Annotated in this window: 43 protein-coding genes and 2 tRNA genes; 1 reads left to right on the top strand and 44 read right to left on the bottom strand. The window is 48.6% G+C overall.

The features are described from left to right. Window positions 1-317 precede the first annotated feature (317 nt). The 35 genes from lysS to metG all read right to left on the bottom strand — a co-directional run bounded on the left by lysS (window position 318) and on the right by metG (window position 34,300). Window positions 318-1,799, bottom strand: a complete 1,482-nt coding sequence (gene lysS / locus ITJ88_RS16155; RefSeq protein WP_087682563.1) for a lysine--tRNA ligase — start codon at window positions 1,797-1,799, stop codon at window positions 318-320. A 163-nt stretch (window positions 1,800-1,962) separates the two neighbouring features. Beyond that, the gene (gene dusB, locus ITJ88_RS16150) at window positions 1,963-2,955 is read right to left on the bottom strand and encodes a tRNA dihydrouridine synthase DusB (protein ID WP_195866276.1); all 993 of its coding nucleotides are present in this window, start codon (window positions 2,953-2,955) and stop codon (window positions 1,963-1,965) included. Continuing rightward, a complete protein-coding gene (folK, locus tag ITJ88_RS16145; RefSeq protein WP_195866275.1) occupies window positions 2,955-3,470 on the bottom strand; it encodes a 2-amino-4-hydroxy-6-hydroxymethyldihydropteridine diphosphokinase in 516 nt (171 codons plus the stop codon). The genes dusB and folK overlap by 1 nt, the downstream gene beginning before the upstream one ends. Continuing rightward, window positions 3,467-3,838 carry a dihydroneopterin aldolase gene (gene folB, locus ITJ88_RS16140; RefSeq protein ID WP_023466572.1) on the bottom strand — a complete coding sequence of 124 codons (372 nt, stop codon included), beginning with the start codon at window positions 3,836-3,838 and terminating at the stop codon, window positions 3,467-3,469. The genes folK and folB overlap by 4 nt, the downstream gene beginning before the upstream one ends. 2 nt (window positions 3,839-3,840) lie before the next feature. Then, window positions 3,841-4,626, bottom strand: coding sequence for a dihydropteroate synthase (folP, locus tag ITJ88_RS16135; RefSeq protein ID WP_195866274.1), 786 nt, complete (start codon window positions 4,624-4,626; stop codon window positions 3,841-3,843). Continuing rightward, complete coding sequence (locus ITJ88_RS16130) at window positions 4,623-5,462, bottom strand: aminotransferase class IV (protein ID WP_195866273.1); 840 nt, start codon at window positions 5,460-5,462, stop codon at window positions 4,623-4,625. Before ITJ88_RS16130 ends, folP begins: the two co-directional genes overlap by 4 nt. Then, complete coding sequence (locus ITJ88_RS16125) at window positions 5,446-6,027, bottom strand: anthranilate synthase component II (protein ID WP_029343065.1); 582 nt, start codon at window positions 6,025-6,027, stop codon at window positions 5,446-5,448. The genes ITJ88_RS16130 and ITJ88_RS16125 overlap by 17 nt, the downstream gene beginning before the upstream one ends. Next, window positions 6,024-7,409, bottom strand: coding sequence for an anthranilate synthase component I family protein (locus tag ITJ88_RS16120; RefSeq protein WP_195866272.1), 1,386 nt, complete (start codon window positions 7,407-7,409; stop codon window positions 6,024-6,026). Before ITJ88_RS16120 ends, ITJ88_RS16125 begins: the two co-directional genes overlap by 4 nt. 87 nt (window positions 7,410-7,496) lie before the next feature. Next, entirely contained in the window at window positions 7,497-8,441 is a 945-nt protein-coding gene (gene cysK / locus ITJ88_RS16115; protein ID WP_195866271.1) for a cysteine synthase A, read from the bottom strand. Between the two features lie 80 nt (window positions 8,442-8,521). Beyond that, on the bottom strand, window positions 8,522-8,833 hold the full coding sequence (locus ITJ88_RS16110) for a SurA N-terminal domain-containing protein (RefSeq protein ID WP_023466564.1): 312 nt from the start codon (window positions 8,831-8,833) through the stop codon (window positions 8,522-8,524). A gap of 12 nt (window positions 8,834-8,845) precedes the next feature. Continuing rightward, a complete protein-coding gene (hslO, locus tag ITJ88_RS16105) occupies window positions 8,846-9,769 on the bottom strand; it encodes an Hsp33 family molecular chaperone HslO (RefSeq protein ID WP_023466563.1) in 924 nt (307 codons plus the stop codon). A 10-nt stretch (window positions 9,770-9,779) separates the two neighbouring features. Beyond that, window positions 9,780-10,541 carry a type III pantothenate kinase gene (locus tag ITJ88_RS16100; RefSeq protein ID WP_029343061.1) on the bottom strand — a complete coding sequence of 254 codons (762 nt, stop codon included), beginning with the start codon at window positions 10,539-10,541 and terminating at the stop codon, window positions 9,780-9,782. A gap of 180 nt (window positions 10,542-10,721) precedes the next feature. Continuing rightward, window positions 10,722-12,725 (bottom strand): ATP-dependent zinc metalloprotease FtsH, encoded by a 2,004-nt coding sequence (gene ftsH / locus ITJ88_RS16095; RefSeq protein ID WP_195866270.1) that lies wholly within the window; start codon window positions 12,723-12,725, stop codon window positions 10,722-10,724. Window positions 12,726-12,845: 120 nt separating this feature from the next. Then, window positions 12,846-13,391: a hypoxanthine phosphoribosyltransferase gene (hpt, locus tag ITJ88_RS16090; protein WP_023466560.1), complete on the bottom strand. Its 546-nt coding sequence runs from the start codon at window positions 13,389-13,391 to the stop codon at window positions 12,846-12,848. A 33-nt stretch (window positions 13,392-13,424) separates the two neighbouring features. Then, the gene (gene tilS, locus ITJ88_RS16085) at window positions 13,425-14,657 is read right to left on the bottom strand and encodes a tRNA lysidine(34) synthetase TilS (RefSeq protein WP_195866269.1); all 1,233 of its coding nucleotides are present in this window, start codon (window positions 14,655-14,657) and stop codon (window positions 13,425-13,427) included. Between the two features lie 69 nt (window positions 14,658-14,726). Continuing rightward, a tRNA-Glu gene (locus ITJ88_RS16080) sits at window positions 14,727-14,798 on the bottom strand. A gap of 9 nt (window positions 14,799-14,807) precedes the next feature. Beyond that, window positions 14,808-14,884 (bottom strand) — tRNA-Met (locus ITJ88_RS16075). A gap of 153 nt (window positions 14,885-15,037) precedes the next feature. Continuing rightward, the gene (locus ITJ88_RS16070; RefSeq protein WP_023466558.1) at window positions 15,038-15,553 is read right to left on the bottom strand and encodes a S1 domain-containing RNA-binding protein; all 516 of its coding nucleotides are present in this window, start codon (window positions 15,551-15,553) and stop codon (window positions 15,038-15,040) included. Between the two features lie 83 nt (window positions 15,554-15,636). Beyond that, window positions 15,637-16,014, bottom strand: coding sequence for an FtsB family cell division protein (locus ITJ88_RS16065; protein WP_023466557.1), 378 nt, complete (start codon window positions 16,012-16,014; stop codon window positions 15,637-15,639). A gap of 66 nt (window positions 16,015-16,080) precedes the next feature. Beyond that, on the bottom strand, window positions 16,081-16,353 hold the full coding sequence (locus ITJ88_RS16060; RefSeq protein ID WP_023466556.1) for an RNA-binding S4 domain-containing protein: 273 nt from the start codon (window positions 16,351-16,353) through the stop codon (window positions 16,081-16,083). Beyond that, on the bottom strand, window positions 16,350-17,780 hold the full coding sequence (yabN, locus tag ITJ88_RS16055; RefSeq protein WP_064301050.1) for a bifunctional methyltransferase/pyrophosphohydrolase YabN: 1,431 nt from the start codon (window positions 17,778-17,780) through the stop codon (window positions 16,350-16,352). Before yabN ends, ITJ88_RS16060 begins: the two co-directional genes overlap by 4 nt. After that, the gene (locus ITJ88_RS16050) at window positions 17,777-19,324 is read right to left on the bottom strand and encodes a putative polysaccharide biosynthesis protein (protein WP_195866268.1); all 1,548 of its coding nucleotides are present in this window, start codon (window positions 19,322-19,324) and stop codon (window positions 17,777-17,779) included. The genes yabN and ITJ88_RS16050 overlap by 4 nt, the downstream gene beginning before the upstream one ends. Next, complete coding sequence (mfd, locus tag ITJ88_RS16045) at window positions 19,321-22,836, bottom strand: transcription-repair coupling factor (protein ID WP_195866267.1); 3,516 nt, start codon at window positions 22,834-22,836, stop codon at window positions 19,321-19,323. The genes ITJ88_RS16050 and mfd overlap by 4 nt, the downstream gene beginning before the upstream one ends. A 56-nt stretch (window positions 22,837-22,892) precedes the next feature. Next, window positions 22,893-23,450 (bottom strand): aminoacyl-tRNA hydrolase, encoded by a 558-nt coding sequence (gene pth, locus ITJ88_RS16040; RefSeq protein WP_023466549.1) that lies wholly within the window; start codon window positions 23,448-23,450, stop codon window positions 22,893-22,895. An 88-nt stretch (window positions 23,451-23,538) separates the two neighbouring features. Next, the gene (locus tag ITJ88_RS16035) at window positions 23,539-24,495 is read right to left on the bottom strand and encodes a ribose-phosphate diphosphokinase (protein WP_012368955.1); all 957 of its coding nucleotides are present in this window, start codon (window positions 24,493-24,495) and stop codon (window positions 23,539-23,541) included. 55 nt (window positions 24,496-24,550) lie between these two features. Further along, window positions 24,551-25,900, bottom strand: a complete 1,350-nt coding sequence (gene glmU / locus ITJ88_RS16030; protein WP_195866266.1) for a bifunctional UDP-N-acetylglucosamine diphosphorylase/glucosamine-1-phosphate N-acetyltransferase GlmU — start codon at window positions 25,898-25,900, stop codon at window positions 24,551-24,553. 167 nt (window positions 25,901-26,067) lie between these two features. Next, window positions 26,068-26,379, bottom strand: a complete 312-nt coding sequence (spoVG, locus tag ITJ88_RS16025; RefSeq protein WP_064301046.1) for a septation regulator SpoVG — start codon at window positions 26,377-26,379, stop codon at window positions 26,068-26,070. A gap of 158 nt (window positions 26,380-26,537) precedes the next feature. Continuing rightward, complete coding sequence (gene purR / locus ITJ88_RS16020; protein WP_023466544.1) at window positions 26,538-27,377, bottom strand: pur operon repressor; 840 nt, start codon at window positions 27,375-27,377, stop codon at window positions 26,538-26,540. A gap of 69 nt (window positions 27,378-27,446) precedes the next feature. After that, window positions 27,447-28,307, bottom strand: a complete 861-nt coding sequence (gene ispE, locus ITJ88_RS16015; protein WP_023466542.1) for a 4-(cytidine 5'-diphospho)-2-C-methyl-D-erythritol kinase — start codon at window positions 28,305-28,307, stop codon at window positions 27,447-27,449. Window positions 28,308-28,402: 95 nt separating this feature from the next. Then, window positions 28,403-28,642 carry a Veg family protein gene (locus tag ITJ88_RS16010; RefSeq protein WP_012368950.1) on the bottom strand — a complete coding sequence of 80 codons (240 nt, stop codon included), beginning with the start codon at window positions 28,640-28,642 and terminating at the stop codon, window positions 28,403-28,405. Between the two features lie 84 nt (window positions 28,643-28,726). Next, complete coding sequence (rsmA, locus tag ITJ88_RS16005; protein WP_195866265.1) at window positions 28,727-29,605, bottom strand: 16S rRNA (adenine(1518)-N(6)/adenine(1519)-N(6))-dimethyltransferase RsmA; 879 nt, start codon at window positions 29,603-29,605, stop codon at window positions 28,727-28,729. Next, entirely contained in the window at window positions 29,602-30,159 is a 558-nt protein-coding gene (gene rnmV / locus ITJ88_RS16000; protein ID WP_023466539.1) for a ribonuclease M5, read from the bottom strand. Before rnmV ends, rsmA begins: the two co-directional genes overlap by 4 nt. A 66-nt stretch (window positions 30,160-30,225) precedes the next feature. Then, the gene (locus ITJ88_RS16435) at window positions 30,226-31,497 is read right to left on the bottom strand and encodes a 3D domain-containing protein (RefSeq protein ID WP_195866264.1); all 1,272 of its coding nucleotides are present in this window, start codon (window positions 31,495-31,497) and stop codon (window positions 30,226-30,228) included. Continuing rightward, a complete protein-coding gene (locus ITJ88_RS15990) occupies window positions 31,494-32,261 on the bottom strand; it encodes a TatD family hydrolase (protein WP_023466535.1) in 768 nt (255 codons plus the stop codon). The genes ITJ88_RS16435 and ITJ88_RS15990 overlap by 4 nt, the downstream gene beginning before the upstream one ends. Window positions 32,262-32,320: 59 nt before the next feature. Further along, on the bottom strand, window positions 32,321-34,300 hold the full coding sequence (gene metG / locus ITJ88_RS15985) for a methionine--tRNA ligase (RefSeq protein ID WP_255524897.1): 1,980 nt from the start codon (window positions 34,298-34,300) through the stop codon (window positions 32,321-32,323). 324 nt (window positions 34,301-34,624) lie between these two features. Between metG and abrB the strand changes: the two genes are divergently transcribed. Continuing rightward, window positions 34,625-34,921: a transition state genes transcriptional regulator AbrB gene (abrB, locus tag ITJ88_RS15980; RefSeq protein ID WP_023466531.1), complete on the top strand. Its 297-nt coding sequence runs from the start codon at window positions 34,625-34,627 to the stop codon at window positions 34,919-34,921. 35 nt (window positions 34,922-34,956) lie between these two features. Here abrB and rsmI read toward each other — a convergent pair whose 3' ends face one another. Genes rsmI through ITJ88_RS15935 form a run of 9 tightly spaced genes read right to left on the bottom strand, consistent with a single transcriptional unit; the run spans window position 34,957 to window position 41,414 of the window. Beyond that, window positions 34,957-35,814 carry a 16S rRNA (cytidine(1402)-2'-O)-methyltransferase gene (gene rsmI / locus ITJ88_RS15975; protein ID WP_195866262.1) on the bottom strand — a complete coding sequence of 286 codons (858 nt, stop codon included), beginning with the start codon at window positions 35,812-35,814 and terminating at the stop codon, window positions 34,957-34,959. Continuing rightward, the gene (locus tag ITJ88_RS15970) at window positions 35,811-36,065 is read right to left on the bottom strand and encodes a GIY-YIG nuclease family protein (protein ID WP_023466528.1); all 255 of its coding nucleotides are present in this window, start codon (window positions 36,063-36,065) and stop codon (window positions 35,811-35,813) included. The genes rsmI and ITJ88_RS15970 overlap by 4 nt, the downstream gene beginning before the upstream one ends. Continuing rightward, entirely contained in the window at window positions 36,058-36,795 is a 738-nt protein-coding gene (locus ITJ88_RS15965) for a tRNA1(Val) (adenine(37)-N6)-methyltransferase (RefSeq protein WP_195866261.1), read from the bottom strand. The genes ITJ88_RS15970 and ITJ88_RS15965 overlap by 8 nt, the downstream gene beginning before the upstream one ends. Before the next feature lie 51 nt (window positions 36,796-36,846). Further along, window positions 36,847-37,197: a DNA replication initiation control protein YabA gene (gene yabA / locus ITJ88_RS15960; RefSeq protein WP_119182633.1), complete on the bottom strand. Its 351-nt coding sequence runs from the start codon at window positions 37,195-37,197 to the stop codon at window positions 36,847-36,849. An 8-nt stretch (window positions 37,198-37,205) separates the two neighbouring features. After that, window positions 37,206-38,036, bottom strand: a complete 831-nt coding sequence (locus ITJ88_RS15955) for a PSP1 domain-containing protein (RefSeq protein WP_029343044.1) — start codon at window positions 38,034-38,036, stop codon at window positions 37,206-37,208. Window positions 38,037-38,042: 6 nt separating this feature from the next. Continuing rightward, window positions 38,043-39,035, bottom strand: a complete 993-nt coding sequence (locus tag ITJ88_RS15950; protein ID WP_050677360.1) for a DNA polymerase — start codon at window positions 39,033-39,035, stop codon at window positions 38,043-38,045. After that, on the bottom strand, window positions 39,035-39,364 hold the full coding sequence (locus tag ITJ88_RS15945; protein ID WP_023466519.1) for a cyclic-di-AMP receptor: 330 nt from the start codon (window positions 39,362-39,364) through the stop codon (window positions 39,035-39,037). The genes ITJ88_RS15950 and ITJ88_RS15945 overlap by 1 nt, the downstream gene beginning before the upstream one ends. Further along, window positions 39,361-39,999, bottom strand: a complete 639-nt coding sequence (tmk, locus tag ITJ88_RS15940) for a dTMP kinase (RefSeq protein ID WP_195866260.1) — start codon at window positions 39,997-39,999, stop codon at window positions 39,361-39,363. Before tmk ends, ITJ88_RS15945 begins: the two co-directional genes overlap by 4 nt. Next, complete coding sequence (locus ITJ88_RS15935) at window positions 39,996-41,414, bottom strand: aminotransferase class I/II-fold pyridoxal phosphate-dependent enzyme (RefSeq protein ID WP_195866259.1); 1,419 nt, start codon at window positions 41,412-41,414, stop codon at window positions 39,996-39,998. Before ITJ88_RS15935 ends, tmk begins: the two co-directional genes overlap by 4 nt. Window positions 41,415-41,521 lie beyond the last annotated feature (107 nt).

Here is a 41,521-nt window from a genome sequence, read left to right as displayed (position 1 = left end):
TTGTATTCCGTAGAATACGATTTTTGCCTCATCGTTCAGTTTTCAAAGTTCGTCGTGTCGTTTTCAGCGACTTTAATATCTTAACAAGTTATCAACCCGATTGTCAACAACTTTTTTGATATTTATTTTTGTGTGTCACGACCATTCGCGGCACAAGAAGTAATATACCATGGCTTTTTGAATCGTACAAGCATTTTATTAGAAAAACATTTAAAAACTTTTATTTACCCGTTTTTCGACTCGTTTATCCTTAAATTAACTTCAAAAAGAACGCTCCGTTCCTTCTATACAGTATAGAAAGAACGGAGCTCCACTCATTAATTTTGTTGGTGACGCATCGTCGGGAAGAGTAATACATCACGAATCGATGGTGCATTCGTCAACAACATGACGAGACGATCGATTCCGATTCCAAGACCACCTGTTGGCGGCATACCGTACTCGAGTGCTTCAATGAAGTCTGTATCCATTTCATGTGCTTCGTCGTTTCCTGCTTCTTTTTCGACGAGTTGTGCTTCGAAACGTTCACGTTGATCGATTGGATCGTTCAATTCCGTAAAGGCATTCGCATGCTCACGACGGACGATGAATAATTCAAAGCGATCCGTAAAGCGTGGATCTTCTGGATTTTTCTTCGCAAGTGGTGATACTTCAACAGGATGACCATAGACGAATGTTGGTTGAACGAGTGTTTCTTCTACTTTTTGTTCAAAGAACTCATTCAAGATATGTCCCGTCGTCATGTGTGACTGGACCTCAACACCGTGTTCATGCGCTAGTTCAAGGGCGCGTTCGTTTGAAATCTGTTCAAAGAAGTCGACACCTGTCGCTTCTTTGACGAGATCGACCATGTGTGCCCGCTTCCAACCGACAGATAGATCGATGACGTCTTCTCCGTAAGTGACTTGTGTCGTACCGAGTACTTCTTGTGCGACGTGAGCGATCAGGTTCTCTGTTAAGTTCATGATGTCTTTATAATCCGCATACGCTTCATAGAGTTCGATCATCGTAAACTCTGGATTATGGCGTGTTGAGATTCCTTCATTACGGAACACACGACCGATTTCGTAGACTTTCTCAAGTCCACCGACGATCAAACGTTTCAAATGGAGCTCGATCGCAATCCGCATGTAAAGCGTCATGTCGAGTGCATTATGATGCGTGATGAACGGACGAGCCGATGCTCCACCCGCAATCGTGTGCAACATTGGTGTTTCGACTTCCAAGTATCCGAGGTTATCGAGATATTGACGAATTCCACGAATGACTTTACTCCGCGCGATGAATGTCTCACGTGATTCTTGGTTCGTAATGAGGTCGAGGTAACGCTGACGGTAACGTTGCTCGATATCTTTTAATCCGTGATATTTATCCGGAAGCGGACGTAATGCTTTTGTTAATAACGTAAATGCTGTGACGTGAACAGAGAGTTCACCAACATTCGTTTTGAACACGTATCCTTGGATCCCGACGATGTCACCTAAGTCACATGTCTTATAGATCTCATACGCCTCTTCACCAACATCATCTTTACGGACATACAACTGAATTTGACCTTGTACATCCTGAACGTTCGTAAAGCCAACCTTCCCTTTACGACGTGTTGTCATGACACGACCCGCGATGGCAACTTCCGGTTTCAGTTCAGCCAACTCTTCTTTTGTATGTTCACCAAACGATGCACGAATGCTCGCGGTATCCGTCGAACGTTCAAAACGTGCGCCGAATGGATCGAGACCTTGTTCACGCATGGCGTTCATCTTACCGAGACGCACCTGCATTTGATCGTTCATTTCCATATCCTGACTCACTGTCTTCACTCCTTTTAATAATGGTTCACGACGATTCTCTCGAATAAAAAGCTGCCGGAATGACCGACAGCCCTTTTTAGAAAACCGATACGCTCATCTTCAATGCAACTAGCGTACCACAAAACGACTCTGTCCGACTATACTTTACCTGTTAGGCATATGCTACGTCTTCTTCGAGTGTCTGCAAGTACTGCTGTAGCAGTTCAACGAGTCCCGCGTGTGTGTCGATATTGAATAAGGCATTGCGAACGCGGCCGTTCCCCTTCATTCCTTTCAAATACCAGGCGACATGTGTCCGCATTTCGCGTACGGCAAGTTCTTCTCCCTTTAGCGCGACTAGTCGTGTGGCGTGTAAGAGACAGATATCAATCTTCTCACGCGCCGTCGGTTCTGCCGGAAGCGTTCCTGATTCGAGGTACTGGATCGTCTGATACAACATCCACGGGTTTCCGAGAGCGGCCCGTCCGATCATGACACCGTCGACGCCGATCTCATCAATCATCCGTTTTGCATCTTGCGGAGTCTGAACATCTCCATTTCCGATGATCGGGATGTTGACCGCTTTTTTCGCTTCGCCAATGATGTTCCAGTCTGCGACCCCTTCATACTTTTGCGAACGCGTCCGTCCGTGGATGGCAACGGCTTTCGCACCGCCCGCTTCTGCCGCTTTGACATTATCAACACAATAGATGTGATGACTGTCCCAGCCGGTCCGCATCTTGACCGTTACCGGTTTATCGATCGCTTGCGTCACCGCATGAACCATCTCGTATACCTTATCCGGATCAAGCAACCATTTCGCTCCAGCATCGCTTTTCGTGACTTTCGGGACGGGACAGCCCATGTTGATGTCAATGATATCGGCATTCGTGTTCGCTTCGACATATCGTGCCGCTTGAACGAGTGTCTCTTTTGAACCGCCATAGATTTGAAGGCTGAGCGGTTTTTCCCGTTCATCCACGTACAGCATCTGAAGCGTTCGTTCGTTCTCGTACAAGATCCCTTTATCGCTGACCATCTCCGCACAGACGAGTCCCGCACCGAATTCCTTTGCAATTAACCGAAACGCCGGATTACAGACGCCTGCCATCGGTGCCAAGATGACTTGATTCTTCAGTTTGACATCACCAATGTGAAATTCCATTATTGTTCCTCCGCTTCTAAAAGCCCACCTAACCGTCGTACACCGTTTCGTTCTGTCTCCGGTAACTGCTGATACAACTGCTCGACACTTTGTCCAAGACCGGGTATGACGCATGTTGCTGCAAGTTCACGTAATGGTGCGAGGACGAATGCCCGCTCTTGCATCCGCGGATGCGGAACGGTTAATCCTTCGAGATCAATGCGTTCTTCCTCATACAGCAAAATATCTAAGTCAAGCGTCCGTGGTCCATTTTTGAACAGACGCTCGCGCCCTTCTAGCTGTTCGATTGCCTGCAGTCGTCCAAGCAAGACCTCTGCCTCATCCGTCGTTTGGATTGCGACGACCATATTATAGAATAAATCCTGCTCGAGATACCCGACAGGTACCGTCTCATAAATGGAAGAGGTCTTTACGTCATGAACGGACGGTAACGCTCTCAGGCGAGCAATCGCTCCTCTTAAGTGAGCCGCCTTATCGCCGATGTTCGAGCCGAGTGCAATGTAAGCTTGCTTCATGCATAATCCTCCCGAAGGCGATTGATCTCGACCGCCACATGTTCATAATGACCGGCAATCGGCGGATCTGGTTTGATGACCTTGATCGACGCTTCTTGAATTCGTTCGTCTAACGCAAAAACTGCTTTTGCAATACGATCCGCCAAGGCTTCGACGAGTTGGAGCGGTTCTCCTTCGACGACACGTTTCGTTGCTTCATACAATTCGGCGTAATTGACACTTTTCGTCAAGTCATCCGTCCGACCGGCTTCTGCCAATGCAAGTCCGATCGATAAGTCGACATTAAAGCGTTGACCGAGTTTCGTCTCTTCTGCGAATACACCGTGATATCCATAAAAACGCATGCCTGTTACATGAATTCGATCCATCGTTATTCCCCCTTCGTCGCAGCCAACATGATGTCCATCATCTGCGCTGCCCGTTTGACTTCTTTGACGTCATGCACACGCATCCAGTCACATCCTTGTTGAATCCCGTAACACACCGTCGCAATCGTCCCCTCGAGTCGTTCTTCCGTCGGTAATCCGAGCGCGAGTCCGATCATCGATTTACGGGACGTCCCGAGTAAAACCGGATACCCGAAGTCCGTTACGATCGATAGATGACGCATCAGGTACAAGTTCTCTTCATGCGTCTTCATGAATCCAATTCCCGGATCGAGCCAAATGTGCTCTTCCGCTACGCCTGCCTGTTTTGCTAACCGAATGGATTCCTCAAGGTCAGCCCGGACTTCTGCCAGCATATCTGTCCCATGCGCCGTCTCCCGGTTATGCATCAAAATGATGGGTACTTTATACTGCGCAGCAACGTTGACCATCGAACGATCGCCCCACTTCGAGCCCCAAACATCGTTGATGATGTCCGCTCCCGCTTCAATAGCAGCTTTTGCGACGACTGGTTTGTACGTATCGATCGACACGAGGACGTTCAGCTCTCGTTTGATGCGCTTAATGATCGGTAAAACACGAGCGAGTTCTTCTTCGACTGGTACGAATGCTGCACCCGGTCGTGTCGACTCTCCACCGACATCAATCGCATCTGCTCCGTCCGCAACGAGCTGACGCGCTTGCCGCATCGCTTGTTCGACATCGACATATTGTCCACCGTCTGAAAAGGAGTCCGGTGTCACGTTCAAGATACCCATGATGTAAGTCATCGTTGTTCCCTCCTTGTCGTCACCTGTTCGACGGATTGATCGAACAGCGTCATGATTTGTGCATATCCTGTTCCGTTGATTCCAGGGAAAGGGCGTCCGTCAAGTGACGAAATCGCGACCGCTTCCTGAACGGAATTCGTATAGATGATCTCATCTGCTTCTTCGAGCTGCGGTAAATAAGCCAAGCGTTCTTCGACCGGTACATGTTGCATGAGAAACTGACGGGTAATCCCGTTCAGTGCACCGGTTTCAAGCGGTGACGTATACCATGTACTTCCGTAACGCCAAAAGATGTTTGACGTAATGCCCTCACAGACATGACCTTCCTTCGTTAAAAACAGCCCTTCTGCTTCTGGATTGAACAATTGTCGTTTCGCCACTAGATTGTTCATGTAATGATGTGACTTCAAGCGGTAAGTCGTCTCCGGCGTACTGCGCGGTAAACGAATCGTCTCGAGTGCACGTTCCGCCCGTTTTCGCGGAGCGATTGGTTTCGCATAGATCAACACGGTCGGCGTGTCGTAAGGATCGATTGATAACCCGATCTCGCGTGGACCAGCCGAGACGTTCAACCGAATGTATAAATCGTTCGCCCCATATGCTGCATATAAATCTTGGATCGCTTGCCGTAAGACTTCCCGATCATATGCTAGCTGGATTCCGAGTGCGACACAACTCATCCGTAAGCGTTCAATATGATCATCGAACAAAAACGGATGTCCGTTATATGTCCGAAACGTCTCGAATACACCCATCCCGTAGACGAATCCGTGATCGAGCGGGGAGATGCGTACTTCTTCTTCTCGTTTAATGGTTCCGTCATGCCAGAGATACATAATGCGTCAACTCCAAGAAATTTTTTAACATCTGCTTCCCGTCTCGCGTCAAAATCGCTTCCGGATGGAACTGGACACCGAGAATCGGCAACGTCCGGTGACGGAGTGCCATGATCTCTCCACCGGCTTCCGCCGTCACTTCGAGCACTTCCGGGAATGTCTCGCGTTCAACGACGAGCGAGTGATAACGTGTCACCGGCGTCGCTTGTGGGATCCGTTCAAAGATGCCTTGTCCGTCATGCGTCAGTGGCGAGACTTTTCCGTGCATCAATTCCTTCGCGCGGACGACTTTACCACCGAATACTTGCCCAATCGCTTGATGACCTAAGCAGACCCCTAGTATCGGTACCTTCCCAGCAAAATAAGCAATCGCTTCTAGACTGATCCCCGCTTCATTCGGTGTACAGGGGCCCGGTGAGATGACCAGATGATCCGGTTGCAATGCTTCGATTTCCGCAAGCGTGATCGCGTCGTTGCGAAATACCCGGATGTCTTGTCCGAGTTCACCGAAATATTGGACTAAGTTATACGTAAAGGAATCATAGTTATCAATCAATACAATCATTGCGTTCCCTCCGCTGTTTCTTTTGTCACCCATAACGCTTTTGCTTTACTAAGTGACTCTTCGTATTCACGTGCTGCGTCCGAGTCCGTAACGACTCCAGCACCTGCTTGGACATATGCCATCCCGTCTTTTGCGACGAGTGTCCGGATCAAGATGTTGAAAATGGCATCATCCGCCCAACTGATGAAACCAAGCGACCCAGTATAGATGCCGCGCCGGACCGGTTCCAGTTCTTCAATGATTTCCATCGTCCGGATTTTTGGTGCGCCAGTGATCGTACCACCTGGGAACATCGCAGCAAGCACCTGACTCCCCGAGTGTTCCGGAGCTACTTCCCCTCTGACGTTTGAGACGATGTGTTGTACGTGCGAGTATTTCTCGATCACCATCAGCTCATCGACATGAACCGTACCATAACGACTGACGCGACCTAAATCATTCCGCTCTAAATCAACGAGCATCACATGCTCTGCCCGTTCTTTTTCATTATCGAGTAAGGTTTTCGCAAGTCGTAAATCCTCCGCTTCATCCTTCCCGCGCGGCCGTGTTCCGGCAATCGGACGTGTCGCTAATGCATCGCCGATTTTTTCGACGAGCAACTCGGGTGAGGCGGACACGAGTGTTAAATCTTCATCCGCAAAGTAACCCATGTATGGAGAAGGATTGACTTGTCGTAATACATCATACAAATGTTCCGCTGTCGTCCCAAGCGGCTCTTGTTGACGTACGGACAAATTAACTTGGAAAACGTCACCGTCCTCAATATACGATTTAATCCGGTGTGCCGCTGTCATGAACGCTTCCTGCCCGAAAGCCCGTTCCCGCTCACCGGACGAACCGGTCGCTGTAAATTGAGGTGCACCCGTCTCGATGCACCAACGCGCGACTTCCGTTTCAAGAACTCGCTCTGCTTCTTCTGCCGTGTCTCGTGTCACGGCAATGAACAACTGCTTCGTTTCCTCGTCAAACACGGCGACTTCATCGTACCAGTAAAATGACAGCTCCGGCGTTTGCAAATCATCCATCGCTCGTTCCGGTAGTTTTTCTAAATAACGGACGGCATCATAACTGACGTATCCGGCAAATCCACCAAAGAATGGTGGCATACCATCCGGTCGGACTGATTCACGGTCGACGCGAAGTCGTTCGAGTACATCAAACGGATTCGCCGTCGATGTCTCGACTTTTCCATCTGTCTCAATCGTCGTCGTTCCGTCCTTTGTCCGGACGTATCCGACAGGACGAGTCGCCGCCATCGTATACCGCCCGATTCGTCCGCTTTCGAGCCAGACGTGTCCCGTTGTGCCATTCGTCTGTTCAACATATCGATTGTAAAATTGTTCTTTCGTCCATGGTACTGCTTTAAACTTCGTCTGTCGCATACGCGTCCCCCACTTCACACTATTCTGCTCTCATTATACGCAAAAAAGTACACGGAAGCCGAATGACTTCCGTGTACGTATAGTTGATTACTTCGATTGGTCTGCTTCTTCCTCGACTTGATACAGCGGTGTACTTAAGTACCGCTCCCCATTCGAAGGAATGATCGCGAGCACGTTTTTCCCTTTACCGAGACGTTTCGCTGTCTTGAGCGCTGCGGCGATCGCAGCACCTGATGAGATACCGCCTAAGACACCATTCGTCTTCGCTGCTCGGCGAGCGTGATCGAATGCTTCTTCCGTCGTGATTTGCTCGACACCATCATAAATGTCTGTATCGAGAATCGACGGTACGAATCCAGCACCGATGCCTTGCAGTTTGTGTGGTCCCGGCTTACCACCTGATAAGACCGGTGAATCTGTTGGTTCGACGGCAATGATCTCAATCCCTTGGAAAGCATCGCGTAACACTTTACCAGCACCGGTGATCGTTCCACCTGTTCCGATTCCCGCAATGAACGCATCGAGTTGCATGCCTTCGAACGCTTCGACGATTTCAGGACCTGTCGTTTTTTCATGGACGACTGGATTGGCACCGTTGTTAAATTGTTGCGGCATGAAGTAACCGTGTTCTTCTGCTTCCGCTGTCGCGCGAGCGATCGCACCCTTCATCCCTTCAGGACCTGGCGTCAGAATCAATTCCGCACCATAGGCGCGAAGCAACGTCCGGCGCTCCATGCTCATCGTTTCCGGCATGACGAGGATGGCGCGGTATCCTTTCGCCGAAGCGACCATCGCTAGTCCGATTCCTGTGTTTCCACTCGTCGGCTCGATGATCGTGTCTCCTTCTTTCAGTTGACCCGCTTCTTCTGCGGCCTCAATCATGGATAGCGCGATCCGGTCTTTTACGCTTGATCCAGGGTTCATGTACTCCAATTTCAGATACACATCTGCATCCTCAGGACCCGTTAGATGATGTAACTTGACGATCGGTGTCCGACCGACTAAATCTAATACTGAATTCGCAATACGCATGACCATTCCTCCTCATTAGTGAACCGCTTGAATTCCAAGTAATCCGATAAACTAATTATCAGCGGATTGGATGAAATCTGTCAATCAAAGCGTTTGACTTCCGGCTTTTTTCCATCCTTCGTCTGGCGTTCGACCGCTTCTTGAATCAAACGATCAATCGTCTGTTTTTCCTGTTCCGTTCGCATCGTCTGATAGACCATCGCGCGCGTGATTTTCTCATCACCGACTTCGGCGACGACATCCTCGAGCGGACCACCGATGCTGTCTTGAACGATTTTAGGAGAATCGACCTTCGGGAGCTCACCCATGAAGGCGTAAGCACCGGTCATGAAATTCGTCAACATTAAGATGAAGATCAACATCCACAAGTACTTAGGTTGTACATTCCCCATATTCGATCCCTCTTATGCTCTTTCGAGTGATTTTTCGCGAAGTTCCTCTAATTCCGGAACATCATAGTGATAATGTTCTGAACAGAAGTGACAAACAGCTTCCGCACCACCATCTTCATCAATCATCGCTTGAATCTCATCTGGTCCAAGAGCGATGATCGCTGTCGCTAATTTGTCACGGTCACACGTACATTCGAATGATACTGGAATCGTATCAAGATGTTCATAGTCACCGAGAACGAGTTCTAACATTTCTTCCGGTGTTTTTTCCTCACCGACGAGAATCGAGATCGGTTTTAGGGCTCCAACACGTTTTTCGAGTGCTGCAATCGTCTCTTCCGATGCACCTGGCATCAATTGAACGATCAAGCCACCTGCTGCAATGACTGATTCGTCTTCTGGATAAACGAGAACGCCAGCCCCAACGACCGATGGGCTTTGTTCCGATACAGCGAAGTAATACGTGAAGTCTTCGCTGATCTCACCTGTTTGAATCGGCGATTGACCACCGACGAAGTCACGCAACCCGAGGTCTTTGATGACAGAGATGTTTCCGCGACCGACCGCTTCACCGACTTTTAGTTTCGTCAGACCATCTGCATTGACATACGTATCCATCTCGACGCGGGGACGACTCACATATCCACGTACGACACCTTTTGCGTCGGCATCGACGATGATTTTCCCAATCGGTCCATCGCCTTCGACTTTTAATGTGACACGTGTATCGCCTTTTTGCATCGTACCCATCATTGCACCGATCGTCAGTGTCCGACCGAGCGCTGCTGTGACGACAGGTGTCGTCTGGTGGCGCAGTTGTGCTTCATAGACCGTCTTCGTCGAACGGATCGCAAACGCACGGACTTCTCCATTGAAGCCTAACGCCCGTACTAAATAGTCGTCTTTTAATTGTGCTAATAATTCTTCACGTTTCATCTTGATTCCCTCACTTATTTCGTTCGTAGATAATCCGTAATCCATCTAACGTCAAGAATGGATCGACGACCTCAATCATCGTGGATTCCTCGCTGATTAATCGGGCTAAGCCGCCGGTCGCAATGACCTTCGCTTCTCCCATTTCTTCTTTCATCCGGTGAACGAGTCCGTCCACCTGTGCCACATATCCGAAATAGGTCCCCGACTGCATCGCATGGATCGTATTCCTTCCGATGGCTGACTGCGGTTTCGCGATTTCGATTCGCGGTAATTTTGCTGCCTTATTATAGAGTGCCTCGGTTGCAACCATCACACCGGGTGAGATGATGCCGCCGTAGTACCGTTTTTGTGCATCGATGTAACAATACGTCGTCGCTGTTCCGAAATCGACGATGATCATCGGTCCCTCGTATTTCGCCGTCGCCGCTACTGCGTTGACGATTCGATCGGCTCCCACTTCTCGTGGATTATCGACTTTTAAATCAAGTCCTGTCTTGATTCCTGGTCCAATCAAGAACGGACGGCGTTTAAAGTAACGCACACACATATTTTCTAGTGGAAACACGACGGGGGGTACGACAGATGATAACACGATTCCCTCGATTTCTTCCACGTTTAGCTCTGCGTCACGGAACAACGCTTTGACAAGCATACCGTATTCGTCCGTAGTCCGTGTCCGGTCTGTCGCAATCCGCCAATGCTCAATCAACTCTTGTCCTTGATAGACACCTAAGACGATATTCGTATTTCCGACATCGATGACTAAAATCATTTGCTTATTTCCCCGCTTCTTCTCAATTTTCATGCTTCTATTGTATTCCGTTGTTTCACGATCGGAACTATATACGTTGTGATTATACCATGCTCGTATGGTCACACCTACCGATGTGTATTCGCTCGGTCTGCCACAAAAAAGAACGGATTCGATATCAATCGAATCCGTTCCATCCGTTTACACTTGATCGTCGCGACGCGGCGTATCTGGTGTATCCGTATCTACATTTTTCCCTTCGTCAACGACTGAACCCATTTGCGTTGGAGACTCTGTCGGTTGATCAACAGTTGCATCTGTCGATTCCGGTGCTTTCTCTTCTGCTTTTGGAGTCGTTGCTTCTGGTTCATGTTTTTTGTATTCGCCTGTCTCTAGGAGATGGTGAATTTGTTTTTGATCGAGTGTTTCGACTTCAAGCAACGTCGTTGCAATCAAGTCGAGCTGATCGCGCTTCTCAGTCAGGATATCTTTCGCTTTTTGGTAACAGCGGTTGATGATCGCTTGGATTTCCGTATCGATCTCGTGTGCGATTGCATCCGAGTAATTCTGTTCGTTTTGGAAATCACGGCCGAGGAAGACGTTACCGCTTTGACCTGATCCGAATTGAAGTGGTCCGAGTTTTTCACTCATCCCGAACTCCATGACCATTTTCCGTGCAAGACCTGTCGCACGCTGGAAGTCATTGCTTGCCCCAGTCGAGACTTCTCCGAAGACGATGTCCTCTGCGACGCGACCACCGAGCAATCCAGTAATCTTATCTTCGAGTTCCGGCTTCGTCATGAAGTAACGATCTTCTTTTGGCAACATGACGACATATCCGCCCGCGTTTCCGCGAGGAACGATCGTTACCTTGTGTACTTCATCCGCATCGTCGAGCGTGACACCGATGATCGTATGTCCAGCTTCGTGCCATGCGACGATCTTTTTCTCTTTCGGCGAGATGATCCGGCTCTTCTTCGCTGGTCCAGCAATGACGCGGTCAATCGCTTCTTCGAGGTCAACGATTGAGACTTTATCACGATCTGCCCGAGCGGCAACAAGTGCTGCTTCGTTTAGAAGGTTTTCAAGATCCGCACCTGAGAATCCAGGTGTTCGTTGTGCGATGGCTTTCAAATCAACCGTTGAATCAAGCGGTTTGTTCCGCGCGTGAACTTTCAAGACTGCTTCACGACCGATGACATCTGGACGATCAACCGTGATTTGACGGTCAAAACGACCTGGACGGAGTAAGGCTGGGTCAAGAATATCAGCACGGTTCGTTGCTGCGATCATGATGATGCCTTCGTTTTCACTGAATCCATCCATCTCGACGAGAAGTTGGTTCAATGTCTGCTCACGCTCATCGTGTCCACCACCGAGACCTGCGCCCCGTTGACGACCAACAGCATCGATTTCATCGATGAAGATGATACATGGTGCATTTTTCTTTGCGTTTTCGAACAAGTCACGGACACGTGATGCCCCGACACCGACGAACATCTCAACGAAGTCAGAACCTGAAATCGAGAAGAATGGTACGCCAGCTTCACCAGCTGCGGCACGTGCGAGCAACGTTTTACCTGTACCTGGAGGACCTACGAGGAGGACCCCTTTCGGAATACGGGCACCGAGCTTCGCGAATTTACGCGGATCTTTCAAGAATTCAACGACTTCGACGAGTTCTTGTTTCTCTTCGTCTGCACCGGCTACATCATCAAACGTAATCTTTTTCTTCTCTGTATCATAGAGGCGTGCCTTCGATTTCCCGAAGTTCATGACGCGACCGCCACCACCGCCACCTTGTGCTTGATTAATCAAGAAGAAGAAGAGGATGAAGATGATGATGAATGGAACGATCGTCGTCAGTAACGCGATCCAACCACCATTCGTTTCTGCTGCCTTAAAGTCCAATTTGACTCCTTGGCTTCTGAGTTGCGTATAGAGATCCGTTAGTTCCGTATCAACAGCCGGTACGACCGTCTCATACGTTGAATCTTTTTCACGCAAATCTCCTGTCACATTATACGTCTGCCCTTCATATTGGAAGGTAGCCGTCTTGATTTCACCTTTTTCAACAGACTCGACAAACTGTGTGTAATTGATTTCTTTGCTTTTGTTCACTGGACTCTGCAAGTATTGCAGAAACAAGATCAAAGCTAGAAAAATGACCCCAAACACGAGGGTATTCTTCACTGCTCGGTTCATCTTATGCCTCCTCTCCGCATCCATCTCGTTTTTCTAGTGGATGAATACGAATCCTGGCGCGACAGGGCGCGCTTTGTAATTGGTTTCATCTTATCATGGGACAGACGAGATTAAAAATAATTAGCCGCCGTAGACTGCAGGTTTCAAGACACCTACATACGGAAGGTTACGGTATTTCTCTTCGTAATCCAGACCATAACCGACGACGAATTCGTGTGGAATGACGAAGCCGCTGTAATCTGCGTGCAAGTCATTCTTCCGTCCTGTTGGTTTGTCGAGCAACGTCACGATCTTAACGGACTTCGCTTTCCGGTACTTGAAGAGGTCGACGAGGTAGCCAAGCGTTAATCCGCTGTCGATGATATCTTCGACAATCAAGATGTCGCGTCCTTCTACCGATGTGTTCAAATCTTTTTCAATCTTGACTTCACCTGTTGATGTTGTCCCACCGTGATACGTTGAAACGTCCATGAAGTCCATTTCAAGGTGCATATCCATCTTTTTCACAAGATCAGACATGAACGGCATTGCGCCTTTTAAGACACACACAAGCAACGGAAAACGATCGTGATAATCCGCTGTCAATTCGCCGGCGAGTTCGCCCACTTTATTTTGGATCTCTTCTTCTGAAATCAGTACTTTTTCCATATCGTTCATCAAGGTCATGCTAGGTATTCCTCCTCCATAATAAACACTACATTACCATTCTATCATTAAATAAGATTTTGCGAGGAGTTCAAATGACCCGAATATTGCAATTCGATGTCCAATGACGGCTAAAATCACTCCATTTGCATCGACGACGACCGGAACCTGCTCCCGGAGATAACGCGGAACCTTAGCATCAATCAGAATTCGACTGACTTTTTTCGAACCTACAGCAAGCTGAATCCGATCTCCTGGACGTGGCGGACGCACCGTCAATGGGAACGCAATCGCGTCCAGCGGGATACCTTGGTTTCCGATTGAGAAGCGAACCATTTGTTCACCATAATGATACGTTCCCAAATTCTCCCCTACTTGAAACGATAAATCGTCATTCATTGACCGTATCACACGATCCTGCATCAAAAAGCCATATGCACGTCGCATCCTCCAGTTTCCATAATACACTTCGTCCGAGCCCTTATCCACCCGAAGCCATGTAACAAAGTGACGAATCGTTTCTGAAGAAAACGTTTCTCCTGTTAGTGTCGGCAAGACAAGCCGCTGTAAATCCGTCGGTAATTCTAAAATCCGTGCGATCGGAACTCCGTTCGCCTCCTTACACCGGTCGAGATACGTCGCGACGAATGTCGCCTGCTCACGCATGATTTGCTGTCGCGCATGTGCTGCCGCTGCTGTTGCTTGTTCAAACTCCGGACGAATTTCTCGGAGTGGCGGAACAATCGTATGCCGGATTTGATTGCGCAAATAAGTAGTTTCTGCATTTGACGCATCTTCTCTCCACGGGACTTCATGTTGCAACGCATACTCAAGCAACATTTGCTTCGATTCATGTAGCAACGGTCGATGCAACCAACCGTTACCAAACGGACGAACGACGGGAATACCATCAACTTGCGCTTCTCCACGAATGAGCTGAATGAGCAGCGTCTCGATTTGATCGTCTTGATGATGAGCGAGAATCAGACGCGAGCGCCCGGTCTCTTCCATGATTCGTTCAAAAAACGCATATCTCTCTTCGCGACAAGCTGCTTGAGAGCTCGTACGTCCGGTCCAGTCTAAACGTGTCATGAAAAAGGATATCTTTCGGGACGTTGCCCACTCCTTAATAAAGCGCGCTTCTTCGTCGGATGCTTCTCGTAATCCATGATGTACATGCGCAATCGCGATATCGTAGCCCTCTTTGTACAACCGATCAACGAGTACCATCGAATCACAACCTCCCGACACACCTACTAAAAGTGGTTCGAACGGCACACCTTCCATAACGATTTCCCCCTTTCCGTTAAAACCTAAAAAAAGCTATCTCTATATAATAGAGATAGCTTTTGAGAATGACCCGTACGGGATTCGAACCCGTGTTACCGCCGTGAAAGGGCGGTGTCTTAACCGCTTGACCAACGGGCCAAAAAAATATGGTAGCGGCGGAGGGAGTCGAACCCACGACCTCACGGGTATGAACCGTACGCTCTAGCCAGCTGAGCTACACCGCCATATTTTTAACTCGTGCGTCTTAAGCACATTTTCTATAATACGGGCAGGTCAAATGAAAGTCAACGCTTTTTCTAAAAATAATTTCAAAAAAATAAAAGATGGAATGAGCGGCGTCATTCCATCTCTATTCTTATAAAGAACAGGTCAGCAAGTTATTGACGTTTTGCGCCGCGTCCGCCACGTTTTGAATCCGTTTGACGTTTCAATGTAGCAAGACGATCTTCACTATCTTTCAGGAAACTAGACATCAGCGTATCGAACGATTGTTCTTTGCGCGGTGGTGGTGTACCACGGCCGCCTTTGTTGAAGCCTCCACGGTTACCGCCTCCACGTGGTCCTTTGTTATCGAACGAACGTGGTCCACGATCTTGTCCTGCTGGACGCGGTCCACGGTCGAACTGACGTGCAGGACGAGGGCGTTCGCCTTCTGGACGATCGACGGCTTTTTTGATGGAAAGACCGATCTTACCATCGTTTTCAACACTTAAGACTTTGACGGTGATTTCTTGACCAACCGTCAACACATCATTGATGTCTTTAACGTAAGAATCTGCCACTTCACTGATGTGAACAAGACCAGTTTTCCCTGTTGGTAACTCAACGAACGCTCCGAAATTCGTGATGCCTGTTACTTTCCCTTGCACTTTGCTGCCTACTTCAATCGACATAAATTGTATTGCTCCTTTTTAGTTGATTCGTTTCTTATTATACGAGTGATTCATTCTTTTTTCAATCAATCGGCAACCTTCAATTAGTCTTCCGGTGAAAAGTAGAAGATCGTTTCCCCTTTTTTCGAATAGAGCAACTCGCTTCGAGCTAAGTTCGCTACATACTCTTTATCATTGAGGCGATTGATTTCTTCCTTCAGACGGGCGGTCTCTTTTTTTGCTTTCGTCTGCTCTTGTTCGGCGACTTGAAACGACTGCTTTTGTTCAGCGATCAATTGCCGTTTTTCCATGTATGACCACCCCATGAGGGAAAAGATGAGCAAAAAGACGGTCAGACACAAGAAAAAGCGATTCTTGAGACGTCGACGATTTTCGATGGCATTCTGACTCAACTGCTTCTTACGGTCATTGAGCGGCTTGATCTTTGGCGCTGGACGCCCTGATTCGAGCGGTGTTGGCATATCATCCCTCCTCTTTCTGAGTGGTCATCCCTGACACTCTTTAGTATACTTCCTTTTTCCGGTAAATTACATCGATTCTTCGGAATTCACCTTTTCTTCACGGATGATCTCATACATATCAGACGCTTCTTCTTTTTTCGCATGTTCTTTAATACTCGAAATCGCAACCGTAACAATCTTGTTTCCGAACCGGATCGTCATCTCATCACCTGCTGCTACCGTGCTACTTGCTTTCGCCACATTACCATTGATCGTAATCCGACCTTGATCGGCTACTTCTTTTGCAAGCGTCCGTCGTTTGATCAGACGCGATACTTTTAAAAATTTATCAAGTCTCATGACTGTTCCTCCTGCTTCGCTTGATGCCAGAGTGAATCTTGCTCTTCAAGCGTCATCTCAACGAGCGGTCGATCCGCTAGCTGTTCCATTCGCGTAAAGCGACGGATGAATTTATCATTCGTCTGTTGTAGCCCCTCTTCTGCCGAGAGACCAAGGTATTTCCCGACGAGTGTCATCGAAAACAGAACGTCTCCGAATTCACCTAGTCGTTCTTCTGGTGCGGCTTCCTTCAATTCACGTAACTCTTCGATTACTTTTTCAAGTGCACCCTCGACGTCACTCCATTCAAAACCGACTTTCGCCACTTTCTTTTGAATATCTTCTGCGCGCATCAAGGCAGGTGCTCCTTTTGTTACGCCATCGAGCAAGGAAGTCCGCTCCGGTTTTTCTTGTGCTTTGATGTCTTGCCAGTTCGAAACGACGTCTGCTGAAGAATCGACAATCGTTTCTCCGAAGACGTGTGGATGACGACGAATCATCTTATCACTGACGCTTCCGATGACATCTCGAATGTCGAAATACCCTTCATCTAGACCAATTTGTGCGTGGAGCATGACCTGTAAAAGGACGTCTCCTAGCTCTTCTATCATTAAGTTATCGTCCTGAAGGTCGATTGCTTCCAGTAATTCGTAAGATTCTTCGATTAAATGACGTTTTAAGGACTCATGTGTCTGCTCTTGATCCCATGGACAACCACCTTCTCCGCGTAATCGCGCGATGATTTCTTTTAATGTTGCGAAATCACGGTTCAACGTCTGCTCATCCGTGACAGGCGGAACATAAACTGTCGTCAAGTTACTGAGCGTCGTCACATGATCGAGTTCATATAACGGCACGCTTTGCACGGTTTGTTTGCTTGTCCCCGCTGCCGTGACCAAAGTGACCAAATGTTCGTCCGGATAACGTTCCATCAGCTGAACCTTTAAATCACCGGCGACGAGCGCATCATAGACTTGTCCAATAAGCAGATGTTGACGGATCTGTGCTTCATCGACGGCAAACGCCGTCGCATCAAGCAACTGGAATCCTTCAATCGGATCCACACCAAGCGCCGCGAACATCGGATCAAGAAAACTTTGTCCGCCTACAACGTCGACCGCGTCCGTCCGCTCTAATAACTGTTGGACGGTACTCTCAGCGACCAGTGGATGACCTGGGACGGCATAGATGATGTCCGTCGTCTTTGAGAGGCGAAGCAATTCCTCAACGATTTCTGTGTATACGTCTTCAAATCGACTATGTCGTTCGTAAACCGAGTCAAATGATGTAAAGTTCATTCCCTCTGCTGCGAGTTCTGAAACGACTGGATGATCCATTGTCCGCAAATAGACAGGCTGTGTCGTGTTTTTTAATAATCGATAGATGCCAAACGGCAATTGTTCGAGTTCGCCGACGCCAAGGCCGACGATCGTGATTCGGTGTGTCATATACTCCTCCTACGTTGGTACATCTGATATAACTTATCTCCTAAAGGCAACAGCGCCCACTCTTGTTCTGTTAATGCACGGACGCGTAATGCCATACTGCCATAAATGATGGCACCACCGACGACAAGGACGCCGACTTCGAGTGCCGCACCGATTCGTGTCTCAAGCTCAAACAGCTGGAAGAACGTTTCGATCAGATACAGAAACACACCCATGGCGAGCACAGGTAAGACCAGTCGTCGGTAGAACGTGTTTCCTGCCGATACGCGACCGAACTTTCGGTTCAATAAAGTCCATTGTGCTGCCGCCATGACGGCAAAGCCGCCAAATGTCGCCATACCCGCCCCGATCATACCATATCGGGGAATGAAATAGAGATTCAGAACGAGCTTCGCCCCTAATCCGACAAGAACACCAACGAGCGCATATTTTTCAGCATCGACCGACTGGAGACAAGAGATGATCATCATCGCAATCGAAGCGGCAAATGCCGTCGCCGCGAGCCAAATCAACCCTGCTGTTCCCTGGTCATCTTGATATAACGCAATATTGAGCGGACGCATCACACCCATCAGTCCGATTGTCGCTGCAGCGGCAATCAACAGACCGGAACGGAGTAATGTCTCGAGTTGTTGACGCATCATCTGCGGATCATGCTTTCGATATGCGGTTGATAAGGACGGAACACTCGCAAGACTCATCGACGTTGCAAAGAGAATTGCGAATTGGAGTAACGGATACCCACGATCGAGCACCCCTTTTTCAATTTTCGTCTCCGTCGTATTGCCAAGTAGATTGACGAATGTCAATCCATCGATCAATTGCATCAGCAATAAAGCAAGTGAGGCGATACTGACCGCCACCCCGCTTGTCACGAGCACTTTCCCAACCCGACGTACATGAATACCTGAAAACACAGGGCGACCGATCTTCCCTTTCGCAAAACGTAACAGGACGAATAACGAAACGATGCTGCCGCCGATTGCTGTCAGATGGGCACTGGCACCAATCCAGTACGGATCTGCCTGCATCGAGACGCCGATATAGGTCACGAGCAACAAGAGTCCGACACGGACGGCATTTTCAGAGACTTGGGATACAGCCGTCGGTCGCATCTCGAGATCTGCTTGAAACATGCCTCGCAGAACAGCAATCACCGGTAGTAAATAAAACGTACACGTCACCGCACGCAGGGGCACGACCAGTTTTGCATCGCCGAACCAGCCCGCGAGTGTCGGGGCAATCCACCATCCGAGCAGACCAAAAAAGACCGTCATCGCAAGTAAGACATAAAAAATCGACCAAAGGACTTCCCGTTTCTCATCCGGGTGGTGAAGCGTCAACTTCGCCACGATGACGGGCAGCGCATAAATTCCAAGCGCTGCCGCTATCGCGAATAAGGGATAGACCGTCTGATAGACATACAATCCGAAATCACCAGCAAGGTTCTGATACGGAATCCGGTAAAAGAAGCTGAGCAGTTTCGAGATATAACTAGAGATTGCAAGTAGTGCTGCGCCTTGCGCAATCGTTCGTCTATTCATCGTGCGACGAGCCGACGATCAAGCTCTGCTAGCAACTGTTCTGCCTGCATCGTCATCTGTTGCGTCGACTGCTTGTTGCGGTTCAGCGTCAAGACGAGTTTCTGTTCTTGTTGTCCCATCCCTAGACCACGTCCAAGCGGAACGGTCCACTTGACGAAGTCCGCCACGTCAAGCTGCTGTGTAGATTGGAGCGACAAGACGATCTCGATTTTCGGATCAGTTTGTTTAACGCGCTCGACACGCGCCCGCTCGGCAAAAATCCGCATCCGCGTCAATTGAATTAAACGCGCAACCTCATCTGGGAACTCACCGAATCGTTCGAGCATCTCTGTTTCAAGTTGTTCGAGACTGTCGACGGTATCGACATATTTCAAACGTTTATAAAACTCGATTTTCAGCTCGGAGTCCGTCATGTAGTGTGATGGAATATACGCATCAAGACTGAACGTGAACTCGGGAACGAATTTCTGAACGCGTTTTTTACCTTTCATCCGCTCTTTGCGTTCTTCAACCGCTTCTGCGAGCATCTGCGAATAAAGATCGAAACCAACGGAGTCGATGAAGCCCGATTGTTGGGAACCGAGTAAGTTCCCGGCACCACGAATCGATAAGTCACGCATCGCGATCTTAAAGCCGCTACCGAGCTCCGTGAATTCCTTAATCGCCTGCAGACGACTTTCCGCTACTTCCGTCAATCGTTTTTGCGGACGATACGTAAAGTACGAATAGGCGACGCGGCTTGACCGACCGACACGACCGCGTAATTGATACAGTTGGGATAAGCCCATTTGATCCGCGTCATGAACGATCAACGTATTGACGTTCGGAATGTCGATTCCTGTCTCGATGATCGTCGTACTGACAAGAACATCCGCGTCCCCTTCGAAGAACGCGATCAACTGACTCTCGAGTTCAGTTTCCGTCATCCGACCGTGCGCCGTGACAATCCGTGCTTCCGGTACGAGCGCGCGAATCTCCTCTGCCTTTCGCTCGATACCCTCGACCCTGTTATAAAGGAAGAACGCTTGTCCCCCCCGACCGAGTTCTCGCTCGAGTGCTTCCCGCATGACGATTCCGTCGTATTCCATGACATACGTCTGGACCGGATAACGGTTTTCAGGTGGTGTCTCAAGGACCGAGAGATCGCGGATCCCAATCATCGACATGTGCAATGTTCGCGGAATCGGTGTCGCTGTCAACGTCAAGACATCAACGTTCGTCTTCAACTGTTTCAGACGCTCTTTGTGTTTCACACCGAATCGTTGCTCTTCATCAATGATCAATAATCCGATATCAGCAAACTGGACGTCTTTCGACAGCACACGGTGTGTCCCGACGACGACATCGATCGTTCCCTCTTTTAGTCCTTGTTTCGTCGCCTTTAATTCTGCTGGCGAACGGAACCGGCTCATGACCGACACACGAATCGGCCATTCACTGAATCGCTCAAGCATCGTTTCGTAGTGTTGTTGTGCAAGGACGGTCGTCGGTACGAGTAACGCGACTTGTTTTCCAGACATGACCGCCTTGAACGCTGCTCGAATCGCCACTTCCGTTTTCCCGTATCCAACGTCGCCACATAATAGACGATCCATCGGACGCGGACGTTCCATATCCTTCTTGATTTCAGCGATCGATCGCAATTGATCGACCGTTTCCTCGTACGGGAACGAAGCCTCGAATGCTTGCATGTTATCGTCATCCTCTGGGAACGCAAAACCGACGGCAGCTTCACGAGCCGCATAAAGCTTGATCAACTCATCAGCAATATCTTCAACCGATTTTTGAACCTTCGCTTTGACCTTTTTCCATTCTGTCCCGCCGAGTTTATAGATCTTCGGCTCTTTTCCTTCAGCGCCGACATACTTTTGAATCAAGTCGATCTGATCGACAGGAACATACAACGAGTCCTCTCCCGCGTAAACGAGATGGAGATAATCCTGATGATTACCGGCTACATCAATCGTCTTGATGCCGTGGTATCGTCCAATCCCATGATGAATATGAACGACGTAATCACCTGTCTTCAATTCTTGGTAGCTCTTGATCCGTTCAGCGTTCGTCAGCTTCGTCGTCTGCTTCCGGCGACGCGCTGGTTGCTTGAAGACTTCTTCTTCCGTGATGACGACGAGACGCGCATTCGTCATCTCGAATCCACCATGGATTCCCCCAATCAGGATCGCGGGTTGACCACGAGTGATGCTTTCTTTCGTTACGATCGACGCTTCGACCCCATAGTCGGATAACGTCTGACGCATCCGCTCGGCACGTTCTCGGTTACTCGCTAAGAAGACCATCCACATGTCCGCGCGACGATATCGCTCGACTTCTTGCTTCAGGCGTTCCATCTGACCATGGAATGGCGCAATCGGTTTGATGCTGAAATGGATCGCCGCACTTTCCGGTACCCCGCTCCGGCGGGTCGGTAGGAGCGAGAGGTACAACAAGGGTTGTCCTTCAAAGACATGCGCCATCGGAACCGACAGGACGTAATCACTGACGCTTTGTCCGCGTTCAATGAGCGACGCCATCCATTCTGCTTCCTCTGCATCCTGGACTTCCGCCGCTTCTTCGACCCGTGCGACTTCATCGACGATCAAGACACTTCCCGTCACGTCTTGACGTAGCGTCGACGTGTAGAGGATCGGTGCATACTTCGCAAACTGTTTCGGACGATCGCCGTTTTCTAACAACTCGACGTCATAAGCAATTCCCTCTTCAAGTGCCGCGAGGACTTCCGTACTTTGGACGCGCTCTTTCGTCGCCTCATAAAGACGACGGACTTTTTCACCTGCGTCCTTCAACTGATCCTTCGTCGCGAAGTGTTCCGCCGCTGGCATCAAACATGCTTCTGCGACGACGCCAAGCGAACGCTGGGTCTCCGCATCGAATGTATAGATCGAGTCGACTTCCTCGTCGAATAGATCGAGCCGGTATGGGCGTTCGACCGTAAGCGGATAAATATCGATGATACTTCCGCGAACAGCAAACTCACCAGGCGTCGTCACGGTCGCTGTCCGTTCGTACCCCGCATCGACTAAATCCTGGACGAAGTCCGGAATCGATAAGATGTCGCCCGGCTTCACTTGTTTGACGTGTGACAGGAACGTCTGTGCATCAGGAACATATCGACGTAAACCGACGAGCGGAATGATCAAAATTCCGTCGTCCGTCGTCAGTAAACGATGACGGGTCTCGATCCGCGTCGCCCGCAGTTCTGGACTTGCGCCATAAGAAAGTTCTGCTGCTAACGTCTCATCAACCGGATAGAGCATGACGTCTTCTTCCGGTACGAGTTCAATCAAATCATCGTACAACTTTTGTGCTTGGAACATATTATGTGTCACGAGTACGAATCGACGTTTCGTCTCCTGATAAATCCCGGCGACGAACAACGCTTTCCCACTGTTCATCAGACCGGTGATCAACTGAGCGTTGACACCGTCCCGGAAGCGTTCCCGAACCGTCTTGATTTCAGGAATCGCTAGTAAGAGTTCTTGTAATTGTTTCATCTTCTTCCTCCTAAAACACGACAGCAAAAACGCTTTGGAACCCCAAAGCGTTGCGTTCAGTTATACCGATTCATCAAAGCGAGAAACGGTGTGTCTATGAAGTCCGTCGCTACATCGACAGACGCATTGAGTACGTGTTGCAGACTTCCTTGCTCCGCCTTCGAAAAATTCATTAACACCCAGTCAATGACTTGGATGGGTGCCGGTGGTCGACCGACGCCGAGCTTAAGGCGCTTGATCTCCTGCGTACCGAGGTGCTGGATCAACGACTTGACGCCGTTATGACCGCCTGCACTGCCTTTTGAACGCAACCGTAATTTCTCAAGCGGCAAGTCCAGATCGTCATAGATGACGAGCACATCTTCGACCGCGATTTTATAGAAATCAAGTAACGGTCGTACCGCTTCACCTGATAAGTTCATATACGTCAATGGCTTGACGAGCACGACACGTTCTCCGTTTATCATTCCCGTTCCGAAGAGGGCTTTAAACTTCGATTCTGAAAGCTTGATCCCGTGCTTCTCCGCTAAGGCATCAATCGCAAGAAAACCGATGTTGTGGCGCGTATTCGCATACTTCGCACCAGGATTCCCTAATCCGACGATACATTTCATATCGATTCCTCATTTCTATTAAAAAAAGTAAACGAACAAGGGTCCGATTTCAATAAACCGGACCACGTCGTTCGTATGCATCAAGCAATCAGCTGAAGAGCGGGCTGATTGATTTCTGTTCGTGTACACGGATGATTGCTTCTGCAAGCAAGCGTGCCACAGAGATTTGTTTGATTTTGCTTGCACATTCGCGTTGTGTCAAGTCGATCGTGTTCAAGACGACGAGTTCTTCGATCGCTGAGTTCTCGATTCGCTCCATTGCCGGACCCGAAAGAACAGGGTGTGTACAACATGCATAGACTTGTTTCGCTCCGTTTTCGATCAAAGCGTTCGCTGCAAGTGTGATCGTACCCGCTGTATCAATGATGTCATCGATAATGATGGCAATCTTACCATCGACTTGACCAACGATGTTCATGACTTCTGCGACGTTCGGTTTCGGACGGCGTTTGTCGATGATCGCGATTGGTGCTTTTAATTGTTCTGCTAATTTACGTGCCCGTGTGACACCGCCATGGTCTGGAGAAACGATGACGAGTTCGTTTGGATCGATGTTCTTTTTCTCGAAGTATGAAGCGAGAAGCGGTACACCCATCAATTGATCTACTGGAATATCGAAGAACCCTTGGATTTGTGCTGCATGGAGATCCATCGTCACGACGCGTGTCGCCCCTGCTACTTCAAGCAAGTTCGCAACGAGTTTCGCCGTAATTGGCTCACGTGAACGTGCTTTGCGGTCTTGACGCGCATAACCGTAATATGGAATGACGACGTTGATCGTCCGTGCAGACGCCCGTTTCAGTGCATCGATCATGATGAGAAGTTCCATCAGGTTTTCGTTGACTGGTTGGCTTGTCGATTGAATGATGTAAATATCATCTCCTCGGACACTTTCTTCGATGTTCATCGAAATTTCGCCATCACTGAAGTGTTTGACTGAACTTTCGCTGACCGGGATTCCGATGACTTTAGCGATTTCCTCTGCCAATGGTTTGTTCGAGTTGAGTGCGAAAATACGAATTTCATGTTCTAAGACAGTAGACATGTGTAGGTGGCCTCCATTTGTTTGGGTTTAGACGAGTAGAGCGACAAGTAATGAATTAACGATAATCAGGTTTCGTCGTTTGACGTTCCCGTGCGATCGCGAGACCGTTTTCCGGCACATCATCCGTGACGGTTGATCCGGCAGCAACAAGGGCGTTCTTGCCGACCGTGACCGGTGCAATCAAGTTGACGTTACAGCCGATGAAGGCATCGTCTTCAATGATCGTCTGGAATTTATTTTTTCCATCGTAGTTGACCGTGATTGATCCACAACCGAGATTGACGTTCTCTCCGATCGTCGCATCTCCGACATAGCTCAGGTGGGCTGATTTGCTACCTTCACCGAATGTTGATTTCTTGATCTCAACGAAGTTTCCGACGCGTGTGTTCGCACCGAGAACCGCTTGTTGACGTAAATGCGCGAATGGACCGACTTGTGCCGCTGGACCAATCTTGCTATCCGTGACGACGGATTGACGAACGATGGCGCCATCTGCCACTTCACTATTGCGGATATCCGAGTTCGGACCAATCGTACATTCTGAACCAATGACCGTGTGACCGAGTAATTGCGTTCCTGGATAAAGAACAGTATCTGAACCAATCGTGACGTCCGGTCCGATATACGTCGAAGATGGATCAACGAACGTGACACCTTGACGCATCCAGTACTCGTTCGTCCGTTTGCGCATCGATGTTTCTGCTTGCGCAAGTGCGACGCGGTCATTGACACCAATCGTCTCTTCAAACGTAGGTGCCGCATACGCTGCAATCGTTTCGCCTGCTGCCTTTGCAATCTCAATCACGTCTGGTAAGTAATACTCACCTTGTGCGTTATCGTTCTTGACCTGCTTCAGCGTCGCAAACAACATCTCGTTATCAAAGACATACGTACCGGTATTGATTTCCCGAATCGCGAGCTCTTCTGCATTCGCATCCTTATGCTCAACGATTTTCGAGACGTTTCCATCTTCGCCACGCACGATTCGTCCGTAACCTGTCGGATCGTCAGCGAGTGCTGTCAAGACGGTCACTTTTGCGTTCGTCTCCGTATGATGTTGTAACAATGAAGCTAGTGTGTCGCTCGTCAAGAGTGGTGTATCGCCACAGACGACGAGTGTTGCTCCCTGTTCGTTCCCGAGTACGGGTTCTGCCATTTGAACAGCATGTCCTGTGCCAAGCTGCTCACTTTGAAGTGCGTATTCCACCGATGTGCCAAGCACTTCTTTGACGGATTCCGCACCGTGACCGACGATGACGACCTGTCGCTTGACGCCGAGCGTCGCTAATTGATCGACGACGTGCTGTACCATAGGTTTCCCAGCGACTGGGTGAAGTACTTTGTAAAGCTTCGATTTCATCCGAGTTCCTTTACCCGCTGCTAGAATTACCGCGAAATGATTCATCCTTGTCGCTCCTCCACGTAAATTAGTGTTGATTTCGTTCTGAAATAGTACACTCGTTCCAACTATAACGAAAATGGCATCGTTATTCAATGATGGGACGAAGCGGAATTGAGGAAAAAACGATAAAAAAGACAGGTTTTCCCAAGAAGAGAAAACCTGTCTTTTTCTTATGCTTGATCTGTCGTTTGGGCAGAAGAGACTTCGTAACCGAGACCTTCTTCTTGATCCTCACGTGCCGCATAGGCTTCGAGTACTGAATCTTCGACCTTTTTTCGCATTAATGCATTGATTGGATGAGCGACATCCCGGAAGATACCTTCTTGCGTTCGTTTGCTTGGCATGGCGACGAAGAGACCACTGTTCCCTTCGATCACACGCAAATCATGTACCACGAATTCGTGGTCGAGCGTAATAGAGGCAAGTGCTTTCATTCGACCCTCTGCCACGACGCGACGAATTTTAACGTCCGTAACGTTCATTTTGTCCGCACCCCTTTAACCGTTGTCACAACTCTTCGTTGTCTACTTCTACTTACGGCTTAAAACAAACAAAGGTTTAGTCTTTCCCAATCTTTTTACGCATAATTTCCAAAAGTTTGATAATTACAGTATAGTTACAATCCATGCGGCTGTCAATTTCAGGTAGTCTCTGCTTCCGAGAAATAGTGATCGACGTTTCCACGCTTGACTTGAATTTGACCAAGATCGACGTCGACGTCCGCTAATTTCATTAAGCTGACGTATTCGTTGACCATCTTCTTCTCGGCACCCTCTGCCTCGATCAAGACACCCACACCTGCGACCTTTGCTTCGAACTCGCTCAAGAGACTCATCATTCCGCGAATCGTTCCGCCGGCTTTCATGAAGTCATCGATCAATAAGACGTTCGCTCCGCGTGGTAAACTTCGGCGCGCGAGTGCCATCGTCCGGATCGCTTTTGAAGATCCTGAGACATAGTTGATGCTGACTGTTGAACCTTCCGTGACGCGACTATCCGAACGCACGATGACGAACGGCACACCCAGTTGCTCAGCGACCGCATAAGCAAGTGGAATCCCTTTCGTCGCGATCGTCATGACGACATCGACTTTCTTTTGGCTAAAGACAGATGCAAACACTTGCCCCATTTGTTTGACCATCTTCGGATCCCCGAGTAAGTCCGTCAAATAAAGGTATCCCCCTGGCAACAGTCGATCTGGACGTGCGACACGCTCACATAGATCGTCAATGAACGGTAACGCCTTCTTACTGCTCCACGTCGGGATGAACATGACGCCACCCGCAGCACCTGGTACCGTGACGAGACGACCCGTTCCCTCATGTTCTAACATCTCGCTGACGATATCTAAATCTTCACTGATCGACGATTTCGCCGATTTATAGCGTTCTGCAAAAATCGTCAATGAGACGAGATGATGGGGATGGTCAAGCAAGTACCGCGTCATGTCGACCAATCGACCACTTCTCCGAATTTTCATTTGTTTTGTTCCACCTCTCCGTAATTCCGAATATTCAATAGTGAATATATCATTTTCATACGGATATTATCAATGGTTTTCGCCTAAAAGACGAACGACGTAGACTTCGTTACAAAAGCCACGTAATCCATTATAGAGACGTTGTGCCCGATTCTCATGTTCCGTCAACGCAAAGACCGTCGGACCACTTCCGCTCATTAAGACGCCTTCTGCGCCACAACTCGCCATGAATTCCTTGATTTGCTCGACTTCCGGGTGCATCGGCAACGTGACCGATTCGAGAACGTTCCCGAGTGATTGGCAAATACCTTGGAAATCCTGTGCCTTCACCGCATCGATCATCGCTTCGACGTTCGGACGTTTTGCCGTGTTCAAGTCGAGGGCACCATAGACGTCAGCCGTCGAGACACCAATCGTCGGTTTGGCAAGAACGACCCAACATGGGGGTGGTGAGACTAGTTTTTCTAACTTCTCTCCGCGACCCGTTGCGATCGCTGTTCCTCCCATGACACAAAACGGTACGTCAGAGCCAACCGCCGCGCCGACTTCCGCCAACTCTTCAAGCGTCAAACCGAGTTGCCATAACTCGTTCAAACCACGTAACGTCGCTGCCGCGTCACTGGAACCACCGGCAAGTCCCGCTGCGACCGGGATGTGTTTCTCTAAGAAGATTTCGACCCCTGTCTTGACGTCGTATTTTTCTTTTAAGATTGCTGCTGCTTTATACGCAAGATTACGTTCGTCATTCGGAACGTAAGCATGCTGGGCATTCATTCGAATTTCTCCTGACGGCAGCTCCGTCAATTCTAGACGGTCTGCCAAATCGACTGTCGTCATCACCATATGTACATCGTGATAGCCGTCCGGGCGCTTTGCCGTCGCATCCAGGACTAGGTTGATCTTGGCCGGAGCCTTTACAATAATCGTCATCGTGCCGTTCCTCCTCTAGTTCGTTTCCTGTAGGAATTGTATCAACCTTTCCACAAAAAAAGAAGCGAACATTTTGTCCGCTTCGGAAGGTAAGTTTACGAATTCGCAAATTCGATTTGTACGGAGTCTGTTAGCACGTCGGCGTAGCTATAAGAAACTCGCTCGACATTGTGGCGCTCTGCGTCTAGCTTGACTACAAACACCGAAGGATACGTCTCAACGAGCGTTCCGATTCGGGTTACGACCTTTTTACGACCGCCGCTTGCTTTTAGCGTCAGTCTTTCACCAACATGTGTTTCGAAAACATGTCTGATTTCGTTCAACGTCTTTGGCATACGCTTCACCTCACTAATATTTATTATAGCATATTAAATAAATATTAGAAAGGGGAAATATTATATCTGTTCTAATCGTATCCGTCAACGTTTTTTAATTGGCAAAAGTGCATCCGCTAACTGTGCGAATTCCTGCAGGCTGAGCGTTTCTCCGCGACGACGTGGTTCGATTCCGGCTTCTAACAATGCCGCTTCGACCGCCGCCTTTTCCGTCTTCCCGAAGTGGGTCGTCAAGTTATTCAAAATCGTTTTCCGACGTTGTGCAAAACTTGCTCGGACGATTTCGAAGAAGAGGGCCTCATCCTGTGTCTGTACCGCCGGCTCTTTTCGAATGTTCAAACGGATGACAGCTGAATCAACGTTTGGTGCCGGAATGAAGACTTGTTTTGGAACCGTGAAGCAGACTTCAGCTTCTGCATAATACTGAATCGCGATCGATAGAGAACCGTATGCTTTCGTGCCCGGTTTTGCTCCGATTCGTTCAGCGACTTCCTTTTGAATCATCATGACGAGCGTCCGAAACGGTGCTTTCGCTTCGAGAATCCGCATGATGATCGGTGTCGTGACGTAATACGGGAGGTTCGCGACAACAGCAATGTCAGTGATGCCTTCTTGCGTGAACTCTTCTGCGACGATCGTCGAAAGATCCAGTTCAAGGGCATCGCCGTGAATGACCTTCGCATGAGGATACGGTGAAAGTGTATCGTCAAGAATCGGTAGCAACCGTTGATCGATTTCAAGAGCGACGACTTTTTTCGCCTGTTTCGCTGATTGTTCCGTCAGTGAGCCGATTCCTGGTCCGATCTCGAGTACGCCGCTTTCAGGCGTTAATCCAGCTGCCCCGACGATGTTTCCTAATACGTTTAAATCGATTAAAAAGTTTTGTCCTAACGATTTTTTAAACGAAAAGCCATGTTTCGCTAAAATTTCCTTCGTCCGGTGCAATGTAGCAATGTCTTTCAAACTTCTTCCTCCTCTAATTGTTTCAACGCCGCTTCCCATTCTGCCCGCGTGATCCGAATCGATGCGACGCGTTTGACGAGTTGTTTTGCATTTGGTTCACCAATCGCAAGAATCTGACCGAGACGACGACGACGGATCGAGGCTGCTGGTCCACCAATCAAATCGGCTGCTAGAATCATTTCACGTGTCACTTCGGCAACCGGTGCTTCTTCCGTCTCATAGACAGCAGCGAGCGCCTCTTCGATTGCGGCAGGTGAGGCATGTTCTACACCGATTTTCCCTCGTTTATCTTTTGCTTGAGCTCGTGGAAGATAGGCATGTTTACAGCCTGGTACGCGCTCATTGATTCGGGCACGGATACGATCTCCTGGAAAATCAGGATCCGTGAAGATGATGACACCGCGTCGTTCCAGTGCCTTCTCGATGCGTTGCATCGTTTGTTCATTAACGGCTGAGCCGTTCGTTTCAATTGTATCGACATCAAAGACTTCTTGTAATCGTGTCGTATCATCTCGTCCTTCGACGACGATGACTTCTTTTAAGCGTTTCCGCATGATCTCTCCACCTTCTTCAAACACTCTCGTAATTGTACCTGTTTCCACGAAAAAAACAAGGAAGCGTCACGTGTCCGCTTCCGTTGCACTAGGAATGACCCAGACTTGCAGTTGTTTTCGACCGAACGTCTTCGCTGTTTGTTCTCCGTCGACCAAGACATCGATCTTATTGCCTTTGATGGCGCCACCGGTATCGAGAGCAATCGCAAGCCCCACTCCTTCGACGTAGACTTTCGTTCCGAGCGGAATGACTTTCGGATCAACCGCGATGATCGGCATCCCTTGATAGGTGATCGTATCCGTCACGTCATACCCGGTCGCGGTCAAGGCACGTCCGTTGTACAAACGACTGCCGTTCGAAGCTGGGTCGTTCGTATACGCCGTCGCTTCGACCATCAAGCTCTTCGCACTTGAAAAATCAAGATCTGCATCAGCTTTCGGTGTTTCGGCTAGTGGATTGGTCGCCTGCTCTTCGTTGAAGACTGGTGCTTCGACAGGTGTCTCAACCGGCTTGGTTCCAACTTTGACGACTTGTTTGATCGGTGTCTGCGTCACTTGATCACCAATCAGTTTTTTTTCTTTACTGAGACCGTCAGCGAGCGTCAATTGATACTTTTTCGTTCGGACACCCGGACGACCTGATGCCGTCACGAGTTGCTGACCTTCCGGTAGAGTTGGGTCCTCGACCTCTTCAATCTCAAACGGCACGAGCTGTTCTTGCGTCAACGTCGCACGACGTGTCGTGTTGACCGTGATCAACGTCCCTTCCGTCACGCGGGTATCGGGATCCGGAGCGACCCGGTCTTCCTTTTGCAGACGGATTCCTTCCCGTGCTAACAATTCCCGAACTGACGTCTCATACGTGTAGATTTGTCGGGCTTTTCCACCGACGACGAGATCAACGGGAAAAGCTTCCCGGTACCGAACTGTCATTCCGTTCGTCAACACAGCGTCAGACGACGGATAAATATCATCGGTATCCGCTTTTTTGATGCCGCGTTCTGCCAGCAAATCCTTCACTTGGCGTGCTTGCGTTCGAACGCGACGGGACTCACCGTAGCCCATGATCAGCGTGATTTCTTTCGCCCGCTGAATGACGATCAATCGTTTTTCCGGCAGGTCGGCACTGAGTGCCGGTTCAATCACATCATTGTCACGCGTCGTAATACCGGCTTCTTCAAGTGCTCCATAGACAGAGTCAGCTGTCGTTTCAATGTGTTGTTCTTGACCATCAATCAAGACAGTCACGGTTTGTGGATGATCCATCATCCCATAGACGAGTGCAGCCGCAAGTAGCAGGCTGCACCCGATCGTAATGAACGTCAACGAACGCATCATGGCAAACGGAAGACCCGTTTTGCATTTTCCGTCGTCGCTGCTTCGACGTCAGCGTACATCATGCCACGGAGCTGCGCGATCTCTTCGGCGACGAATCGGACGTAAGCCGGTTCGTTGCGTTTACCGCGGTGCGGTGTTGGTGTCAGGTACGGACAATCCGTCTCAACGAGTAGACGATCGAGCGGGACTTCCTGCGCGACACGTTTCGGCATCTTCGCATTCTTGAACGTAACGGGACCTCCGAGTGAAATGTAGAAGTTCATCGCCAGGCATCGTGGTAATAATTCAGCACTCATGCTGTAGCTATGCAGAATCCCGCCGACTTCTTTTGCATCCTCTTCTTCAAGGATCCGTAACGTATCTTCTGTCGCTTCCCGGTTATGGATGACGATCGGTTTTTTCTTCTGCTTCGCGAGCCGGATCTGTTTGCGGAAAGCTTCCTGCTGTACATCTTTCGGTGACGTGTCCCAGTGATAGTCGAGTCCGATTTCTCCGAGCGCAACGACTTTTTCATGATCCATCAACCGTTCGACCTTTTGGTACGCTTCCTCGTCAAAATCAATCGAGTCGACGGGATGCCAGCCGATGACCGCATAAAGATCATCGTACGCTTCGACGAGTTCCATCGCACGATCAATCGTCTTATGATCAAATCCGACGACGATCATCGGTGAGACACCGTTCGCGCGTGCCCGCTCGATCGTCTCGTGGACGTCGTCCGCAAATTGGTCTGCATTCAAGTGAGTGTGTGTATCGATTAACATAGCTGTTCGACTCCTTCTTTAAAAAAATGCCTGTGACATGAAGTCCACAGGCATCGGTTTTATTTTACGCTTGCGCCGTTCGCCATCGTTGACGGGACCGTCGCCAGTTCAAGTTTTCCTGCTTTTTCAGCAGCAAGGACCATTCCTTGTGAGAGTTCACCACGTAACGTGACCGGTTTTAAGTTCGCCACGACGATGACTTTTCGTCCGACTAAATCTTCCGGCTCATACCACTGAGCGATACCAGAGACGATTTGGCGTGTTTCTTTGCCCATATCGACTTGTAGCTTCAATAGTTTTTTCGCCTTTTTGATCTTTTCAGCCGTCACGACTTCACCGACACGTAATTCGATCTGGTCAAAGACATCGATTGTCGTTTCTGGACGAATATCTTCGTCTTCTTCTTCAACTTCTTCTTCCTCAACACGTGCTGCAGAAGCTTGACGCATCATGTCGACGATTGCTTCGACTTCTTCTTTGACGTCGAGACGTGGGAAAATCGGTGTCGCTGTACCGACTTTTGTTCCTGGTGTGATGTCTGCGAATTTCTCGAGCGCTGCCCAGTCCATCGCTTGTCCAGAGAGACCCAGTTGCGCGAAGATCTCTTTTGGTGAACGCGTCATGAACGGTTGCAACATGATTGCGACGTGACGCAAGACGCCGACGAGATGCACCATGACAGAACCGAGTTCCGCCGTTTTGGATTCGTCTTTTGCAAGCACCCATGGTTGTGTCTCATCAATGTATTTATTGGCACGGCTGATCAATTGCCAAATATTCGACAGTACGACAGAGAATTCCATGTGTTCCATCGATGCTTCGACTTTCGCGACCGTTTCTTTTGCAAGATCCGACAGTGTCGCATCAAACGGTGTCACGTTACCTGTATAGGCTGGGATCTCACCATCAAAGTATTTCGTGACCATCGCGATCGTCCGGTTAAGTAAGTTCCCGAGATCGTTCGCTAAATCATAGTTCATCCGCTCAACGAATGCTTCAGGTGTGAACATACCGTCCGAACCGAATGGCACTTCCCGTAAGAGGTAGTAACGAAGAGCGTCGAGACCGTAGCGATCCGTCAATGGAATCGGATCGACGACGTTCCCTTTTGATTTCGACATTTTTCCGTCTTTCATCAACAACCAACCATGTGCGAAGACTTTCTTCGGTAATGGGAGGTCAAGCGCCATCAAGAGTGCCGGCCAGATGATCGTGTGGAAACGAACGATTTCTTTTCCGACGAGATGGACATCTGCTGGCCAGTACTTATCGAAGTTACCGTGATCGTCCGTACCGTAACCGAGTGACGAGATGTAGTTCGTCAACGCATCGATCCAAACGTAGACGACGTGTTTTGGATTCGACGGGACTTGTACACCCCAGTTGAATGTCGTCCGTGAGACCGCTAAGTCTTGAAGACCTGGTTTAATGAAGTTATTGATCATTTCATGTTTACGTGATTCTGGCAAGATGAATGACGGATTCGCTTCAAAGTACTCAAGCAGACGGTCCGCGTACTTGCTGATCCGGAAGAAGTAACATTCTTCGCGAACGAGTTCGACCGGGTGTCCACTGTCAGGGCTCTTCCCGTCGACGAGTTGTGATTCCGTATAATACGTCTCATCCGGAATCGAATACCATCCTTCGTATTCACCTAAATAGATATCGCCTGATTCAAGAAGTGTCTCGAACACTTTTTCGACGACTTTCTTATGGCGTGGTTCTGTCGTCCGGATATAATCATCGTACGAGATGTCGAGACGATCCCATAAGACTTTAATCTGTTCGACGACACCGTCGACGAATGCCTGTTCTGAAATCCCTGCTTCTGCTGCTTTTTCCTGGATCTTTTGACCGTGCTCATCGCTACCTGTCAAATACCGGACGTCGAATCCTTGAAGTCGTTTGTATCGTGCCATCGCATCTCCAGCCACCGTCGTGTACGCGTGACCGATATGTAGTTTTGCACTTGGATAATAAATCGGGGTCGTGATATAAAATGTCTTTGCCATGTTATTCCTCCGTTCTCTGATTTCCATCTTCATTATAGGCTATTATACGCTGTTACGGGACTGATGTCGAAACTCACTTTTTGTCGAATCGAAACATTTTTTGACATCAGACATCAAATTACAAAAAAACACACTCTATAGTTTCATTTCCTTTAAAAAGGGAAAATGTATTAATAAATCGTTTCAAATATGGTGTTTTTGAGAAATAAATGACATTTTGATTTCAAGCTATTCAGATTGGTTGACTACTTTTGGAAAGTCTAGTATTCTACATTCTATAGAAACGATGTCGAATTTTGACGATTTTTCAAAAGAAAAAGAGATCCATGACATCAAAGGAGGAACAACAAAATGAAATCAACAGGTATTGTACGTAAAGTAGACGAGCTCGGTCGTGTCGTAATTCCAATCGAATTACGCCGTACACTTCAAATTGCAGAAAAGGATGCCCTCGAGATTTATGTCGACAACGAACAGATCATCCTTAAAAAATATAAACCAAACATGACTTGCCAAGTAACAGGAGAAGTATCAGAAGATAACTTCAAATTGGCTGATGGTAAATTGATTCTTTCACCAGATGGCGCACAACGCGTTCTCGTTGAATTAAAAGATTTCCTCGATCGTCATTACGCAAGCAACGAATAAGCAAAAAAGGAAGCTCCTGACGGGGCTTCCTTTTTTTAATCTGCTTCGTGAAACGCGAGGTACAGTTCCTGACGATCCAGTCCCCGTTCCTTGGCGACACGCTTCAACGCCGCGTTCGGCTTTTCGCCTTCCTCGATATACCGACGGATTTGCTCGAGCGGATCACTGTCTTGGATGACCGCATCCGGTCGTTCTTCGTTTGATCCTTCGACAAGGACGACGAACTCACCCCGAACGTCTTCTGCTGCCCAAGCGCGTAATTCACTCACGCTCCCCCGAATGTATTCCTCATACCGTTTCGTTAGTTCCCGGGCTAACGTCACCTGGCGATCACCAAGCACTTCCTCGATCCCTTGCAACATCTCTTTCAATCGATGCGGTGCTTCATAAAAGACGAGTGTTCCGGTTTCGTATTTCAACTGCTCCAACGCTTCACGGCGTTCTTTTTTCTTCCGTGGCAAAAAGCCGTAATATAAAAAGCGTTCCGTCGATAATCCGGACGCGACAAGAGCGGTCAACGCAGCGTTCGCACCCGGAAGAACGATGACAGGGATATCTGCTGCAATCGCTTGGCGGATCAAGTCGCTTCCCGGGTCCGAGATACCCGGCATACCGGCGTCGGAGACGAGGGCGATTTGCTTTCCTGCTTCTAAGTCAGCGAGGAGTCGTTCGCCGCTTGTTTGTTTATTGTGTTCATGGTAACTGACAAGCTTCGTCTCAATCGAAAAATGTCGAAACAGTTTCATCGTCTGCCGGGTATCTTCTGCTGCGACGATATCGGATTCCTGTAAAATCCGGACGGCCCGATACGTCATGTCTTCTAAATTGCCGATGGGTGTCGGAACGATATAGAGACCGGCTCCTTGCTGTTGATAGCTACTCGTCGCTTTCATGAGGTTCCTCCTTGAATCAAACGTTCTTTTTGTGAACGGGTTAATTGTTTAATCGCATATTCCCGCTTCATTGCCTCTGACTTCGTCGCAAAAACTTCCTGATGAACGAGGACGACCGGTAGACGGGCACGTGTATACTTCGCACCCTTACCTGCGTTATGTGTCGCGATGCGTTGCGTGACGTCTACCGCGTAACCCGTATAATACGTATCATCTTGGCAACGAACGATATAGACTGCATGCTCAGACATCGAACAGTTCCTTCATCTGAGCCGCATACGAGTTGTCCGCTTCATAGACGATGAATGGGGGGAGCACCTTCAGTCCAGGTTTTGCATCCTTGATTCCCTCGATCAACAGCATGTTTGCTTCCTTTCCTGCTTTCGGATAAATCAGCTGCATCCGTTTCGGTTCCAAGCGATACGCCCGCATCAAGGTAACGATATCGAGCAGTCGTTCCGGTCGATGGACGAACGCTGCCTTTCCACCTTGTTTCAACAAATCAGATGCACCTCGAATGCAGTCTTCAAGGGTACAGAGGACTTCATGTCGTGCAATCGTATAATGTTCACTTTGGTTTTGGTTCGATGTCTCGTTTGCTAAAAAATATGGCGGATTACAGGTGACAGCATCATAGATGCCGTATCCAAGACGCGTACCCGCCTCTTTGACGTCCCCTTCAATCATCTCAATCCGGTCGTTCAGTTCATTCAAGGTGACGCTTCGTCGTGCCATCTCCGCTAGTCGCGGCTGGATTTCAAGACCCGTGATCTGCCCTTTCGTCCGGTAGGATAAAAAGAGTGGAATTGCACCGTTTCCTGAGCAGAGATCGGCAATCCGTCCTTGTTGAATCGGAACCCATGCAAATCGTGCGAGCAGTGCCGCGTCGAGTGAATACGAGAAGACGGATGGACTTTGAATGATCTTCCCTTCTTGTCCTAAGAGATAATCAAGTCGTTCGTCTGGTAATAGTTCAAACATGTCGTGCCTTCCTTTCCGAAAAAAAGACTGACTCATGTAGAAGTCAGCCTCTCAATGTTTCGTTAACATGGATAAGCAGAAGAGACAATCGCCGTCTTTTCGTACTTGTCCATAATGCAAGTTACAGATGTGGAACCCCTCCTGGTACAATCGTCCGAGATTATCGTAGCCCGCACCGACGCCCGCTTCCGCTTCTTCCGCTTCCGTGACCGGCTGTTGTTCATCGCGTTCGACTTTTTCCCGAAGATGATGATTCTCCAGATACAGATGTTGGTTCTCTTCCATCATGTAAGCCAGCTGATCCTTTAACACGCTCAGATGCTCAGTCAGCAAATGAATCTGTTGCTCAATCGCATCGACACGCGTAATGATTTCTTTTTTATCGACTCTCTCCACGCGTATGCACCCCGTTATTCTTTTGGTCGTTTTGGTTTTACGGCACCAACAGATAATAGTTCTTCCATTGAATACGTCAAGACGCGGGAACGATCTTTCAGTTCGATTTGAACGACTTGATCGAGGATGTTCAAACCAACGACGCGTCCTTCGCCTTCAGGTACTGTCAAACGTTTTCCGTAGTCCGGCAAATCACGGCGCATTTCTTCATACGTATCATTCTCGTATTTCAGGCAGCACATCAAACGACCACATACTCCTGAAATCTTCGTCGGATTCAACGACAGGTTTTGATCTTTTGCCATCTTGATCGAAACCGGTTCGAACTCACCGAGGAAAGATGAACAACATAAGACACGACCACACGGACCGATGCCTCCCAGTAACTTCGCTTCATCCCGAACACCGATTTGACGGAGTTCGATACGCGTCCGGAAGACTGCCGCTAAATCTTTGACGAGCTCACGGAAGTCAACACGTCCTTCTGCCGTGAAGTAGAAGATGACCTTATTACGGTCAAACGTGTACTCGACATCGACCAATTTCATATCGAGTTTATGTTCACGGATTTTTTCGACACATACCGCATGCGCATCAAGCGCTGCGACTTTATTTTCGCGGACGATCATTGCATCCTTATCGTCAGCAATCCGAAGAATGGATTTCAGTGGCAACACCACATCTTCTTCGTCCATTTGTTTATCGGCGATGACCACTTCGCCATATTCAATGCCCCGTACCGTCTCAACGATGACTGCTTGTCCTCGTGATAATGACTCTTGTCCAGGTGCAAAATAATAAATTTTGCCCGCTTCTTTAAAGCGAACGCCTACTACTTCTAGCATGTCGCTCTACCCTTTCTGTAAGTCAAACATGAGACGCTCAACTGTTAATTGGGGATTAACATTCGCTTCGACCCGTCTTACTGCCGCAAGCACAGCTTGCAACCAGCGGGTGATCGTCGTCTGGCTCTTGGACCCCATCTGTTCAAGTTGGGGTTTACTATTCGTATAGGTCATACCTTCCCACGCCGGATTCAGTTTCAGACGTAAGACATCCTCGAAGAAACAGGTGACGAGTTCAAGACCGATTCGGACATCCTGACGGTTCTTGAATTGTCCCATCCATTTCTCTTGTACGAACAGTGGTAAATCAGCCGGACGATTCGCTAATTCCTCCATCAATTGTAACACTGACGCTCGCGCATTTACAAACCAGTCTTCGAGTAATGCTTCTTCTGCATCCTCGACTTTTGGATAGACACGCGCTGCCAATTGCGTCAACTCGTGGTCCCGTCCCGTTTTTTCAGATAAAACCTCGCCAATCATTTGACGATCCGCTGGACGAAAACTTAATAACTGTCCCCGCGATCGAATCGTCGGTAAAAGGAGTTGGGGTTGATTCGTCAACAATAAGGCCACTTTTCCTTCGCCTGGTTCCTCAAAGAACTTCAGCAAACTGTTTGCTGCCTGGGGAGTCATCTTATGGGACTGGGTAATGACATAAATCTGACGATCGCCTTCAAGTCCTCGGAGTGAGAGATCATGCATCAATTGTTGAATCTGTTCTTTTTTGATGGTCGCGCCATCTGGTTCGATTTCATAATAATCGACCAAGTTGCCACTTTCCATCCGCCGACAGCTACGACAGACACCACATGGCTCTACATCAACCGGGGCCTCACAAAAAAGGCTTTTCGCGAACAAGTGAGCCGCTTCAAGTAGAAGCGGCTCATAGTCTCCGGTGAAGATATAAGCGTGATTGATTCGATCGTTTCGTAACGAATTTTGAAGAATCGTCGAAATGACCGATTGTGTCTGTTCCAGTTCATGAAACGTCTGCATCAGAATTGATGAAACCCTTCGATTGGCAAGACGAAGACCGTTGCCCCACCTACTTGGACTTCAACAGGGTACGGGATATAAGAATCGGCATGACCACCCATTGGTGAGATTGGAGAAACCATCTGTTCGCGGCTTGAACAGTTCTTTTTGATCAATCGCAACAAATCATCGAGACGCTCACTCTGTACACCAATCATGAACGTCGTGTTCCCTTCTTTAAGAAAACCACCTGTCGTTGCCAGTTTCGTTGCTCGGAAATCATGCTCGACAAGTGCTTCCGCCAAACGTAAGCTATCTTTATCTTGAACGATCGTAATGACCATTTTCATGAGAATCTCTCCTTTTCTTCTAAATAGGTAATGACATCTTCCACTAAGTCCTGATGAATCGCTTCAATCGATCGATTGGCTTGTACGATCTGCACCCGTTCCGGATCCGATGCTGCAATCTGTTGGAAACCTTCATAGACGCGGGCACGAAACGCATCATCTCGCTGCTCGATTCGATCAAGTGCTCCCCGGTCCATCATTCGTTTTTTAGAATCCGTTACCGTTAAATCAAATAAATACGTTCGGTCTGGCGCTAACCCACCTGTTGCAGAATCGTTGATTTGACGCACGAGATCAATCGGATGTCCAAGACCATACCCTTGATACGCAAGTGACGCATCAACGAATCGGTCACATAAAACGATTGTGCCTGCCTCTAACGCTGGTCGAATCAATTCCTCGACATGCTGGGCACGAGACGCTGCATACAACAGAATTTCTGTCATCTCTTTCATCTCTTCAAAATCAGGATTCAAAATCAACGAACGAATTTCGTTCCCAACGCGTGTGCCACCTGGCTCACGGGTCATCATGACGTTATAGCCTTTTTCTTTTAACACATCACTAAGCAATTGTAGTTGTGTCGTTTTACCGGCACCATCCGGTCCTTCGACAGTAATGAACGTACCTTTCATCCTTCAAACCCTTCCTCTATGACGCGTAACGCTCCTCGTTGCAATTGTTCGCCCCCTTGCAAATGAACGGCTACGGTTTGATAATGTCGTAAACGTAGTACCTGTTCCGCCGTAATGCGTTCGCCTCTGACGATCAACGGAATACCTGGCGGGTACGGAATAATCGTTTCGAGTGAAACATGACCGATACACTCATCCAGCTGACGGAACGTACCTGTTGCTTGTTCTAACTGTTCATAAGAACAAGCTAAAGCAGATACCTGTATTTTACCCATAATTGGTTGCTCGATATACCTTTTCAAAGGAATTCCTTCTGATTTCATCATTTGAATGGCTCGTTCGACACGGTGGACCCAGTCATTCTGCTCAGACTTTGTGAGCGGACGAAGTGGCAAAATACAGACGGCGTAATCCCCTAGAGCAAATTCCGCATCGAGTTGAACAGCTCGTAACGCGTGCAGTAACGCATCTCCTGAATATCCCTCATACGTTAATGTCATTCGTGACCAATCATCGAATCGAAGAACCGTCATATGATCGAATCGTTGAAGTGCTTCGATGAATGCATCATGACTAGCTTGAACTTCTGACATACCTTTAACTGTCCATTGTTCACGATAAGAACGGGCATAGTCTAATGAAGCGAGCAGTAAATATGAAGGGCTCGAGGTCTGAAACGCTTGAAGTGCTCGCTGTAATTTCCTTCTCATCTTTTCCGAAAATCGTTCATGCATCCATGCTCCCATTGTCAGTGCTGGAAGTGTTTTATGGGCAGACTGGACAACAGCAGTTGCTCCTAATTCAAATGCAGAGCGTACACCAAATGCTTCACCGAAGTGTGCACCATGTGCTTCATCCACTAATAAAGGGAGCCCGTGCGACGCTGTGAGCTGAACGAGTGACGTGATATCAGCTGCTTCCCCGTAATAGGTCGGTGAAGTGATAAACACGCCGACTCCTCCTGGGTATTTCGTAAACGCTTCCTTTAATGTTTCACGTGAAACATGTCCACTGATTCCCGTTTCCTCATGGATGTCTGGTTCAAGAAAGATCGGTTCGATCCCCAGCCATTCTAACGCATTGAACACCGATTTATGGGAATTACGCTGTACATAAACACGCTCTCCTCTTGTTGCTGTAGCGGCAAGCATCGCCCAGTTCCCAACGGTCGAACCATTCACAAGGAAATGACTCGCTTTTGCACCGTAGACTTTTTGCAGCAAAGCTATCGCGTCTGCAATGGCCTCTTCCGGATGATGAAAATCATCTAGACCAGGTAATTCTGTGACGTCCCATTTAAAGAAGTCAGGAAGAGGTGTCAATGTCCCATTCTTATGACCAGGAACATGCCATGAGATGGGCGTTCGATCTAAGTGACGTTGAAGTGCATGTACAATAGGAAGTTCGTGTTTCATGAAAAAACTCCTTTTCCTCTAAAGTGATCACACAAAAAGACCGACCTGCAATCTGCAGATCGGTCAAGTGCCTGGCAACGTCCTATCCTCACAGGGGGAAGCCCCCA

This window comes from Exiguobacterium abrahamii (genome assembly GCF_015645365.1).
Classification (GTDB): Bacteria; Bacillota; Bacilli; order Exiguobacteriales; family Exiguobacteriaceae; genus Exiguobacterium_A; species Exiguobacterium_A abrahamii.
Note: the sequence above shows the minus strand (reverse complement) of the source record. Positions and strands in the feature narration are given on the sequence as shown.

Bases quoted from the DNA above. Each gene is read 5' to 3' on its own strand.
- lysS (WP_087682563.1), bottom strand. From the start codon at position 1,799: ATGGAAATGAACGATCAAATGCAGGTGCGTCTCGGTAAGATGAACGCC.
- dusB (WP_195866276.1), bottom strand. From the start codon at position 2,955: ATGGAATTTCACATTGGTGATGTCAAACTGAAGAATCAAGTCATCTTG.
- folK (WP_195866275.1), bottom strand. From the start codon at position 3,470: ATGAAGCAAGCTTACATTGCACTCGGCTCGAACATCGGCGATAAGGCG.
- folB (WP_023466572.1), bottom strand. From the start codon at position 3,838: ATGGATCGAATTCATGTAACAGGCATGCGTTTTTATGGATATCACGGT.
- folP (WP_195866274.1), bottom strand. From the start codon at position 4,626: ATGACTTACATCATGGGTATCTTGAACGTGACACCGGACTCCTTTTCA.
- ITJ88_RS16130 (WP_195866273.1), bottom strand. From the start codon at position 5,462: ATGTATCTCTGGCATGACGGAACCATTAAACGAGAAGAAGAAGTACGC.
- ITJ88_RS16125 (WP_029343065.1), bottom strand. From the start codon at position 6,027: ATGATTGTATTGATTGATAACTATGATTCCTTTACGTATAACTTAGTC.
- ITJ88_RS16120 (WP_195866272.1), bottom strand. From the start codon at position 7,409: ATGCGACAGACGAAGTTTAAAGCAGTACCATGGACGAAAGAACAATTT.
- cysK (WP_195866271.1), bottom strand. From the start codon at position 8,441: ATGCGTATTGCGAATTCAGTATTAGATTTAGTCGGTCGGACACCGATC.
- ITJ88_RS16110 (WP_023466564.1), bottom strand. From the start codon at position 8,833: ATGGGGAATGTACAACCTAAGTACTTGTGGATGTTGATCTTCATCTTA.
- hslO (WP_023466563.1), bottom strand. From the start codon at position 9,769: ATGAAACGTGAAGAATTATTAGCACAATTAAAAGACGACTATTTAGTA.
- ITJ88_RS16100 (WP_029343061.1), bottom strand. From the start codon at position 10,541: ATGATTTTAGTCATCGATGTCGGAAATACGAATATCGTCTTAGGTGTC.
- ftsH (WP_195866270.1), bottom strand. From the start codon at position 12,725: ATGAACCGAGCAGTGAAGAATACCCTCGTGTTTGGGGTCATTTTTCTA.
- hpt (WP_023466560.1), bottom strand. From the start codon at position 13,391: ATGACCTTGATGAACGATATGGAAAAAGTACTGATTTCAGAAGAAGAG.
- tilS (WP_195866269.1), bottom strand. From the start codon at position 14,657: ATGGAAGGTGTGCCGTTCGAACCACTTTTAGTAGGTGTGTCGGGAGGT.
- ITJ88_RS16070 (WP_023466558.1), bottom strand. From the start codon at position 15,553: ATGTCGATTGAAGTAGGCAGCAAAGTGCAAGGGAAAGTAACAGGCATC.
- ITJ88_RS16065 (WP_023466557.1), bottom strand. From the start codon at position 16,014: ATGCCAACACCGCTCGAATCAGGGCGTCCAGCGCCAAAGATCAAGCCG.
- ITJ88_RS16060 (WP_023466556.1), bottom strand. From the start codon at position 16,353: ATGAGACTTGATAAATTTTTAAAAGTATCGCGTCTGATCAAACGACGG.
- yabN (WP_064301050.1), bottom strand. From the start codon at position 17,780: ATGACACACCGAATCACGATCGTCGGCCTTGGCGTCGGCGAACTCGAA.
- ITJ88_RS16050 (WP_195866268.1), bottom strand. From the start codon at position 19,324: ATGAATAGACGAACGATTGCGCAAGGCGCAGCACTACTTGCAATCTCT.
- mfd (WP_195866267.1), bottom strand. From the start codon at position 22,836: ATGAAACAATTACAAGAACTCTTACTAGCGATTCCTGAAATCAAGACG.
- pth (WP_023466549.1), bottom strand. From the start codon at position 23,450: ATGAAATGTATCGTCGGATTAGGGAATCCTGGTGCGAAGTATGCGAAT.
- ITJ88_RS16035 (WP_012368955.1), bottom strand. From the start codon at position 24,495: ATGTCTACTGTCTTAGAACATGAAATTCGTATTTTCGCACTCAACTCG.
- glmU (WP_195866266.1), bottom strand. From the start codon at position 25,900: ATGAATCATTTCGCGGTAATTCTAGCAGCGGGTAAAGGAACTCGGATG.
- spoVG (WP_064301046.1), bottom strand. From the start codon at position 26,379: ATGAACGTTACGGACGTTAAAATTCGTCGCGTCGTGGCAGAGGGTCGA.
- purR (WP_023466544.1), bottom strand. From the start codon at position 27,377: ATGAAAATTCGGAGAAGTGGTCGATTGGTCGACATGACGCGGTACTTG.
- ispE (WP_023466542.1), bottom strand. From the start codon at position 28,307: ATGACGATTATTGTAAAGGCTCCGGCCAAGATCAACCTAGTCCTGGAT.
- ITJ88_RS16010 (WP_012368950.1), bottom strand. From the start codon at position 28,642: ATGCCAAAGACGTTGAACGAAATCAGACATGTTTTCGAAACACATGTT.
- rnmV (WP_023466539.1), bottom strand. From the start codon at position 30,159: ATGCGGAAACGCTTAAAAGAAGTCATCGTCGTCGAAGGACGAGATGAT.
- ITJ88_RS16435 (WP_195866264.1), bottom strand. From the start codon at position 31,497: ATGATGCGTTCGTTGACGTTCATTACGATCGGGTGCAGCCTGCTACTT.
- ITJ88_RS15990 (WP_023466535.1), bottom strand. From the start codon at position 32,261: ATGTTAATCGATACACACACTCACTTGAATGCAGACCAATTTGCGGAC.
- metG (WP_255524897.1), bottom strand. From the start codon at position 34,300: ATGGAAATCAGAGAACGGAGGAATAACATGGCAAAGACATTTTATATC.
- abrB (WP_023466531.1), top strand. From the start codon at position 34,625: ATGAAATCAACAGGTATTGTACGTAAAGTAGACGAGCTCGGTCGTGTC.
- rsmI (WP_195866262.1), bottom strand. From the start codon at position 35,814: ATGAAAGCGACGAGTAGCTATCAACAGCAAGGAGCCGGTCTCTATATC.
- ITJ88_RS15970 (WP_023466528.1), bottom strand. From the start codon at position 36,065: ATGTCTGAGCATGCAGTCTATATCGTTCGTTGCCAAGATGATACGTAT.
- ITJ88_RS15965 (WP_195866261.1), bottom strand. From the start codon at position 36,795: ATGTTTGAACTATTACCAGACGAACGACTTGATTATCTCTTAGGACAA.
- ITJ88_RS15955 (WP_029343044.1), bottom strand. From the start codon at position 38,036: ATGCTAGAAGTAGTAGGCGTTCGCTTTAAAGAAGCGGGCAAAATTTAT.
- ITJ88_RS15950 (WP_050677360.1), bottom strand. From the start codon at position 39,035: ATGCAGACGTTTCATGAACTGGAACAGACACAATCGGTCATTTCGACG.
- ITJ88_RS15945 (WP_023466519.1), bottom strand. From the start codon at position 39,364: ATGAAAATGGTCATTACGATCGTTCAAGATAAAGATAGCTTACGTTTG.
- tmk (WP_195866260.1), bottom strand. From the start codon at position 39,999: ATGAAAGGTACGTTCATTACTGTCGAAGGACCGGATGGTGCCGGTAAA.
- ITJ88_RS15935 (WP_195866259.1), bottom strand. From the start codon at position 41,414: ATGAAACACGAACTTCCTATTGTACATGCACTTCAACGTCACTTAGAT.